The organism is Paenibacillus maysiensis, assembly GCF_000520815.1.
Taxonomy (GTDB): Bacteria; Bacillota; Bacilli; order Paenibacillales; family Paenibacillaceae; genus Paenibacillus; species Paenibacillus maysiensis.
In genome coordinates, this window is sequence record NZ_ASRY01000283.1 from 1 (window position 1) to 53,724 (window position 53,724).

The 53,724-nt window shown below is 48.8% G+C and carries 45 protein-coding genes, 2 pseudogenes and 1 riboswitch; of the genes and pseudogenes, 15 read left to right on the top strand and 32 right to left on the bottom strand.

Going from position 1 to position 53,724, the window contains the following annotated elements; genetic code table 11:
- A pseudogene (locus L696_RS28880) lies at window positions 1–353 on the bottom strand (glycosyltransferase family 4 protein); the annotation flags it as partial.
- Window positions 354–576: 223 nt separating this feature from the next.
- On the opposite strand from L696_RS28880, the gene L696_RS0121115 reads away from it, so the two are divergent.
- Together L696_RS0121115 and asd are read left to right on the top strand one after the other, a co-directional pair.
- A complete protein-coding gene (locus L696_RS0121115) occupies window positions 577–1,692 on the top strand; it encodes a YheC/YheD family endospore coat-associated protein (protein WP_025685408.1) in 1,116 nt (371 codons plus the stop codon).
- Window positions 1,693–1,780: 88 nt separating this feature from the next.
- Window positions 1,781–2,578 (top strand): archaetidylserine decarboxylase, encoded by a 798-nt coding sequence (asd, locus tag L696_RS0121120; protein ID WP_025685409.1) that lies wholly within the window; start codon window positions 1,781–1,783, stop codon window positions 2,576–2,578.
- Window positions 2,579–2,728: 150 nt separating this feature from the next.
- Here the strand turns inward: asd and L696_RS0121125 are convergent, their stop codons facing one another.
- Window positions 2,729–3,514 carry a helix-turn-helix domain-containing protein gene (locus L696_RS0121125; protein WP_025685410.1) on the bottom strand — a complete coding sequence of 262 codons (786 nt, stop codon included), beginning with the start codon at window positions 3,512–3,514 and terminating at the stop codon, window positions 2,729–2,731.
- A gap of 214 nt (window positions 3,515–3,728) precedes the next feature.
- Here L696_RS0121125 and L696_RS0121130 point away from each other — a divergent pair, with 214 nt between their 5' ends.
- Window positions 3,729–5,027 (top strand): aminotransferase class I/II-fold pyridoxal phosphate-dependent enzyme, encoded by a 1,299-nt coding sequence (locus L696_RS0121130; protein ID WP_025685411.1) that lies wholly within the window; start codon window positions 3,729–3,731, stop codon window positions 5,025–5,027.
- A gap of 118 nt (window positions 5,028–5,145) precedes the next feature.
- Here the strand turns inward: L696_RS0121130 and L696_RS0121135 are convergent, their stop codons facing one another.
- Window positions 5,146–6,480 carry an ATP-binding protein gene (locus L696_RS0121135; RefSeq protein WP_245233416.1) on the bottom strand — a complete coding sequence of 445 codons (1,335 nt, stop codon included), beginning with the start codon at window positions 6,478–6,480 and terminating at the stop codon, window positions 5,146–5,148.
- A gap of 149 nt (window positions 6,481–6,629) precedes the next feature.
- Between L696_RS0121135 and L696_RS31555 the strand changes: the two genes are divergently transcribed.
- A complete protein-coding gene (locus L696_RS31555; RefSeq protein ID WP_209440990.1) occupies window positions 6,630–6,746 on the top strand; it encodes a YjcZ family sporulation protein in 117 nt (38 codons plus the stop codon).
- 118 nt (window positions 6,747–6,864) lie between these two features.
- Here the strand turns inward: L696_RS31555 and L696_RS0121145 are convergent, their stop codons facing one another.
- From L696_RS0121145 to L696_RS0121165, 5 genes are all read right to left on the bottom strand, one after another.
- Window positions 6,865–8,088: an ABC transporter permease gene (locus L696_RS0121145; protein WP_025685413.1), complete on the bottom strand. Its 1,224-nt coding sequence runs from the start codon at window positions 8,086–8,088 to the stop codon at window positions 6,865–6,867.
- A 2-nt stretch (window positions 8,089–8,090) separates the two neighbouring features.
- Window positions 8,091–8,837 carry an ABC transporter ATP-binding protein gene (locus tag L696_RS0121150; RefSeq protein ID WP_025685414.1) on the bottom strand — a complete coding sequence of 249 codons (747 nt, stop codon included), beginning with the start codon at window positions 8,835–8,837 and terminating at the stop codon, window positions 8,091–8,093.
- Between the two features lie 18 nt (window positions 8,838–8,855).
- Window positions 8,856–10,247, bottom strand: coding sequence for a DEAD/DEAH box helicase (locus L696_RS0121155; protein WP_025685415.1), 1,392 nt, complete (start codon window positions 10,245–10,247; stop codon window positions 8,856–8,858).
- A gap of 158 nt (window positions 10,248–10,405) precedes the next feature.
- Window positions 10,406–11,185: an SDR family NAD(P)-dependent oxidoreductase gene (locus tag L696_RS0121160; RefSeq protein WP_025685416.1), complete on the bottom strand. Its 780-nt coding sequence runs from the start codon at window positions 11,183–11,185 to the stop codon at window positions 10,406–10,408.
- A 39-nt stretch (window positions 11,186–11,224) separates the two neighbouring features.
- On the bottom strand, window positions 11,225–11,683 hold the full coding sequence (locus L696_RS0121165; protein WP_025685417.1) for a chemotaxis protein CheX: 459 nt from the start codon (window positions 11,681–11,683) through the stop codon (window positions 11,225–11,227).
- Window positions 11,684–12,110: 427 nt separating this feature from the next.
- On the opposite strand from L696_RS0121165, the gene L696_RS0121170 reads away from it, so the two are divergent.
- The 3 genes from L696_RS0121170 (at window position 12,111) to L696_RS0121180 (ending at window position 14,725) form a co-directional block, all read left to right on the top strand.
- Window positions 12,111–13,013 (top strand): LysR family transcriptional regulator, encoded by a 903-nt coding sequence (locus L696_RS0121170; protein WP_025685418.1) that lies wholly within the window; start codon window positions 12,111–12,113, stop codon window positions 13,011–13,013.
- Between the two features lie 59 nt (window positions 13,014–13,072).
- Window positions 13,073–13,882, top strand: a complete 810-nt coding sequence (locus L696_RS0121175) for a histidinol-phosphatase (RefSeq protein WP_025685419.1) — start codon at window positions 13,073–13,075, stop codon at window positions 13,880–13,882.
- Window positions 13,883–13,984: 102 nt separating this feature from the next.
- Window positions 13,985–14,725: a GTP pyrophosphokinase gene (locus L696_RS0121180; RefSeq protein WP_025685420.1), complete on the top strand. Its 741-nt coding sequence runs from the start codon at window positions 13,985–13,987 to the stop codon at window positions 14,723–14,725.
- A 128-nt stretch (window positions 14,726–14,853) separates the two neighbouring features.
- Here L696_RS0121180 and L696_RS0121185 read toward each other — a convergent pair whose 3' ends face one another.
- The gene (locus L696_RS0121185; protein ID WP_025685421.1) at window positions 14,854–15,663 is read right to left on the bottom strand and encodes a Cof-type HAD-IIB family hydrolase; all 810 of its coding nucleotides are present in this window, start codon (window positions 15,661–15,663) and stop codon (window positions 14,854–14,856) included.
- Between the two features lies 1 nt (window position 15,664).
- A complete protein-coding gene (locus L696_RS0121190) occupies window positions 15,665–16,435 on the bottom strand; it encodes a DeoR/GlpR family DNA-binding transcription regulator (RefSeq protein ID WP_049827476.1) in 771 nt (256 codons plus the stop codon).
- A 193-nt stretch (window positions 16,436–16,628) separates the two neighbouring features.
- Between L696_RS0121190 and L696_RS0121195 the strand changes: the two genes are divergently transcribed.
- Window positions 16,629–17,516: an NAD(P)H-binding protein gene (locus L696_RS0121195; RefSeq protein ID WP_025685423.1), complete on the top strand. Its 888-nt coding sequence runs from the start codon at window positions 16,629–16,631 to the stop codon at window positions 17,514–17,516.
- Window positions 17,517–17,698: 182 nt separating this feature from the next.
- On the opposite strand, the gene L696_RS0121200 is transcribed toward L696_RS0121195, so the two are convergent.
- The 7 genes from L696_RS0121200 to L696_RS0121230 form a co-directional block, all read right to left on the bottom strand.
- Window positions 17,699–18,334 (bottom strand): GNAT family N-acetyltransferase, encoded by a 636-nt coding sequence (locus L696_RS0121200; protein ID WP_025685424.1) that lies wholly within the window; start codon window positions 18,332–18,334, stop codon window positions 17,699–17,701.
- Window positions 18,335–18,385: 51 nt separating this feature from the next.
- Window positions 18,386–19,126 (bottom strand): metallophosphoesterase family protein, encoded by a 741-nt coding sequence (locus L696_RS0121205; RefSeq protein ID WP_025685425.1) that lies wholly within the window; start codon window positions 19,124–19,126, stop codon window positions 18,386–18,388.
- Window positions 19,127–19,223: 97 nt separating this feature from the next.
- Window positions 19,224–20,168, bottom strand: coding sequence for a metallophosphoesterase (locus L696_RS0121210; protein WP_025685426.1), 945 nt, complete (start codon window positions 20,166–20,168; stop codon window positions 19,224–19,226).
- A gap of 80 nt (window positions 20,169–20,248) precedes the next feature.
- The gene (locus L696_RS0121215; protein WP_025685427.1) at window positions 20,249–21,058 is read right to left on the bottom strand and encodes an AAC(3) family N-acetyltransferase; all 810 of its coding nucleotides are present in this window, start codon (window positions 21,056–21,058) and stop codon (window positions 20,249–20,251) included.
- Window positions 21,059–21,232: 174 nt separating this feature from the next.
- Window positions 21,233–22,000 (bottom strand): succinate dehydrogenase iron-sulfur subunit, encoded by a 768-nt coding sequence (gene sdhB / locus L696_RS0121220; RefSeq protein ID WP_014277823.1) that lies wholly within the window; start codon window positions 21,998–22,000, stop codon window positions 21,233–21,235.
- Window positions 22,001–22,027: 27 nt separating this feature from the next.
- The gene (gene sdhA, locus L696_RS0121225; RefSeq protein WP_025685428.1) at window positions 22,028–23,773 is read right to left on the bottom strand and encodes a succinate dehydrogenase flavoprotein subunit; all 1,746 of its coding nucleotides are present in this window, start codon (window positions 23,771–23,773) and stop codon (window positions 22,028–22,030) included.
- Window positions 23,774–23,825: 52 nt separating this feature from the next.
- Window positions 23,826–24,500: a succinate dehydrogenase cytochrome b558 subunit gene (locus tag L696_RS0121230; protein ID WP_025685429.1), complete on the bottom strand. Its 675-nt coding sequence runs from the start codon at window positions 24,498–24,500 to the stop codon at window positions 23,826–23,828.
- A 226-nt stretch (window positions 24,501–24,726) separates the two neighbouring features.
- Between L696_RS0121230 and L696_RS0121235 the strand changes: the two genes are divergently transcribed.
- A complete protein-coding gene (locus L696_RS0121235) occupies window positions 24,727–25,632 on the top strand; it encodes a LysR family transcriptional regulator (RefSeq protein WP_025685430.1) in 906 nt (301 codons plus the stop codon).
- A 6-nt stretch (window positions 25,633–25,638) separates the two neighbouring features.
- On the opposite strand, the gene L696_RS0121240 is transcribed toward L696_RS0121235, so the two are convergent.
- Together L696_RS0121240 and L696_RS0121245 are read right to left on the bottom strand one after the other, a co-directional pair.
- On the bottom strand, window positions 25,639–26,316 hold the full coding sequence (locus L696_RS0121240) for a potassium channel family protein (RefSeq protein WP_025685431.1): 678 nt from the start codon (window positions 26,314–26,316) through the stop codon (window positions 25,639–25,641).
- Between the two features lie 18 nt (window positions 26,317–26,334).
- Window positions 26,335–27,675 carry a TrkH family potassium uptake protein gene (locus L696_RS0121245; RefSeq protein WP_025685432.1) on the bottom strand — a complete coding sequence of 447 codons (1,341 nt, stop codon included), beginning with the start codon at window positions 27,673–27,675 and terminating at the stop codon, window positions 26,335–26,337.
- A gap of 313 nt (window positions 27,676–27,988) precedes the next feature.
- Window positions 27,989–28,138: riboswitch (cyclic di-AMP (ydaO/yuaA leader) on the bottom strand.
- A 262-nt stretch (window positions 28,139–28,400) separates the two neighbouring features.
- Between L696_RS0121245 and L696_RS0121250 the strand changes: the two genes are divergently transcribed.
- Complete coding sequence (locus L696_RS0121250) at window positions 28,401–30,131, top strand: CPBP family intramembrane glutamic endopeptidase (protein ID WP_025685433.1); 1,731 nt, start codon at window positions 28,401–28,403, stop codon at window positions 30,129–30,131.
- Here the strand turns inward: L696_RS0121250 and uvrC are convergent.
- From uvrC to L696_RS0121270, 4 genes are all read right to left on the bottom strand, one after another.
- Window positions 30,100–32,190 carry an excinuclease ABC subunit UvrC gene (uvrC, locus tag L696_RS0121255; RefSeq protein ID WP_025685434.1) on the bottom strand — a complete coding sequence of 697 codons (2,091 nt, stop codon included), beginning with the start codon at window positions 32,188–32,190 and terminating at the stop codon, window positions 30,100–30,102. The two genes, L696_RS0121250 and uvrC, sit on opposite strands and share 32 nt — an antisense overlap.
- Window positions 32,191–32,345: 155 nt before the next feature.
- Window positions 32,346–32,663: a thioredoxin gene (gene trxA / locus L696_RS0121260; protein ID WP_025685435.1), complete on the bottom strand. Its 318-nt coding sequence runs from the start codon at window positions 32,661–32,663 to the stop codon at window positions 32,346–32,348.
- Between the two features lie 125 nt (window positions 32,664–32,788).
- Window positions 32,789–33,736, bottom strand: coding sequence for a primosomal protein DnaI (gene dnaI / locus L696_RS0121265; RefSeq protein ID WP_025685436.1), 948 nt, complete (start codon window positions 33,734–33,736; stop codon window positions 32,789–32,791).
- A 301-nt stretch (window positions 33,737–34,037) separates the two neighbouring features.
- Window positions 34,038–35,555 carry a replication initiation and membrane attachment family protein gene (locus L696_RS0121270; RefSeq protein ID WP_025685437.1) on the bottom strand — a complete coding sequence of 506 codons (1,518 nt, stop codon included), beginning with the start codon at window positions 35,553–35,555 and terminating at the stop codon, window positions 34,038–34,040.
- A gap of 347 nt (window positions 35,556–35,902) precedes the next feature.
- Here L696_RS0121270 and hemQ point away from each other — a divergent pair, with 347 nt between their 5' ends.
- Window positions 35,903–36,682 carry a hydrogen peroxide-dependent heme synthase gene (gene hemQ / locus L696_RS0121275; RefSeq protein WP_025685438.1) on the top strand — a complete coding sequence of 260 codons (780 nt, stop codon included), beginning with the start codon at window positions 35,903–35,905 and terminating at the stop codon, window positions 36,680–36,682.
- A 262-nt stretch (window positions 36,683–36,944) separates the two neighbouring features.
- Here the strand turns inward: hemQ and L696_RS0121280 are convergent, their stop codons facing one another.
- The 6 genes from L696_RS0121280 to L696_RS0121310 form a co-directional block, all read right to left on the bottom strand.
- A complete protein-coding gene (locus tag L696_RS0121280) occupies window positions 36,945–38,165 on the bottom strand; it encodes a VWA domain-containing protein (protein ID WP_025685439.1) in 1,221 nt (406 codons plus the stop codon).
- 41 nt (window positions 38,166–38,206) lie between these two features.
- Window positions 38,207–40,528, bottom strand: coding sequence for a DUF5682 family protein (locus tag L696_RS0121285; RefSeq protein ID WP_025685440.1), 2,322 nt, complete (start codon window positions 40,526–40,528; stop codon window positions 38,207–38,209).
- Between the two features lie 2 nt (window positions 40,529–40,530).
- Window positions 40,531–41,637, bottom strand: a complete 1,107-nt coding sequence (locus L696_RS0121290; RefSeq protein WP_025685441.1) for an AAA family ATPase — start codon at window positions 41,635–41,637, stop codon at window positions 40,531–40,533.
- On the bottom strand, window positions 41,634–43,493 hold the full coding sequence (locus L696_RS0121295; protein WP_025685442.1) for a HEAT repeat domain-containing protein: 1,860 nt from the start codon (window positions 43,491–43,493) through the stop codon (window positions 41,634–41,636). The genes L696_RS0121290 and L696_RS0121295 overlap by 4 nt, the downstream gene beginning before the upstream one ends.
- A 39-nt stretch (window positions 43,494–43,532) precedes the next feature.
- Window positions 43,533–44,993 (bottom strand): SWIM zinc finger family protein, encoded by a 1,461-nt coding sequence (locus L696_RS0121300; RefSeq protein WP_025685443.1) that lies wholly within the window; start codon window positions 44,991–44,993, stop codon window positions 43,533–43,535.
- A gap of 378 nt (window positions 44,994–45,371) precedes the next feature.
- Window positions 45,372–46,562, bottom strand: a complete 1,191-nt coding sequence (locus tag L696_RS0121310; RefSeq protein ID WP_025685445.1) for an NAD(P)/FAD-dependent oxidoreductase — start codon at window positions 46,560–46,562, stop codon at window positions 45,372–45,374.
- A gap of 239 nt (window positions 46,563–46,801) precedes the next feature.
- On the opposite strand from L696_RS0121310, the gene L696_RS0121315 reads away from it, so the two are divergent.
- A complete protein-coding gene (locus L696_RS0121315) occupies window positions 46,802–47,806 on the top strand; it encodes an NAD(P)/FAD-dependent oxidoreductase (protein WP_025685446.1) in 1,005 nt (334 codons plus the stop codon).
- A gap of 160 nt (window positions 47,807–47,966) precedes the next feature.
- On the opposite strand, the gene sda is transcribed toward L696_RS0121315, so the two are convergent.
- Together sda and L696_RS32530 are read right to left on the bottom strand one after the other, a co-directional pair.
- Window positions 47,967–48,110, bottom strand: coding sequence for a sporulation histidine kinase inhibitor Sda (gene sda / locus L696_RS0121320; RefSeq protein WP_025685447.1), 144 nt, complete (start codon window positions 48,108–48,110; stop codon window positions 47,967–47,969).
- Between the two features lie 265 nt (window positions 48,111–48,375).
- Window positions 48,376–48,624: pseudogene (locus tag L696_RS32530) on the bottom strand (YheC/YheD family protein); the annotation flags it as partial.
- 186 nt (window positions 48,625–48,810) lie between these two features.
- Between L696_RS32530 and L696_RS0121330 the strand changes: the two are divergent.
- Window positions 48,811–50,358: a Ppx/GppA phosphatase family protein gene (locus L696_RS0121330; RefSeq protein ID WP_025685448.1), complete on the top strand. Its 1,548-nt coding sequence runs from the start codon at window positions 48,811–48,813 to the stop codon at window positions 50,356–50,358.
- Here the strand turns inward: L696_RS0121330 and ppk1 are convergent.
- Complete coding sequence (ppk1, locus tag L696_RS0121335; protein ID WP_025685449.1) at window positions 50,318–52,450, bottom strand: polyphosphate kinase 1; 2,133 nt, start codon at window positions 52,448–52,450, stop codon at window positions 50,318–50,320. The genes L696_RS0121330 and ppk1 overlap by 41 nt on opposite strands.
- Window positions 52,451–52,761: 311 nt before the next feature.
- Here ppk1 and L696_RS0121340 point away from each other — a divergent pair, with 311 nt between their 5' ends.
- Together L696_RS0121340 and L696_RS0121345 are read left to right on the top strand one after the other, a co-directional pair.
- Entirely contained in the window at window positions 52,762–53,007 is a 246-nt protein-coding gene (locus L696_RS0121340) for a hypothetical protein (protein ID WP_025685450.1), read from the top strand.
- Window positions 53,008–53,268: 261 nt separating this feature from the next.
- Window positions 53,269–53,724 (top strand): phosphorylase family protein (locus tag L696_RS0121345; RefSeq protein ID WP_025685451.1); only part of this gene is annotated, 456 nt, incomplete at its 3' end.

Consider the following 53,724-nt stretch of genomic DNA (forward strand, 5'->3'; position numbering starts at 1 on the left):
ATAAAAGTGGTCGAATGCAAAGTCAGCACGATCCGGCTATCGGGCAAAGCGTCGTGGATCGCATATGCCGCAGCCGGGCGGTTGTGTACATCCACCACCGCAGGTGACCATCTTTTCAGGTCGGCAATCACCTCGGAAATATAACTTGGCCCCCGCTTATAACGTATGCAGGGCACCCCATCCACATCGGCGTTATCCGGCACCTCTTTTCCCCGTATGCCATATATCTGTACCTGAAGCTTATCGCTGACCAGCGGTACCATATGGGCAATAACCCGCTCCACCGAGCTGCTGCGGGGCGAAGGTATAACAAAAGAGCCCGGTGTAACGACTGCTACCTTCGGCCTCTGCATCAGCCCTGCACCTTCTTTCCTCTCTAATTCAAGCGCTCTCCTGCAAATTCTCTTCAACACTCATGGTGTATCATATCGCCTCCCTGCCTGAAAGGTGCCTGGCTTCTCACTTTGGGCAAGCTGCAAGGCTACCGTCCATGCCTGGCCGATCTTTGATACATATGATGGACTAGAACCACTGAATTGTCAGTTGGAGTCACAACAAGAAAGGGCGGACATACCCATGCTGCATGTCGGCGTCATGCTTAACCCGGCAACGTACCGGGGCATCCCCGCCATGAGGACGGGATATGAATCACTCGCCAATTACGAGGACGCTGGGTTGAGCTATGAGCTCATCCCCTGCTTCCTTCGTTTGGAGGATATTCATATATCGACCGGAACATGCCGGGCTTTTGTTAAACACGGTAACGACTATCAGCAGATGACTCTCCCGTTGCCACGGGTCATCCACAATCGAACCCTCTATCGGCAAAACGAAAACGCCAGTGAGATCAACAGACTGGTGCAGAATGGATTTTATATCTTTAATGAACAAAACCGTTTCCGTAAGGACCACATACATTCGATATTGCAGGAAGACCCTCTGTTGCACCCCCATCTTCCGCGAACGCTGCAAGGCAACCTGGCTTCAATTCGTACTTTGATGAAGCAGACCGGAGATGTCGTCATCAAGCCAAGCAGCGGGAGCATCGGCAGAGGAATTATGCGCCTGAGACATTCCCGTGGTGACTGGACTCTACAATGCGCACATCCCGCTGCACCCGATCGCTGGACCACACTGCGCCTGCACGCCGGAGAACTGCCTTCATTTCTGCACAAGCGGCTGTTGCATAGTCCTCATATCGTGCAGGAAACTTTGCCGCTCGCTTTGTATAACAACCGTCCTTTTGATATTCGCGTGACGGTTCAACGCGGATATGGCGGCATTTGGAGCGTAACGGGCATGTTTGCCAAAATTGCTCCCTCCCACACCTTCGTTTCCAACGTGGCGCAGGGTGGCTCAGCCCGTTCCTTGCTGGAGGTACTGTCACAGGTACAAACGGCTCAGCCATGGAACGCAGCCCGTGTGATGAATGACTTGGAAAGACTCGCGCTGCAAATCGTCCATCGGCTGGCACAAAACCTTCCCCGGCTGGCTGACGTCGGTCTGGACCTGGGCATTACGCAGGAAGGCAAAATTGTTTTTATCGAATGCAACGGCCGCGATCAGCGCTACGGCTTCAGCCAGGCAGGCATGAACAATGTCTGGAAAGAAACGTACACTCAGCCGATGGCTTATGCGCGTTGGCTTCTCGAACGGATGCCCCCGGCAGACACCGACCGTCCACTGTATTGATTTACGTCATATTCTGTGTCAATATAGTTCAGAGCGGTCTGACAGGTTCCGGCCAAGACGGCTCGGAAATGAACAAGGGGGATCTGAAATGGCAAAACAGTGGCTGCGGCTCATGACCGAGCTATCATCGCGCAAGTGGGTGTGCCGGGTTGTGGGTTCCTTCGCGCAAAGCGGTGCAAGCCGACTTTTTATCCCCACCTTTATACGTACGTACCAGATCCAGACGCATGAGGCTGAGCAGGAATGGAAGGAATATCCTTCCCTGAACGCCTATTTTACACGCAAATTAAAAGCGGGCATGCGCCCGATTGATACGAACACCGAGGTGATGACCAGTCCGGTGGATGCGCGGATTACATTCACTGGCCCAATTACGTCCGGCACGATTTTGAATGTCAAAGGTCAGGACTATACACTGGATGAGCTGCTTAACCGCTCTCCGCGTCTTGAGAAATACACGCATGGCTACGCCTTTGTACTGTATCTCAGTCCGACTGATTATCATCGTATTCATGCGCCGGTATCCGGTACACTGGTGGAGAAGGAGTATTTGCGCGGCAAGGTATATCCGGTGAATGACTTCGGCTTACAGCATATGAGAGCAGTTCTAAGCCGCAATGAACGGCAGATTACGTACATTGCCCATGAATACGGCGAGGTGGCAGTCGTCAAGGTTGGCGCGATGAATGTAAGCAGCATCAAATATACCGATGATGAAGCCGTCTCATGGGAAAAAGGCGACGATCTCGCATATTTCGAGTTTGGCTCAACCGTCGTTTTGCTGACCGAAAACGGCACTTTTGATCCTGACTCTGCGTTGAAGCTAGGGGATGTAGTAAGAATGGGGCAGCGTCTCGGTTGCTTCCGGCAGGCTCCCAAAGCGTAAGCGAGTTTGCCGTTACAGCATGACTACGACAACACATATGAAAGAGGATCCAGCAAAATTGCTCGGGTCCTCTTTCACTCGGGTCCTCTTTCATATGGCTTATCTTTTTTATTCGTTATATGACGATCCTCAGAACCACCCGCTCATTCCTTACCTGATCTCGGATGGACTTTTCCCCGTGTACTGCTTGAATTGGCGGCTGAAGAAAAAAATATCGCGGTATCCCAAAGCCTCTGCCACCTCAGTCACATTCATTCCGGCATGCAGCAACAGATGCTGTGCGCGCTCAATTCGCATGCTGATGATATGAGATTGCGCAGAAACGCCCAGCAGCTCCTTGAACTTGATCGAAAAATAACGTGATGACAACCCTGCCCGTGCCGCCAAATCCTCGACACGATGAGGAAGCCCCGGATGCTGACGCACATAGTTGGCCGTTTCCCGAATGACCTCGGTTAGCTGGTGGCTGGCCGGCTGCTCCTGCGGCTCCTTGCGGTCGGCACGCAGCAGATGAATCATCAATTGCTTCAGGATCAGCCTGCCTTCCTCCTCAGCTCCGTAGGCACGCTCCAAGCGCAGGCGAACATACCTGGCGAGCATATGCTCCACCTCGACCGTTTCCTCCAGCATACGATAGCTGGCAGGGATGATCTCCGGCTGCTCAGTAAGATCAAAATGAATATAGGTAAGTATTAGCGGCTTTTGCGGGTTATGTGTGGCACTCGTATCATCCCCCGGCTTGAACAGGAAGCAGCTTCCTTTGCTTACCGGATAGGACTCCCCGTTCAATACAACCGTTCCTTCACCGCTCCATACATAAAATAAATCATAGTTTGGCATCGGCCTTTCGCGCACCTGCCATTTCCAGCCCGGCTCGCACACAATTTTGGCAAAGGCGGGCAACAGGATGAACGATGACGCAGACGTATCCAGCAAAATCTGCACCTCCTTATGCTATTCTTTCGTTGTCCCAGATCCCGTTAAATATAATATAAGCGCAGAACAGCCATTACGCAAAAAATAAAGCCGTCCCTCCCCATGGATTCATGCTCCAGCAGGTCAGGAAGGCTTCATTGACGCTTTTGCGTGACGCTTACCGTGTGTAATGCTATAATATGTAATCAAAATGACTTGGAAGGATGAAACCGGAATGAATCCACTGGCAGCGCAGTTAAACCGCAACATTCAGGCAGGCAACGAGCATGTATATGAAATGCTTTCTCTTTTAGGTAAAGAGATTTATTTCCCAAAAGAAGGAATTTTAAGTCAATCGGCTGAGGCGGGGAAACTTGCTAAAAAGTACAACGCTACAATTGGTATTGCTACCGAGGGTAGCGGTCCTATGCATTTGCAGGTCATTCAGGAGAAGCTGTCTGCATACAGCCCCAAGGACCTGTACCCTTATGCGCCTCCTGCGGGCAAGCCCGAACTGCGTAGTGTATGGCGGGAAAAAATGCTGAAGGAAAACCCGTCGCTCGCTGGAAAAAGCTACGGCCTACCTGTGGTTACGAACGCGCTGACTCATGGTTTGAGCATCGTTGCCGACCTGTTTACGGATGAAGGGGATGCTGTCATTTATCCGGATAAAAACTGGGAAAATTATGAGCTGACCTTTGGTATTCGCCGTCATGGACGATTGGTGAATTTCCCGTTGTTTACAGAGGATCAACGTTTTAATAGTGAGGGGTTACGCGAAGCGCTGCTGGCGCAGAAGGAATACGGCAAAGCGATTGTTGTGCTGAACTTCCCGAACAACCCGACTGGCTATACACCGGGAATCGAAGAAGGCAAAGCCATTGTTGCTGCCATTCAGGAAGCAGCAGAAGCAGGCATCAATGTTGTAGTTGTGACGGATGACGCTTATTTTGGCCTGTTCTTCGAGGATTCGCTGCATGAATCGCTATTCGGCCAATTGGCTGGACTTCATCCAAGAATTTTACCAGTCAAAATTGACGGAGCTACCAAAGAAGAATTTGTGTGGGGCTTCCGTGTCGGATTTATTACCTTTGCTTCGGAACATCAGGATGTACTGAGCGCACTGGAGCAAAAAACATTGGGAATCATTCGGGCAACGATTTCCAGCGGCCCTCACCCGTCGCAAACCTTCGTGCTGGATGCTCTCAAATCACCGGATTTTGAGCAACAGAAGGAAGAAAAGTTCCAAATCATGAAAGGCCGGGCCAACAAGGTCAAGGCGTTACTTGATAGCGGCAAATACGGAGATGTATGGAGCTACTATCCTTTCAATTCGGGTTATTTCATGTGTCTCAAGCTGAACGGCTTGTCCGCCGAACAACTGCGCACATATCTGCTGGAGCAATATGGTGTGGGAACGATTGCGCTGGGTGAGCATGATCTCCGTATCGCGTTTTCCTGTATTGAGGAAGAATATCTGGAAGACTTGTACGACATTGTTTATCGTGGTGTGCAAGACTTATTGAACCCCTAATCTAATCGGTCGGTATTAACTGGTTAGACGTATAGCTGGATTAAGCGGTGTGCCGGATGTTGCGGCATACCGTTTTTTTATATCCCCTGCTGAACGATTCATTCACAACTCAAGGCACTTATCCCTCAGCAGCCCGCAAAGATTCTTGTGCCAGCGGCAGCAAAATGATAACCTCCGTACCGGCTCCCGGCTCGCTCTCATATCGTATACTGCCGTTCATCGCTTCGATCATGCGAAAGGAGACTGCCGTTCCCAGCCCTGTCCCTACTTCTTTGGTCGAAAAAAACAAAGTGCCTACCCGTTCCAGATGTTCCGGGCTCATGCCTTTTCCAGTATCCTTGATATTCAGACAAGCCTTCTCTTCCTGAACTACCAGCTTTATGTATACCTTGCCTCCATCTTCCGCAGCCTCAATCGCATTTTTCGTGATATGAATTAGCGCCTGCAACAGTTGATTACGATCCGTATGTAGATATATTTCATTCCTCAACTCCGTCTGCATTCTTACGCCTTGCTTGGTCGCCATCGGTTTCAGGAGCAGAACAATCTGTTGAACCATGCCGGACAGATCCATCAGCTCCGTCTTCCCAATCTGCGGCTTGGATAAATTCAAATAGTCGCTAATAATTCTTTCGGCCCGATCCACCTCCGCCAGCGCCAACGCCATATATCTGCGGTTTTTTCCTTCCAGCCCCGACTGGGTCATTTGCAGGAACCCTTTAACGACCGTCAACGGATTACGAACTTCGTGAGCCATGGAGGCGGCCAGTTCCCCTAACGTATTGAGACGTTCAGCATATTTGATCTTTTTTCGCATCTCTTCCCGTTCGAGACTAAACTCCATCCAGCAAGAGGCGGCCCCGATACTTAGAAATTGAATTATAGCAAACCAGATAACCCCCTTGATCAGCTCGGCTTCATCCTCAGCCAGTCTGCCGCTGGCCCAGGAATGCATCATAAGAATAACCAGCATGATCACATTCATCCACACACTCATGAGCAAGTTTATCAATACCCGGGGCAGCATACCTTTGAGCTGCATAAATCTTTTTCTCACCAAGAGAGGTCCGAGATAACATAACAGCATGCTAATCAGCGCCACCCCGATGGAATCAGGTCCAATATAAATGCGGGCCATCACCATGAGTGTTATATTCACCAGTCCTGCTACGGGGCCAAAATATAAAACGGAGAGGATCAGCGGAACATATCGGAGATCCCAAAACAAGCCGTACCAGCTATACGAGAAAATAAGACAAAGCACAGAAGAGATACCCAGCACCCCTCCCATGAGCAATGGGGCCTGTTTCATATGTCGATGATCCGATAAAGCGCTGTACACCAGCAAGGGTACAAAAACCAGAAATATATTCACGAGCAGCTTGTCTGCCAGCATCTCGTCGTTCCCACTTTCCAAGTGATAATGTTTACATACTTCTTCTATTCTCGACAAAACGTGGTTTTCCCTCTCTATCCCCCCATATCCGCTGAAAAAAACAAGGCGATCCGGCAATCCACCTCCACATTGGCCCACGCAATCCGAAAACCCACTTCATAATATACGGTGTATCCTACATCACAATGACCGAGAGGAGAATGAGCATGGGAGCAGAAGAAACAAGAGGCGGTTACGGTGGTTTCGGCGCATTTACAAGCACAGGAACGATTCTGGTACTGTTCATTTTGTTAGTAATCATCAGCAAAACGATTTTTATTTAAGCAGAATGACATCTGCGCCCACGGCTGACCCATAGCAGTACCCACGCAAAAAGGCTATTCTGCAAACAGCGCTCGCTGCTTACGGAATAGCCTTTGTTTTTACTTTATACACACAGGATCAAACTTCTTCCTCATCTTGACCGTCCAGACGCCATTTTTTCGCCTGAGCGCCTCGTACCAGGTATACCACCAGCACTCCACCGGCCAGCGTAAGCAGCGTGGAAATCAGCCCTTCAGTTCCTCTCAACATAAAAGGAAGCCACAGGACGACCGCAATCGGCAACAGCAGCTGGACAACAAAGTCCAGAAAAGACGCACGGCGGGTATGGGCAGGAAGCGGATAGAGCTGAAGCCATAGCGAATCCTTGTGGTACTGCCTTAGCGAAGTAATCTGCACGCCGATCAGGAATATAAAAAATAAATACACAGCGATACCAATCCAGCTCGTATGCGTGATCCATATAATCAACAGGCCAAGGATTCCCAGCCGTATGACCATCCCCACAGGCTCTGTGCGCACAAAGGTCTTGAACAGCAGGTAACGATAAGCTCCCTTTTTGTCCCACGGTATGTTACCACCCAACCAGGACAACCAGCGACGCGGAGTCACTCTCTGCGTAAGGGCCGGCACATCAACAAACCAGCCCAAAGTACGCATCACACGGGCAGCCTGAATGCCTTCTGTACGGATCAGGTTTTCCCATGCCACCAGCAGCTTGACCGGAAAACGCAGGACAAGCACGTACACCACACCCACCAGCACGATAAACGGCAAGCTGCGCAGCGGAGGCTGCCACAGCCATGCGGCTACCAGCAGCACTGCCAGCGCCCAGCGAAGCAGACGATACCCCATACTCGCGCCGCGCGATACCATGCGCAGCTCCTGCCAGCCGCCATAGCTGAACAGCAGCTTCAGCAGCACGAACAGCAGTATGGTCAGCAGCAGTGGCTTAGGCGCAGTATCGCTGCGGATATACAGTGGCCACGCGATCACTAGCAGCAACAGCAGGCCGAATATTTTATACACCACGCCACGGATACGGCTAGACTTAAAATATTGGTGCATCGCATGCTCCTGCGGGCGCAGGAAGACGATATCGGCTTCATTCAAATACGTACGGAAGCTTACATGAGCGACCGGAACGGCTACAATGAGCATAATCCAGCGGATGGGCAAATCCGGCGGGATATGCATAATCAGCGACGTGTACCACGCGGCAAAGGCAATCAGCGCAAAGCCGAAGACGACCGCCAGGCCGCTCTGAATGACATAGCCGAGATAAGGCAGCACCTGTCCCCAAAACGCAACACGTCTTTCTTTATGCAAGCGTTGCAAATCCATGCTCATTCCCTGCCCTGCACCAGCTCATAAAATGCATCTTCCAGCGGCATGCCCGGCTTACCCGCCTGTGCTGTCACTTCGTCCAGCGTACCCTGTGCAATGATAGCACCCTGATGAAGCACAATGAAACGATCACAATAATTTTCAATCGTGGACAAAATATGAGAGCTGAGCAAAATGGACGAGCCCGAGCGCTTCATTTCCAGCATAAAATCAAGCAGGGAACGAATACCGAGCGGGTCGAGACCCAAAAATGGCTCATCAATGACATATAGCGGCGGTCCCGCCAAAAATGCGCACATAATCATCACTTTCTGGCGCATCCCTTTGGAGAGATGCATCGACATGCTTCCGCTCTTATCCCGCATACGGAACAAGTCCAGCATTTGGTCACTGCGGGTGCGGAAATCAGCTTCACTGACTCCATACGCTCTGGCGGTGAATTCCATATGCTCCATCACGGTCATTTCGGGATACAGCTCTGGAGACTCGGGTACAAAAGCAATGGCTCCCTGATACTGCTCGGGATTTTCCGCCTGCTTATGTCCCTGCACTCGGATTTCTCCCGCCTGCGGTGTCATCAGTCCCAAAATATGCTTCATCGTCGTACTTTTCCCGGCTCCATTCAGACCGATCAGCCCCACCATTTCGCCCGGCTTCACATCCAGAGAAATCTGGTGCAGCACCGGGCGCTTGGCGCTGTATCCGCCTGTCAGTCCATTAATTTGCAATACAGGCTGTTGTTCCATGGCTCCCCCTCTTCTCACTTATCCGTTCGGTTTTGATCCTTTTTCCTTCAGCCATCTTGGTGCTCCCTTGTTTTTACGATCACGCTCTCGCTGCGCTTTCCCTGCTTTGGACAAAACTGCTCCTTTGCCCTTACCTGGAGCCGAGCCATTTGCCGCAGTTCTGCCAGGACGACCGTTCTCGCCACGGGCAGGTGCCTTGCGGCTTTCCGTGGCTGCTCCGTCGGAAGTGGCTCTCGCTTCGGATGGTCTTACAGGCGCACGCTTGGCATCCACCGGACGCGGCACGACAATCCGCCCTCCGTGCAACGCACGCTCTGCAATGTCGATGCCCAGTTCACGGGAAAACTTACGCATGATGAATGTTTCGCGGTCGGTAACAACCGATGCAACCAATCCTTTGCGCCCCATCCGTCCGGTCCGTCCTGCACGGTGAACATAAGCCTGACTGTCCGTAGCCGGATCAAAATGGATCACCATTTCCAGTCCCTCAATATCCAGACCACGGGCTGCCACATCGGAAGCAATCAGCACCTTGAGCTTGTCCGCACGAAACTGGGCCAGCACGTTAGTACGTGTAACTTTGTCCGCATCACCGTACAGGGATGCTGTAGTCAGTCCCATATGCTTGAGCTTGGCCTCAATCTCCCCGATAGCATTGGTGGTATTGACGAACACCAACGCCTTTCTCGGATTAAAATGACGCACCAGTCGACGCAGCATGTCCACCTTATCCCGTTCTTCGGATACAAAGTAATAGTGCTCCAGACCGCTGGCCGTCTTCTGGTCGGGATCAATCCCGATTTCCACGTAATCCTTCATTTCCCGCTTGGCCAGCGCTTGAATTTCGTCGTTCAGCGTTGCGGACAGAAATACTAACTGACGGTCACGCTGGGCGGTGCCCAGGATGTTCGTGACATCGCCTGCTCCGCCGAGCTGGAACATCTGATCCACCTCGTCGATGACGATGGTTGTAATGTTGTGCATTTTCAGCTTCTTGGAAGCGATAAGTTCTCGAACACGTCCCGGTGTGCCGACCACAAGCTGCGGATGGTCCTTCAGCTTCTCGATCTGGCGCTTGACTGCTGCTCCACCGATCAGGCCGAGCACACGGATGCCGCGATGCTCCCCATAACGCTGACCTTCGCGTACAATTTGCATCGCCAGCTCCTGACTGGGAGCCAGGATCAGCTTTTGCGTAGCCTTTTTCTGTGGATCAATCGCTTGTAGTAATGGCAGCAAATAAGCCAGCGTCTTCCCTGTGCCGGTCTGCGAACGAGCCAATACATGCCTGCCCTTCATCATTTCTGGTATAGCCTGCGCCTGAACTGGCGAAGGCTGCGTAATCTCATGCTCAGTCAGCTTGGTCAACAGATCTTGTTCAATGCCGAGCGATTCAAAATTTAATGTCATGAAAAGGTCCAACCCCTATACGTAAATTCGTTACTCTCCATTATATGCGAAAACAGCCCTGCAACCAAATGCAGATATTTAGCCCTGCCCTCCTTTGCTACGAAATAACAAAAAATAAAGGATGTCCCTCCACCATCACATGGTTTGCGGGACATCCTTTATTTTTTGTTCATCACACCATGACCCAGTCTGTCGGTCAGTCTGGGCGCAAGCTGATACAGCTTGAGAAAAGGAGATATCCACCGTGGCAGATTAACCTCCTCCTTGCGAAGCTCCATCGCTCTCACGATATGATGCGCGACCTTGTCCGGCTTTAGCATAAACCAGCCTACGTTACGGACATATCCGCCCGAAGGATCAGCAAGGTCAAAAAATGGTGTATCGATCGGTCCGGGATTAATCGTCGTTACCGTAATTCCACTCCCGCGCAGCTCCTGCCGAAGCGCATTGCTGAATCCTAGCAGCGCATGCTTCGTTGCTGTGTAGGAGATCGATTTGGCTGTCCCGATTTTGCCGGCCATGGATGCCACATTGACGATCTGTCCCGTACCTCTTGCTGTCATTTGCGGCAGAAACGCCTTGATACAGCGGACAGCGCCCATATAGTTCACATCCATCATTTGTTCAAACTCCGCCAGGTCTGTCTCATGAAAATACTCAAACTTCCCGTAACCTGCGTTGTTGAGCAAAATATCAACCCGTCCATACTGCTCCAGCACCCGGGCAGCCACGGCCTCTACCTGCTCCTGACGAGTGACATCCAGAGGGATCAGCTCATGCCTGCCGCTAATTCCCGCCGACACTTGCTCCAACCGTTCCTGCGAACGCGCTGTCAAAATAGGTATCGCGCCCTTTTCGCTCAGCAACCGTGCGCAAAGGGCGCCAATTCCACTGGATGCCCCTGTAATGACAACCACCTTGTTTTGCAATGTACTCATGGTTATCCCTCCATCTTAAAGAAACCTGCTTCTTTAATATTAAGAGATCATCACCTGAATATCCAGCTCACCGATTCCTTCCATCGTAAGCGGAATATAAAGGACACGCTGAGGTACGAAGGAGGTCAAGTTTTCCGACTTCATGACCTGCGGAGGCGTAATGTCGACTACAATCCCCTGATTGGACAAAATCGTGCTGGCATTACCGCTGATCATATTTCCCAATTCCGAAATGGCGCTTTTGCCCATCTCATCAATTTCAGTCAAAACGAATCCGCCCATCATCGCCGAAACCATGCGCAACGCTACCTGTTCATTCAGACCGAACACAATATTTCCGCTAAGCTGTCCAGTCATCCCGATCATAATCCAAATATGGTCTTCCACCAGCTCGACATTTTTCACACCAAGATCGCCGGCTGAGGGAGAGATTTGGATCAATTGTTCAATGACCCGCCGCGCCGACTCCAAAAAAGGATTTATCACTTCTGCCTTCACGATCATTGCGCCCCTTTACGATGGGCTTTTAGACACACAACAAAAGTCCCATTTTAATTAGAATTTTATTTTTTAAAATGATGCATAACGAATCAGCCTTCAATAAAATACTCTCTCTATCACTTATCGACAGCTATCTAGCAATTTTTTATAGCCGAATCACAAAAAATGTGAATAATGTCCTATTCCATCGCTCTCCATCGAATTTAAATGGGTTACTTTTGATGTATAGCAGGACTTTAGTCTTTATTTTCCAATATACCATACTTCACAGTGTTCTGCTTCGATTCATTGCCCTTCCCGCTCGAATAACCTATAATTTAATGAAATAAGCATAACGATGGTTTTACATATGCACAGGTGGATTTGTGAAAAATCCTCAGGCTGTACTGCTGCGACAGAATTAAGAAAAGAGAGGAGGAACTTCATGAACATCAGTCAACTTGAAACACTTATCATGATTTCCAAAACGATGAGCTTCCGCAAAGCTGGAGAACTTCTCAATTTGACGCAGCCGGCGGTATCCGCCCAAATCAAAAGTCTGGAGGACGAGTTCAAGACCATTCTGATCGACCGCAACCAACCCGTCACCCTGACCGACCGAGGGGCTGTTTTTTTGGAACATGCAGAGCGGATCTTGAGTGTTGTCGAGGAACTGCGGCAAAAATTGTACGATCTGAACGAAACGCCGCAGGGTCATATTGCACTGGGCACTACGACGTCCATCGCCATTCAAATTTTACCGCGTGTACTTTCCTACTTTCAGGATCAATTCCCGCTCATCAAAACCTCCATTCAATCCATGGCTTCCTCCATGATTTATCAGCAGGTGGAAAACGGGCTTATTGATGTTGGCATCGGTTACTTAATCGAACGTAATCCAAATTTGAGCACTTCAATTTTGTATTACGATTCCTTTGAGCTTGTCGTATCGCCTACTCATCCGCTGGCCTCCCAACCGCATGCTACTATTGAAGCCCTTCGGGAAATTCCACTTATTCTGCTCTCACCCGATACGGTAGGACGAAAATTCGTGGACGATGTATTCAAAAAACACCAAATTGTGCCTCATGTTGTGATCGAATTGTCCAGCAGCGAGGAAGTCAAACGGATGGTTGAGATTAATCTGGGCGCTGCCATTATTTCCAGGCTATCGGTCACTTCTGAGCTGCGTGCAGGCACATTAAAAATGATCCATATTCCCGAGCTGGAAGTTAGTCATCCAGTAGGAGTGATTTATAAATCCGGCCGATATCTAAACTCAGCCATGCAGCAATTTTTAAGTGATCTGAAGGGGATGCCGGAGACGAATTTTACCAGTTCTGAATAACGTAATTCGCTATGAACACCATACAAATATAAACCTTGATTACGAAAGGAAGACAGGCGATGAAATTTGATCTGCACACCCATCATTTCCGCTGCGGTCATGCAGACGGCAATATTCGGGACTATATCGAAGCAGGCATTCAGTCCGGTTTACAAGCGATTGGTATTTCGGACCATTCCCCTTTCCTGGGCAGCGAACAGGATCAGGCTTTTCCGAAAATTTATATGGCAAAATCCCAGCTTGCCGAGTACGTAGAAGAGGTACAACAGCTTAAAAAGGAATACGAAGGCCGCATTGACGTGTTGCTCGGATTAGAGACGGATTATTTTCCTGATTATGCGGAACTGTATCGTTCCACCCTGGCCCCTTATCCGTTCGACTACCTCATTGGGTCGATTCACAATGTCGAAGGGGACAGCATTTTTAACCGTAACCGTTGGAATGACGTAAGTGATGCACGCAAAATCGAGGTCAAGCAAGCTTACTATGCGCTCATTCAGGAATCTGCGCGGAGCGGTATGTTTCAGATTTTGGGTCATATCGACGCGATGAAGGGGAATTTCCCGGCTTTCTCAGATATTCCTGCCGATGAAGCCATTGACGAAACCTTGAAAGTGATTGCAAAATCCGGTGTTGCCATTGAAATTAACACATCAGGTAAAACCAAACTGAGTGGTGGATGGTATCCATCGGCCTCCATTTTGGAAAGAGCGCATCATTTTGGCGTAGAGGTCACTTTTGGTTCAGATGCCCATAAGCCTTCGCGGGTAGGCGATGATTGGGACGAAGTGAAGGCGATGCTGAAGGATATTGGCTTCCGGGAATGGGTTTATTTTAAACAAAAACGTAAAATTCCGGTGTCGCTCTAAAATTTGTTTAGGGTGGGATTTGCCGCTCAGCTGCCACCCACCTTAAACCGTACAGCTCCATTATTTTAAATTAATGACATCTATGTGTGAGGAGAATTACAAATGTATCCGGAAGACCCGATGGACAAGTTCAAAAAGCTAAAGCATGACATCACGCGATTTATGCTAATCTATAAATTTGCGCTCGACGAAATGGAAACCAAGATTGAAATACTAAAGCAGGAATTTCAAGCGTTGCACGATTACAGCCCTATTGAGCACACCAAATCACGCCTCAAATCCCCTGAGAGCATCATGAACAAAATGGTTCGTAAAAATAGCGAGTTATCCCTGGATGCTGTCAAGGATCATATTAAGGATATCGCGGGCTTGCGTATTACTTGCTCTTTTATTTCGGATATTTATGATGTCAGTAACATGCTTCAGAGACAGAGTGACTTGAAGGTGCTGGAAATCAAGGATTACATCAAAAATCCCAAGTCGAACGGTTACCAAAGTCTGCATCTGTTGATCCAGGTTCCTGTATTCATGTCCGACCGCCAGGAGCTGGTCTGCGTAGAGGTACAAATTCGGACCATTGCAATGGATTTCTGGGCCAGTCTGGAGCATAAAATCTTTTATAAATACAACCAGTCTGTTCCCGAAAGCCTGACACGTGAATTAAAGAACGCAGCGGATTCCGCTAATGCGCTCGATCTCCAAATGGAACGGCTGCATCGTGAAATCAAGGAGATTAAAGACGCCCGAGGTAAAGAAGACTCCATGGAAGAGCTTCGGAAGATTATGATTAATAATCAGCAATTTTCGGTGCCAGCCAACTTTTTGAAGCTGCTCGGGGAGTGATTGGACAGACTTCGTTGGTGATCCACCGCTACGCGAATGATTTGATCTTACGATCGCTGTTACAACGGGATTCTCTGGATTGTATATGCCCTTTAAAGGGTAGAATCCCATTGCAAAGGCGAACGCCTTTAGCTGATGACGTTCTCTTCTAAACTCAAACTTAATCCTTCTTCATCATTGCTGGAGGTCACTTGGTCCGCATACTTTTTAACTTCGTCAGGCGCATTCCCCATTGCGATGCCCAGCCCAGCGAATTTCAGCATATCAATATCATTGAAATTGTCACCAATTGCCATGATTTCTTCCTTTTTAAAACCATAACGGCTGATTATCTGCTGAATTGCTTTAGACTTAGATGCATCTCCAGACATAATTTCCAGATAAGTTTCTTTTGATTTGTAGATGGTTAGAACGGCGTTGTCTTTCTTTAATACTTCTTCAAGCTCTTCGATTTCTTCAGACGGACCCATACAGAGAATTTTATGCATTTCAGGGTTTGTGTTTATGAAGGTTTTAAGGTTCGCCTGAGTAGGCTGAGCCCCTGTGATATTTTGCTCTTGAACAATCCATTCGTTTTGTGGATTTTCAACAATCCATTGATCATGGCTGTAGATGTTAATATGAATGTTTGAGAATTTGCTTTTTACAGCCTCATAAATGCCAATAACATTCTCTTGAGGCAAGCCTTTGCTGAAAATAGTGGTATTACTCCTACAGTCTATTACCAGAGAACCACTGTAGCAAATAATGGGTGAATCGATTTCCAATTCTTGTTGGAGTGGCAGGATTCCACTTGGCATTCTAGCAGAAACAAGGACAAATGGTACACCCAGGTTTGTTGCTTTTTGGACTGCAAGCTTTGTTTTCTCGGTTATCACATGATTAGAATTAATTAAAGTCCCGTCTATGTCACTGAAAACTGCTTTTATCTTTGTCATATTAGCCCCCCTCGAGGTCATCTTTAACTGCCTGCCCTTCATTAATAAGTCTGATCTCAATGTTATTTTCCTCAAAATTCCTTCTAAAGCTATCTGGTGGCTTTTCATTGGTAATGATCATGTCAATATCACTAAAATTAACACCCTTATAGGAGCTGATTTGATTAAATTTCCGTGAATCCGCCAACAGAATAACCTCTTTTGATCGTTTTGCTACTAAATCTTTGATGACCGCATCTTCAAAGTTTGAAAAATAGATGCCATCCTTTAAAATACCAGCTGCACCAAGAAAAACTTTATCAAAGTAAATATCATTTAACTGAGATGCCACATTAACATCGAAAAAAAAGCGATTTTCAGGATTAAACTTTCCACCTAGCAGGCATATATCGACTTCATTGTTGTTAGATAGTGCTTCTGCATTATCAAGGGAATGAGTATAAACTGTAGAGCTTGTATTGAGATGATCACAAAGAAATTTTACTGTCGTTGAGACGTCCAGAAAACAAAGGTCACCTTTGTTGATATAAGAGGCAGCTATTTTTCCAATTTTATATTTATCTTCAGAGGAAGCATGGACTCTTTCCTTATATGCTTTTATTTTGTCCTTAAACTGAGGTAACGCAATACCTCCATGGGTTCGTATCGCAGCACCTTCATCCACTAATTTAATGAAATCCCGCCGGGCCGTGTCTCTGGAAATACCGAGCATATCGCATATCTCCTGATTCGAAATCATCTTTTCTTCCTGAAGCCTCTCAAGAATTTTCACTAACCTTTCTTCTTGATAAATAAGTATCACCTCCATAAATCAATTATAAGCATTATTGCACGATTTGTTAAGTGATATTAAGCATTTTTTGTAAGTAGTATGTACTCATCTATTTATCGCAGCGTATCCTTTGTATCCTTATTTTCGTCTACCTTAATATAATGAAAACAAGTCCATAAGGAGTGATTCATGAATGAGAAAGATACTTGTATTAGGTGGAACGCGATTTTTTGGCAAAAGGCTGGTGGAACGTCTGCTGGAGGACTCTGAGAACAACGTTACGATCCTTACACGAGGTCAAACAAGCGATTCGTTCGGTGAGCGCGTTCAGCGGATTATTGCAGATCGTAACGATGCGGAAGCGCTAGCTGAGGCGGTAGGTGAGCAGGTTTGGGATGTTGTCTACGATAATATTTGCTTTTCTCCAGATGAAGCCAGAGAAGCCTGTCGCATTTTTGATGCTAAAGCCAAACGGTATATTCTGACCTCCAGCTTATCCGTCTACGATCCAAGTCCGGAAGTGCTGACCGAGAGTGTCTTCGACCCTCAGGCTTACCTGGTTTGCAAAGGCGGCAAGGACGATTTTACATATCAGGAGGCTAAACGGCAGGCAGAAGCGGTTTTCATGCAACAAGCTACGTTCCCGGTTGCCGCTGTTCGTTTTCCGATTGTATTAGGAACAGATGATTATACGAGAAGACTTCATTTTCATATTGAGCATGTTCGTGATGGAATAGAAATCGGCATACCGAATCCGGCAGCGCGCATCTCGTTTATCCGTTCTGACCAAGCCGCAGATTTTCTACTTTGGCTTGGTCACTCTCATTTGACAGGACCCGTAAATGCTTGCTCGGACGGTACCGTGAGGATCGGAGATGTCATTTCCACCATTGAGCAGGTAACCGGGAAGCAAGCCGTGATTCAAGAAAAAACAGTCGACGAGCATATGTCTCCATTCGGTATTACACAATCGTGGTACATGGATACAACTAAAGCCCGATCAGAGGGGTACTCCTTTCTTTCCCTGACCGAATGGCTTCCTGAGCTGATAAGCGACCTGAACCGTACCTATGAATCTTAATAGTAACTTGTAAATCGCACGTAGCTACAATAAAAACAAGACAAAAAAAGAGGACCCGAAGCTTCGGGTCCCAGCAACATATATTATTCAAAAGGGGGTCATGTCTGTATTGTACCCGTCCTGTGTTAGAGTTGTTTTGCAGTTATATTTCATCTCTGTAACAAAATATTCCACTGCCGTTTCTACGCATAATCCCCTTGGGTCATCGAGAACACCAATACACTCGGCACTTCTCCTGAATGATCATAGGCACTGATTGTGCGCAGTAGGCGCAGCTTATTTTTGATCAGCACACGCACGGAAGCCTGATTATCCTCATGGCAACGACCTTCGATCCGCTTGAGCTTTAAAGAACCAAAACCAAATCTCAGCATTTCCTCCACAACCTCTGTAGCCAGCCCCTGTCCCCAGAAAGGACGATCCAAAATATAGCCTAGCTGCGCCTCACCCGCTTTTTCATTCCATTGCTGAAAAGAAGCGATACCCAGCAGCGGCGAGTGGCTGCGTTCATTATGTTCATGGAGTTCGTTGCGTTCATTGAGTTGGCCGGATTCGTTGTATGCTGCTGTATTTCGCCCATGCCATTCCACCGCAAAATGCAGGGAATCCAGGGAATCCGCAGCTACTCTGATTTGCGCTACCAGACGCCGCATCCGCGCATCGACTGGCTTGCGAATCCGGTTCACATACCGGATAACCAATGGATCGGACAACATCCGTTCCAGCGCGGAGTAATCCCCCGCTTGTAGCTGGCGCAACCGGACACGGTCGGTATAAAGCTCCGGTAGCCCTGAACGAAGCATTTCTCTGGTCAGCACAATGATCCCTCCTGCGGATGGATTGGCTTTTTGCAGCGAATAGTTGCACAATCAATCCAGGTCCTGAATTCCCCGGTAAATGCCTGTGCGCAGCTCACGGATATAATACGGCAAAGAAGGTACACCGGCTTCCTCTGCCTGTTTTACCGCCAATTCTATATCGTAAGGCACACGTACAAATTGAATGGAAAAGGGCGCAGGCGTATCTTCTCCCAGGTTTCCCTCCAAAATGCAGTAAGAAGCCTGAGTTACATCCAGCGGATTCCCCACACTGCCGACATTAAAAAGCGTCTTGCCCTGAAAATGCTGAATAAAGGCATTATGCACATCTCCATACCCAACAATATCCGGGGCAAAAGCGGCTTTTCCATTTTCCTCGGCCAACGGGTCGAACATGGCGAGTCTTTTCTCCGGCTCATCCCATGGCTGCACGCGATGATATACACTTTGCGGCGAAGCATGTACCAGACGGATACGACGTCCGCTCATCCTGAAATCATGATGAAACGGTAACTGTGCCAAATATTGTAGCCGTTCTGTGTCCAAGCGCTCGGCTTGCCAGCTAAAATTGAGATCATCCGTAATGCTAACCAGCTCATCCCAATTGCCTCGCACGACCACCTCGCAACGTTGACGGACAGCCTCCAGAACCTCGCAAGGGCTAGGCCCTTTGCCGATCAGATCCCCCAAACAAAACACACGACTAATTCCTCGGGAAGCAATATCCTCCAGCACCGCCTCGCAGGCAGGCCAATTGCCATGTATATCTGAAATGACAGCAATACGATCCATCTGAATATCACTCCTTTGTCCGAAACAGCTACACACTACACTAAACCCTTTTTATGTAGTTACAAGCCCATAATGATGAAAGTAAATATATAATAGCCTATTGATCGGATTTCAGTGTAATGACACTCAGCTCCGGCCTGCACAGCACACGAATCGGCAGATGGGTCATGCCAATGCCCCTGCTGACATACAGCGGCATCCTGTCGCTCCCCACATGAAATAATCCCTGAATGTACTTGCGTCCACCCGGAGGCGGCATCGGCGCTCCAATGACAGGCAAGCGCACCTGTCCTCCATGCGTATGTCCTGACAGTTGAAGATCAAAGGACATTCGCGCCGCCACATCCGCATAATCCGGCTCATGCATAAGCAGCAGCTTGCACATTTCATCAGACAGTCCGTGTATGGCACGCCGCGGATTGGGCTTGCCCATAATGTCATCCTCTAACCCAACAATCGCCACACGCTGCCCGGCTCGCTCTACAATCGCGTGTTCATTTCTCAGCAACGTAAACCCGGTTTTTGGATATAGCTCCTGTACCCCGGCTGGTAAACCCCGATAATCGTGATTGCCGAGAATGGCGAATTTACCGAGTGTGGCGTGCATCGAAGCCATGACCGGAACAGCGGCTTTCATAGATACGGCATAATCATCTACAATATCACCTGTAAAACAAAGCAAATCCGGTTTCAGTCCTGCAATCCGGTCCGCAAGCTCCCGCAGGTCCTGCTCATCCATGTGAAAGCCCAAGTGTACATCACTAAAATGCACGACTCTGATACCGTCAAAAGCCGACGGCAGACGGGGCAAAGATAGCGTAAAACGTGTAATCTCCAAATGATTAGGCTCCCATAAGGAAGCGTATCCTCCGGTTAAAAGCGCGGTTCCGGCTGTCGCTAAAGCGGCTTTTTTCAAAAAACGGCGACGCGAAGGATTGGCTGGCTCATTTGAAATGGAACGCCGCGAAGAACCGGGAGGGATAACGGCCTTATCGTGTGGGCCATCCTGACTCTCGCGGCGGGTTTGCGGCGTCTTCTCCATATGCGTGCCCCCTTGCTATCTATTCAACTATTGTACAGTTTAGATATCTCATGGTTCAAATATCTCACGCTTTTAGCCCTCTAGCGGTTGATGGCTAACCATCGTTCTGCATAGTCTACCAAATCTCGCTGCCTCGCTAAAAAACACGATGCATCCCCGATGTTCACCCGCGTAAAGGCTGCGGGACGATCCCGTTCAAAATCAAGCCCCAGCTTGTCAAAATCATCCGAGGATATATTAAAATTCTGAAAAGATACCCATGCCCTCTCCCCGTTCACCATCATCGGGGCCTGATGGGTCGTTTCTTCACGTCCATTGTACGCAATACGGTATTCCGCCAAATGAAAGGACGTGTTGCTGTCATGTCCGCAGCCCAGCAACAGCACATAGGCGTCTGTCTCATATAGCTTCGCCAGTGGCGAATGTTCACCCAGCCCGAAATCAAGCTCATGCCCTTCCAGCAAGTGTGAAGCCGCAGGTCCACGGGCCGCAAACGAAACATGCGGGTGTCCGCTGCGCAGTGTTCCCGGCAGGCCACGAAACGTTTCCACAATGATACCCATGCCGCCGGTCAGCGTCCAGGCCGGATCATAGGCGGGCATTTCCTCGCGTACAAGTTCCCACCATGACTCATCCAGAGGCGGGTTCATCCATGTCGACGGATCGGTCAGATCATGGGACTGCGTCGGCGTGACCAGCGTTCCTTCCGGGCCAATCGCATCGGTTAATGCCAAAAGAATCGCAGAGGCCCCTCCCGGAACAAAACTGCCAAAGCTGCGCATCGACGAGTGCACAAGCAACGTCATGCCTTTTTGAACCCCCAGCTCCTTTAATCCTTTCAGTACATCCGACCCGGTAACGGGCCGACGCGTCATCGGTTGTACAGTCACCTGTCCTGCCCCCTTTTCTCCAAAAACGATACACAATACCATAATTATACCATAACTGCTGCCCCACTCTCCTCCCTCCATGGTAACTCCTATCTGTCCTGAGCACAAAAAAACAGACTTTCTCCGGTTCAGGGAAAAAAGCCTGTTTTGGTATAAAGTATTCACTGGCTATTGCTATACGGTCAACCAGCGCTTGAACATATGCTTGGTCGTTTGCTTGTTCATTTCAGCAATGGAGGTTGTCAACGGAATGCCTTTCGGGCAGGAACGTACGCAGTTTTGCGAGTTACCACAGCCCTCCAGCCCGTCGTCCGTCATCAACGCATCCAGCCGCTCCTCCTGATTCATTTCCCCAGTTGGATGGCTATTGAACAGACGAACCTGAGATATCGCCGCAGGTCCAATGAATGTCGTTTTCTCGTTAACATTCGGGCAAGCCTCCAGGCAGACACCGCAGGTCATGCACTTGGACAGCTCATACGCCCATTGGCGCTTCTTCTCTGCCATTCTGGGGCCGGGACCCAGATCGTAGGTACCGTCAATCGGAATCCACGCTTTGACCTTCTTGAGCGCGTTAAACATCCGGCTGCGGTCGATGACCAAATCCCGTACAACCGGAAACGTGCTCATCGGCGCGATGGTAATCGGCTGCTCCAGCTTATCGACGAGCGCCGCACAAGCCTGACGCGGCTTGCCATTAATCACCATGGAGCACGCTCCACACACTTCCTCCAGACAATTCGACTCCCAGCATACCGGAGCCGTCTCTTTACCATGACTGTCCACCGGGTTACGCTGAATCTCCATCAACGCACTGATTACATTCATCCCCGGTCGATAAGCCAACTCAAATTCTTCCGTATATGGATTCGCATTAGGTTCATCCTGACGGGTCACAACGAACTTCACGGTTTTATCCGATTTCACTGCTTGCTCCGACATCTCATACACTCCCTTCTGTATCTTCCTTTACTTGTTCTTGGAGTAATCCCGAATACGCGGCTTGATCAGCGAAACGTCCACCGCTTCGTACGAGATTTGCGGTCCTTCCGGTGTCCAGTCCGCAATCGTCGTTTTCAGGAAATCCTCATCGTTGCGATCCGGGAAGTCCGGTTTGTAATGGGCCCCGCGGCTTTCGTTGCGCAGCAGCGCCCCTTTGGTCATGGCCTCAGCCAATTCCATCATATTCCACAACTGACGAGTGAACGCCGCACCCGCATTGTTCCAGCGTGAAGCATCATTGATGTTAATGTTGGAATAACGCTCCTTCAGCTCCTTGATCTTGTGGATCGTAGCTTCCAGCTTGTCATTATAACGAACCACGGTCATGTTGTTCGTCATCCACTCGCCCAGCTCTTTGTGAAGGACGTAGGCATTTTCTTTCCCGTCCATATGCAAAATACGCTCATACTTCTCCGTCTGCTGGTTGACCGCCGCATCGAACACGGAGGAAGCTATATCCTGTGCGGATTTTTTCAAGCCTTTGATATATTCCACAGCCTTCGGTCCAGCCACCATACCGCCATAAATGGCTGACAGCAGCGAGTTGGCACCCAAGCGGTTCGCACCGTGATACTGGAATTCACATTCTCCGGCGGCGAACAGCCCCGGAATATTGGTCATCTGATTGTAATCGACCCACATGCCGCCCATCGAATAATGCACAGCCGGGAAAATTTTCATCGGGATTTTACGCGGATCGTCACCGACGAATTTTTCATAAATTTCAATAATACCGCCCAGCTTCACGTCCAGCTCTTTCGGGTCCTTATGGGACAGATCGAGGTACACCATGTTCTCGCCATTAATGCCGAGCCCATCATCGACGCATACACTGAATATTTCACGTGTCGCAATATCACGAGGGACCAGATTTCCATAAGCCGGATACTTTTCTTCGAGGAAATACCAAGGCTTGCCGTCCTTGTACGTCCAAATACGGCCGCCCTCTCCCCGTGCAGACTCGGACATCAGACGCAGCTTGTCATCCCCCGGAATAGCCGTCGGATGAATCTGGATAAACTCGCCGTTGGCATAGCGTACGCCCTGCTGATATACCGCCCCGGCAGCCGTACCGGTATTAATCACGGAATTCGTGGTTTTGCCGAAAATAATGCCGGGTCCGCCCGATGCCAAAATAACTGCATCCGCTGCAAAAGTCTTCACTTCCATCGTGCGCAAATCCTGCGCACAGATGCCGCGACAGATACTCTCATCATCGAGTACAGCCTGTAAAAACTCCCAGTTTTCATACTTGGTCACCAAACCTTCGGATTCCCAGCGTCGTACCTGCTCATCAAGTGCGTACAGAAGCTGCTGCCCTGTCGTCGCTCCGGCAAAGGCTGTCCGATGATGCTGCGTACCGCCGAAGCGGCGGAAATCCAGCAGTCCTTCCGGTGTCCGGTTAAACATGACACCCATGCGGTCCATGAGATGGATAATACCCGGAGCCGCTTCACACATCGCTTTTACCGGGGGCTGGTTGGCCAGAAAGTCGCCGCCATAGACCGAATCGTCAAAGTGAATCCAGGGCGAGTCGCCTTCACCCTTCGTATTCACCGCGCCGTTGATGCCGCCTTGAGCACAAACGGAGTGGGACCTTTTGACCGGAACCAAAGAAAATAAATGAACGTGAACTCCTGCCTCTGCCGCCTTGATCGTAGCCATTAGACCCGCAAGACCGCCGCCCACGACAATAATGTTGGATGCTGCCATTTCTGCTCACTCCTTTTTTTCAGGATTTTATTTTATCGTTTGAATACCTCGTTTACAGCAGCTGTTGAATAGCGTTGTATTGTACCCATGCGGTTGCTGTTTCCTGAAATTCCGCGCTGCGGAATGCCAACAGGGAAGCGATGAAGCCGATGGATACAACCACGAACAAGGTCATGCAGATATAGGAAGATACTTTTTGCGCACGTGGTCCCACCGTAATTCCCCAACTGACCATAAATGCCCATAGTCCGTTAGCAAAGTGAAAGGATGCCGAAACGACACTGATTAAATAAAGGATAAAATAGACCGGATTCGTCACAATGCCATGCATCACGCCGCCTAGCTCCTCATGTGTTACATTACCAAGAGCCACCTGAAAACGTGTATCGTATACGTGCCAGATAATGAACACGAACGTAATCACACCGGAAATGCGCTGAAACAGAAAGCGCCAGTTACGCGAATAGCCAAAACGTTTGACATTTGGATCAGCCTGGTAAGCGATATACAAGCCATAGATTCCATGGAACAGCAATGGCAAGTAAATAAATAACGTTTCAAGCACAATAACAAGCGGCAGACCATTCAGGAAGGCCACGCTGCGATTGAATCCTTCCTTGCCGCCCTCCACCGCTGTGAAGTTGGTCACCAAATGCTCTACAAAAAACAGAGCCAGCGGAATGACGCCAAGAAGCGAGTGCAGCTTTCTGGAATAAAATCCTCTCATCTAGGTAATGCTCCCTTCTCCCAATAATAGCGTTTTCAATAGTAATATAACATATAAAATGACAGTTCCCGACAGGAAATGTCTAACAAGGTGTTCCTTAAAAGAGAAAACAAAGGTGTGAACATCTTGTGTCGCTTTCATGTTACTCCTTTTCGGCTTATAATGGAATTGCAATATACGTATTAATTGTTATGTCTTTTTTGCATATAGAGAGGAAGTGGATGATTTGTTTGAGGATTTGAACGCTTTTGCCGTCATTGTCGAGCAATCCAGCCTGAATAAAGCCTCCAAGCTGCTTAATCTGTCCCAGCCCGCCCTGTCCCGCAAAATCGCCAAGCTGGAGGAGGATCTGGGCGTAAACCTCTTTGATCGACGGGGCAAACGACTCGAAATTACGTCGACAGGCCGATTTGTATATACCTTCGCACTGGAGCAGCGCCAGCGCCAGCTTCGTTTTTTACAAAAGCTGTCCCAGCACAAAAATGAAGCCCAGAGTATGCTCACCCTTGGTGCAAGTCTGACGACACTCCAAACGACACTGCCTACTCTTGTTGAAGCTTTCATGAGCAAGCATCCCCAAACCGAGCTGAAACTGCTCACAGGCAAAACCCATGAAATCGTCGCTTTTGTACGCGACAAAAAAGCAGACGCCGGTATTGTCGGGTCTGCCATTCATGAGGCCGGCTTGCGTTGTATTCCACTGTTTGACGATCATTTGGAGCTAGTCGTTCCGATCGGACATGAATTAACGATGAAGACGGGAACGGCTTCGATGAAAGACCTGCAAGGATTGCCAATGATTATTTTTTCCAAAGGAACCTGGTACCGCAGTCTGACCGATGACCTGTTCCAGCGCAGCGGCATCATGCCGGATATTCGTATGGAAATTGACTCGTTCGAGGCGATTGTGCGTCTGCTGCCGACCTGCAAGGCTTCCGCATTGCTGCCCAAATCCTACTTGCGCAGCGAGCTGCTGCGGGATAATGGGCTAACGGCGCTGTACTTGCCTGATTTGAAGGAGACACGGCGCACCACCTCCCTTATCTACTCGGAGACGACCGATCTGGGGCCGACAGCACGGCGCTGGATCAGCGAGACACGTGCATCGTTTGCGGGCTATCGTATGGTGTAGAGGAGATCAGCCTTCCTCGTTCACGTTAACGACCTCGTCCTCAAAGCGGCCGATATTGTCATTGGAGCCGATGATAACCATAATATCGTCCGCTTTTAGCCGATCCATCGCTGTGGGTGCAATCAGGATACCGTTCGCCGTATGAAGCGCTACGATGCTACAACCAAAGCGAGTGCGGGCATTCAGCTCAGATAGCGTTTTGCCATGCAGACATGCAGGAACGTTGAGTTCCACAATTCTGTATTCCTTGGACAGCTCCAAATAATCAAGCAAGTTAGGCGTAACCAGTTGGTGCGCAACCCGTATCCCCATATCCCGCTCGGGATAAATGACCCGGTCCACACCGAGCTTTTCCAACGCCCGTCCGTGCAGCACAGAAATCGCTTTGGCAACGACTTTGCTCACACCCAGCTCTTTTAGCAAAATGGCAGCCAGGATGCTAACCTGAATATCATTACCAATCGCAACAATGCCGCAATCGAAATTGCGAATGCCTAGCGATCGTAACGAATCCTCGTCTGTAGCGTCCGCTACGACGGTATGCGTCAACAGCTCACTCATGCTATCCACAATATCCTCATTCTGGTCAATGCCAAGCACCTCGCATCCCATATCTACCAATTGCAAAGCCAGGCTTGAGCCAAAGCGTCCCAAACCAATAACCACAAACTGCTGCGTTTTCATATCTACTCGAAAACTCCCTTATCCTATAATCATTTTGCCTTCCGGATGACGATATAATTCCTTACCCTTTTTCGGAGTCAGTGCATAAGCAAGTGTGAGCGGACCCAATCTGCCGGCAAACATCGTCAGGGTAATGACCAGCTTGCCTATAACCGTCAAATCAGGTGTAAGCCCCATAGACAATCCCACCGTACCAAATGCAGACACCGTCTCGAACAATATCATCAGAAAATGGTGATCCTCGGTTGCTGACAAAATCATCGTCACCCCAATGACAAACAGCAGCCCCAGCAGTGTAATGGTCAAAGCCTTGTAAATTCGTCCCTGCGCAAGTCTGTACTTGAACAGCACAATATCTTCCCGCCCCCGCAGCATCGAAATCACCGCTCCAATGAGCAGGGCGAATGTTGTGGTCTTAATCCCGCCTCCAGTGGAGCCAGGGGAAGCCCCAATAAACATGAGTATGATGATAAAAAACTGCGTAGCCTGTCGCAAGCCTGCAATATCCAGCGTATTGGCACCTGCGGTGCGGGGCGTTACGGATTGGAATAAAGATCCCAGCAGCTTTCCACCCCAATCCAGCGAGCCCAGTGTCTTCGGATTGGTAAACTCAAATACAAAGATGACAAGCGTGCCGACTACAATCAGAGCAGCCGTCATGCTGAGTACCACCTTGGTATGCAAGGACAGTCTCTTTCGCTTGCGGTATTCCACCAGATCGGACATGACCACAAAGCCGATGCCACCCGAAATAATCAGAAACATAGCCGTAAAATTAACAATCGGATCATATACATAACCTGTCAGGCTGCGAAATTCACCGAATAAATCAAAACCAGCATTGTTAAACATGGAGATGGCATGCCAGATTCCAAAATAAATCGCCCTGCCTACGGGCATATCAAAGGACCAGCGAACCGAGAATATCGTAGCGCATACGCCTTCAATAACCAGTGAGTACAGTAATACCTTACGGATTAACCCGACAATTCCCTCTACAGAAGTCTGATTCATCGCTTCCTGCAAAATGAGACGCTCCCGCAAGGAAATACGACGCTTGAACACCAGTGCAATCAAGGTAGCCATCGTCATAAAGCCGAGACCACCAATCTGGATCAGCGCTACGATAACCACCTGTCCAAAAGTGGTAAAAAAGATGCCGGTATCCTTTACGACAAGCCCGGTTACACAGGTCGCAGAGGCGGCTGTAAACAAAGCGTCTATAAATGCAAGCGGCTTTCCCGTTGTATTGGAAATCGGCAGCATTAACAACAAGCTGCCTATAAGAATGATAATGGCAAAGCCCACAACGAATATCTGCGGTGGAGAAAGCCGAAGCCATCTTGCATTGGGATTCATCTATTTATCACTGCTCCTACTTGGTGAATTATGAGCATGGAGACGCTCCGGGTGCAGATTGTTCTTCCGATTGCTGTTACCCCCGGATTTTTTTCTGATTTTATAAGCCCTTTTAATGGTTAAAATGGAAGAGGTAGCGCTCGCCTTTGTCTCTGAATTTTAACCTTAACAGGGCTTATCTAATCCAATAAAATTCAGAGACAACAGCGATCGGAAGATCAAATGGAGCACGAAGCGGACTTAACTCAGCAACGTTTTAATTATCCAACTTTTATTCGCACAAAAAAAGACACCGGAAATCCGAGTGCCTGACTTGGTTCCTGCTCACAGCCTACGAGGTTAGCTGACGGATTCGGGCTTCACAGTATGCCCTATTCACACTCCTGGTCCGGGACCGGCTGCAAAATTCACCCCAGTAACATGGTTCCCCCGTTTTCCTATGGAAATTCGGCTCAAATGTATATCGTTACCTATATATTTCATATGCATTATCTCAACAGATTATAATCTTTCTGTATACAGAGCACAAAACCGATTTCGTCGAAATAACGTTAAATTAGCGGTAATTTGAGAATAGGCCACCTTTAATCGCAGCTTATCTTATTTTATTGAAACTTTAAAGGCTTTCACTCCATTTTCATGAATATCCTAGGTCTGTTGGCGGGAACCTGTGCAGTATGATATCTTTAATGGATGTTCTTATTTACAGATTAAGGAGGAAACTCATGAATCCTATCGGGAAACCGGTCGTGCTCACGGCCAACTTCAAAAGATTAGGCTTGCTGAGCGGGATTGGCCTGATTTGCTTTTTTGTCTTTCAATTGCTTATTCCCTCGTTTAGTAATCCGAATCCGGAGGCACTGACGAATGCCAAGATCATCAGCAAGCAGGAAGCAGTCATACACGCGCTGGACTTCGCCCGCTCCGAGCTGGGCTATACCGAATCGCAGCCGGAAAAGCCTGTCGTGACCTATCAGGCCGAAACGGACCTGTACGGTTATTTATCCAGAGAAAAGCTGCTTCAACAGTATGACCGTACATGGAAAAAAAGTTTTCCTTATGAAACCTTCCGGGTCGATTTACCGGAACCTTCTTCCAAAAGCAAACTGCAAATTCATGTGGATTTGTCCACAGGCAAAGTCGTCAGCTTTAAACGAATGACCTCCAGCACCAGTTACACACAAGCTGATATTTCTACGGATGAGCAGGCACGTAGCAGGCTTGTACGTGCAGCCGAGGGAGACATGACGCTGGAAGCAAAGGAGCAGACAGCGGCAGCCTGGGTAAAACGCTTTGGCTTTAAGCCGTCGGACTTGAAGCTTGCGACAACCGAAGGCGAGGGCGGATTGAAGTACACCGTAAACGACAAAAAAATCGGCTCCTCTGTGCTTACGCTGGCGTTTACGTTTGAAGACGGAAATGTTCGCTCGTTTACACAGAGCTTTTCCGCCCCATCGTCCTATACGGATTATGTCAAAAAGCAAACGTACTGGGCTAACTGGATGACCTACGCGGGCTATGCTTTATTTAGCTTGGTGTTAGGCATACTTGCCATCGTATACGCCTCACTCACACGACGCCACACTTCCTTTGTACGAGGCATTGTGCTGTCCATTGTATATTTTGCTGCCAGTATGGCAGGGACATTTAACATGCTTCCTATACTGCAAGCAGAAGCAGGCGGTCGGGGAGCGCTTATATTTCTTATGATTTTGCAAATTTTTATTACTTTCGTAATGGCCGTATCGCTCTACTTCTCCTTGGTTGGCGGTGACGGGCTGATGCGCAAGGTTGGACTGAATGCCTGGCCACGCGCCAAAGAGCCGGGCTACGGGCTGTATGTGCTTCGCAGTATGTATGTGGGCTACTTGTGGGCCTTTATTTTACTCGGTGTACAATCCATTTTGTTCTTTGTGCTGGAGCGTACGTTTAATACGTTCTCCACAACAGATGCCACACAATCTCCTTACAACATGGCCTATCCATGGTTACTGCCGATTATGGCATGGATGGCAGGCATTGGAGAGGAAGCCGTATACCGTCTGTTTGGTATCCCTATGGTGAAAAAGATGGTGAGAAATACTTTTGTTGCCTGTCTGATTACCACGCTGATTTGGGCATTGGGGCACACACTGTATCCAATCTATCCGGTCATTTCCAGACCTATCGAGCTGACCTTCCTTGGATTGCTGTTCAGTTTTGTATTTCTGCGTTACGGCTTTATTGCCGCCATGTTCAGCCACGTTATTTTTGACAGCATTCTGATGGGTCTTAGCGTGATGAGTCTGGGAGACACGGTAAACCTGACCGCAGGTTTGTTCTGGATCGTATTGCCGGCCATTGTGGGCTACATCATTTACTGGTTTAGTCCAAAGAAGCCAAATCGAGTCATGTTTGAGCCCATAAAAAAAGAAGAGCCGTATTCTACGACTCCTCCTCCCGAAGGGCAGCTATAATCTGACGCGCAAGCTTATCACCAATAGAGAGAGGCCGGAAGTCTTCGACGCTGGCCTCTCTTATTTTTTTAAGCGAACCAAAATGCTTAAGCAGCAGCTTACGCCGCTTCTCGCCAATTCCCGGAATCGAGTCCAAACGAGAGGTTACCATGGATTTGCCCCGTTGCTCACGATGGAATGTAATGGCGAATCGGTGAACCTCATCCTGAATCCGTTGCAGCAGGTAAAATTCTTCACTGTTGCGGGCCAGTGTCACGGCCTCGGGAGAATCCCCCACCAGTAGTTGAGAGGTTCTGTGCTTGGCATCCTTCACCAGACCACACACAGGAATGAACAAACCCAGTTCATTCTCCAGCACATCCACAGCGGCCTTAATCTGTCCGCGTCCACCATCGACGACGATCAAATTCGGACGCTCCAGATTTTCCTTGAGCACACGTTCATATCGACGCCGAATGACCTCACGCATCGTTTCATAATCATCCGGCCCCTGCACCGAACGGATTTTATATTTACGGTATTCCTTCTTGGCAGGCTTGCCATCAATGAACACAATCATTGCCGAGACTGGATCGGAGCCCTGTATGTTGGAGTTATCAAACGCCTCCACGCGATGCAGGCTATCCAGCCCAATCGCACGCCCCAGATTGCTTGCAGCCTTGGATGTCCGTTCCTCGTCCCGTTCAATCAGCTTAAACTTCTCATCCAGAGCAACCCGTGCATTTTCCGTAGCCATACCCGTCATTTGCTTTTTCAGTCCACGCCGAGGCACCAGTACCTTTACATCCAGCCATTCAGCCAGAGCAAGTGCCGCCGTAGCTGGTTCCTCCAGCCCGCCGGACAGTTGGGCTTCTGTCTGGTCCTGATCCGTTGCTTCTCCATAATAAGCACGCTCTTCGGCCACCAGCAGCGCATCCGCGGAACGCTCGAACGGCTGCTCTTCATTGGGCACATCCGATAATGTCCCTGCTTCTTGCACAGCATTGTTACTGGTCTGTGCGGTTTCCTCGGTTGTTGCAGTGTGAGAAACAGCTTCCGCCACAGCCGATTGACCGACATCACCCTGTTCCGCCTGCTTCATCAGCTTCGGTGTATCCGGCAACAATATTTCCTGCGGCACCGCCGGGTTATCACTATAATATTGCGTCACATAGGACATAAAGTCACTGTAGGCCTCGCCGTAAAAAGGAAACGTAGACATATGCCGCTCGATCATTTTACCTTTACGAACATATAGGATCTGCACACACATCCAGCCCTTGTCTACCGAAAATCCAAATACATCGCGGTCCTTCGCATCGGCTGTCGTGATCTTCTGCTTTTCCATCATCGCGTCAATGCTGATAATCTGGTCGCGTAGCTCCTTGGCACGCTCAAAGTACAGCTCCTCTGCGGCCTCCTGCATTTTGCGTTGAAGATCCTTTTTGATTTCCTCATGCCCGCCACTCAAAAAAGAACCGATCTCCTGACCAATCTGGTCATACGTTTCCTTCGCAACCTCTTTCACACAAGGGCCCAGGCATTGATGCATATGATAATAAAGGCACACTTCCTTCGGCATCGCACCGCACTTGCGTAACGGATACATGCGATCCAGCAGCTTCTTCGTCTGATGTGCCGCGTAGGAATTAGGATAAGGGCCAAAATATTTTGCTTTATCTTTCAGAACGCGCCGGGTCACCTCCAGCTTGGGGTGCTCCTCGTTCGTAATTTTCAAATACGGAAAAGTTTTGTCATCCTTCAACAGCACGTTATAGCGCGGCTGATGCTTTTTAATCAGGTTGCACTCCAGAATGAGCGCCTCCATATTACTGCCCGTAACGATATATTCAAAATCACGGATATCGGAAACCAGTCTTTGCGTCTTGCCGTTATGGCTACCTGTAAAATAGGATCGGACCCGGTTTTTCAGCACTTTGGCCTTGCCGACATAAATGATGATGCCCTCGCTGTTCTTCATCAAGTAACAGCCCGATGCATCCGGCAGCAATGCTAATTTGTGCCGTATGTTCTCCAGCGCCTTCTCCTGATTCCACAAGTCCTCCGCATAAGATTCCATTCGTCCGGTTCCTCCTTCCATTCTTAAATGACTTCGACTACTATATAATACACCGGAATAATACACAAAAACGCCCCCGGTTTTTACAACCGGAGGCATTGACCGTTCATGCCCGCTCCCCAAGCCCCCGCAGGAGCATGGGTCACATGCGATGATTACTGGTGTTTGGCAAGCATGCTTTTCAGCGCTTCCTTGGAGTTCAGACCCACCACTTTATCAACGGGCTGTCCGTCTTTGAAGACGATCAGGGTAGGAATGCTCATAACGCCGAAACGGGAAGCAGACTCTGGATTTTCATCCACGTTCACTTTCGCGATTTTGACGCTGTCGCCAACTTCTGAGGCAAGATCCTCCAGAATAGGAGCGATCATTTTGCAAGGACCGCACCATGGCGCCCAAAAATCAACTAAAACGATTCCTGTACCTTCGACTTCTGCGTTGAAGGATTGGTCGGACACGCTAACAATTGCCATTGTATGTTCCTCCTTTATAGAAAAGTCAAGGTTATTATAACCTGCAATTTCTTTTTTTACACCTTTTAATTATATCACAATAGTTTTTTAATTGTAAGATATCAAAATAGCAAATTGATTCACAATTATCCCCGCTGATTTTTCCCTTTAACGGTAATAACATCTACAAAAGGGCGAATCCGGTCCATCAAACGCTGTCCCTTGTACAATTCCTCACCGTCCTTGCTCGTAAAGCTCAGATGCTTCTCCAGCCCTTGTAACGAATAATTCGAAGTATAAAAGGTAGGTTTGCGGTTCATTCGATAATTTAAAATCGAGCCCATCACATGATCCCGTACCCATGGACTCAAATTTTCAGCTCCAATGTCGTCAAATACGAGCAGATCACAATTTTTAAGCATTTCAGTCGTTTCCTTCAGCTTCTGCCCTTCCTGAATCATGGATTTTAAGTCCTCTACAAAATCAGGCATATACACAATCACACCGTTCAGTCCGGACAAGGCCAGCTCGTGCAGCAGATATCCCATTAAAAAGGTCTTACCCGTACCAAACGTACCTTCCAGGTAGAGTCCTTTTTTGGATAGGCCCTGGCTTTTCGTTTCTTCGATGTAACGGAATAGCTGTGTAACTGCGGGCATACGTTGTGCATCCTTACGTGCAATCTCAAGGGCATTATAGCCTTCCAAGAGCGCACGCTCATCCACATAAAAGCTTTTAATCCGCTGACGCACCCGCTGCTCGTGCTGTGAAGCTACCAGCTTGGCGCAAGGGGTACGGATATCCACCATTTCGGCTGTACCATTTGGGTATTCTACGCCCAGCTTGCAAAAATGTCCCTGAAAATCGTTAGGACACTGTTCGAGTCCCGGACAATTGTCGCAATTTCGACGATCCCTGGCATACTGAAAAAGCATACTCATGTTTAATCGCAGTTGTGTTTCGTCAATATCGGGATGCGCAGCACAAAATTCCTGCACCAGCGGATCATTGAGAACCTGATCGGCCACATTGCGCGTGCGCTGGCGAAACGAAGGGTTCTGCATCTGCTGTAGCAAATCGCCCAGTGATTCCAAGAACGCTCCTCCTTTCTAAAATGTGCAGAGTTATGGAGGGGAAACGCTTCGCGTGCAGATTGTTCTTCCGATTGCTGTTATCCCCGGATTTTTCTATTTCAAAAGGAATTTAAAGGTTAAAATCTGGGGATAAAGGCAAACGCTTCGCTTCTTCAGAACAATTCTGCCCGCTCCGCTGCCGACCGCCATAAAGTCGACACATATTTGAATTGGCTTCGCTGAACATTTTTATAATACCTAAATACCTAATTGGTTTTGGATCGAAACCAATTGATAGTTTGATTTAGCGTAGAGCTGTGCACTACACCTTTTTCTGTTTACCGGATTGCATGCGTTCGGCTAGACGCAGCAGTTCATCCAGTTCTTCCTCGGATACCGGTTCCTCGGCAGGATGATCCTGTACGATGGGAATGGATGGCTTGGATGGACCGTTGTTTTTGGCATACGAACGGGAACGGCCGCCGGAAGGAGAGGCAGCGGACTGCTTGCCTTTTACCTTGGCTTGATCACGTATATATTGAACGGCCTTTTCGTAGGTACTTACCTGCTTTAACAGCATATTGGAAGCGACAGCCTCGACAAAGTTGCGGTTGATCCGCTGATCGCTTCCTGATACCAGCAGGGACATTAAATAATGGATAAGTACATTGATGACTTCACCGGGCAGCTTGTAGCTGATATCAATCTTTTCGAATATATCCAGCAGGTTACCGGGAACCGTGCCGGGGAAAAAGGTTTGCAGCAAACGACGATAAGGCTCGTTGCGCAGCATCATATTATATTGGTGAATGTCGCATTTGGCTGTAAACTGTGGTGGAACCTCCACATAGAACTCCATTTCCACGGCCTGCTCCGCAGGCGGCTCTTCCGGAGTGGTAGCTTCTCTCTGACGCAGGGCAACCACTTTGGCGGCCTGCACCTGCTGTTCCTCCTGACGCTTCCGATCCTGCCTGGAGTGCTGGCTGGCCCGGAGTTGAAGCTCGTCCAGCAACAAATCGCCCGCTTCTGTAAAGATACCGTCCTCATCCAGCAAGCGGCTGATGTCCTGTACAGATAAGTCAAATTTGCGAACAACGTAATTGACCATGCCTAGCTGCTCGTGCTCAAAACGCAGACGCTCCACATGCTTGCGGTTGACGGATTCACGCGGAAAACGGAGAATGATGTCCGCATAATTCAGCCCTTCCTCCGACTCTGCGTTCAAAGCCCCATTGTGACGGCCCGAAGACACCTCGGACAGCGCCTGCTCCAACTCGTAATCAATGACATGGGTGTTCAGCTCAAATAACTCGTAAAACGGAATAGATATATTCTCTTTATTATAGGAAGATTGCGACCATTCCGCAGATTCGCTGCTCCACAGCGATTCTCGCAGAGAAAGCACCGCAAACTTGCCAATTTTGTCTCTCAACAAAAGAGTAAGATGCTGCGTCCTGAAAAAATCGACAGGCGCAAGCGGTGGCTGCATCTCATATTCATACATATAGTCGTCCGTTTCCGGTGCATACAGCCTGGACGTCTGCAACAGACCGACAGCCTCCAGCTTGGAGGTCTGTTCAATTAGATACTTGCGTCCCTTCTCGCTTGGCTCCAGCCCTAGTGTCAGAAAAAGACGACGCTGCTGCTCCAGCGGCGAATAACCGATCTGTCCGACTGGCACATGCTGGAACAATAGCCGATACAGGCTGACCGCAAATGCGCCTACCATCGGCTGATAGACGCTTCCCAGCATCAATTCATCCAGTGCGCTCAAGCCGAATTCCCGATAAACGCAGTAGCGGTGGTTCTCAGTATAGTGCAGCAGGTTTTTCATCCGCATTCCAACATTCTTCCTTTCCTGACATAACGGTCTCCAAGATGTTTTTCTATTCTATCATACTTGACCCCAACTGAGACCAGCAAAATAAGTCCAATTGTCCTCCTTTTTGGCAGCCTCATTCGTCCGTGTTCCCCTTTTTTCGAGAATACTAACTATTTTACGACTTGTGACCTGCATCACGGAAAAAATAAAATTCTTCACATTTCTTTCATTGGTGAAAATCCTTTATTTGGGCTACAATATAATAGTTAAGCATTACACATTCTTCATTCGCAGGACATACTTAAAACGCACATGTTTCGGCCATGCCGATGATTATTTACAGATTTGAAAAAGGAGTGACCATTGTGAACCAACATCAACCTCAACAACCCCCATCAACGCCAAATGAAGTAGCATCCACGCTGGAAGGCTGGTATGCACTTCACGATTTCCGATCCATCAACTGGACGGCATGGAAAACAGCAGACGATGAAGAACGCGCCGGGGCGCTGGACGAGCTTCAAGAGTTTATGAAGGAATGGAGCGTTACCGAGGAAGCGGGTCAGGGCAGCTCTGCCGTATATACTGTAATCGGACAAAAGGCTGATTTTGTTATGTTACATCTACGCGAAACGCTGGAAGACCTCAACAAACTCGAAAATGAGTTTAACAAAACCACCTTTGCCAAATATACGACTAAAACCTACTCTTACGTGAGTGTGGTGGAGCTGAGCAACTATTTGAGCAAAGAAGAAGATCCGATGCAAAATCCGCAAATTGTTGCACGTCTGAAGCCTATTTTGAACAAGGCTCGTTATATTTGCTTCTATCCGATGAACAAAAAACGCGATCTGGACGACAACTGGTACATGCTTTCGATGGATGAGCGCCGCACTCTGATGCGCAGTCACGGTTTGATCGGACGCAGCTATGCTGGCAGAGTGAAGCAAATCATTTCCGGTTCTATCGGCTTCGACGATTGGGAATGGGGTGTCACGCTATTCGCCGACGACGCACTTCAATTTAAAAAGCTGATCTACGAAATGCGTTTTGACGAAGTCAGCGCCCGTTACGGCGAATTCGGCTCCTTCTATGTCGGCAGTGTCCTGAACGAAGAAACATTTGAAGACATGTTGAAGCTGTAAAACGTAAATCACCAGAAGAATTTCAAAATAAACAGACCAAGGATTTCGTGAACTCCCGCTATAGGGGCAACGGAATCCTTTTTTATGTGCTTCAAAGCCGCACAAGATGAGAAAAGGCCCCCTCACGGGCGCCTGAAAAATCATATTCTTTGATATTAGTGTAAACACAGGTTCAACCACTACAGCAGCATCCTCGCTTTTTGCCAGCGAGACATGAAAACCTTTTTTCTAACCTTATTATTAACCAGCTATACCCGTTGAATTACCCAACGGATATTCCCAATCGTTTAACCAAATCAGCCAGATCCTGACCTTTGAGCGCCCCTTCCACCAAAGCAGGCAACAAGGCTGGCGTGCAGGCAAAGCTTGGTGTACCATCTCTGGACAATTGCTTGGCCAGTCGCTTGTCATAGAAGGGCTGACCTTCATCCGACAAGGCGAGCAAACACATCGTTTTGACACCGGATTCTCTCATTTCACGCATACGCCGTACGAGTCTGGCTTGACTGCCGCCTTCGTATAAATCGGAAATTAAGATGAATAGCGTCTTTTTCGGTTCCTCGATAAACTGCTCACAGTACGCAACCGATTTATCAATATTCGTCCCGCCACCAAGCTGAATACCAAACAACATATCGACTGGATCATTGGCACATTGCTCCGTCAGGTCGACGACAGATGTATCAAAAGCGACAACTCTTGTATCGAGTGCAGGCATACTGGCGAAAATGGAAGCCGTAACCGATGCCCAGATAATGGATTCCGCCATGGAGCCGCTCTGGTCAATGTCCACAATGACCTTCCACTCCTTGCTGCGACGGGCGCGATCAAAGTAATAAAATTTTTCAGGCACAATCTGGCGACGCTCGACGTCATAATGCTTTAGATTACGCTGGATGGTCCGTTTCCAGTCCAACCCGCTTAATGAGGGCAACGGGGAATGCTGTCTGCGGTTAATGGCCCCAGTGACCGCTCGGCGTAAATCATGCTCCAATCTTCTGACCAGCTCATCTACCACAGACTGAATCAGCAGGCGGGCCGTTTCCTTCGTTTTCTCAGGAATTTTCCCTTTTAACGCCATTAATGTACCAACCATGCTAATGTCCGGCTTTACTTGTGACAGCACTTCCGGCTCAAATAATAGCTGCTTCCATCCTTTGCGCTCCATGGCATCATTTTGAATAATGGATACAACATCCTCCGGGAAAAAGGTACGTACATCACCCAGCCATTTGGACAAGCGTGGAGCCGATGCCCCTGTACCACTGCCCGGAGCTCCCCTCCTACTTCCGGTGCCACTCTGTTCTCCCGAATAAGTGGAGGTATCATCATAAATGGCCGCTAACGCCTGATCCATAATCTGCTCGTCTTCCGTCAGTTCAATAGCTTCCCCACCGCCGCTGTTCCGCAACGACGGCTCGGCCGTCTGTCCCAAAATGAGCCGCCAACGGGATACTGCACGACGTTCATCTACTGCATCCATTTCTTTCGGTTGGGATTGATCTTCTCCGCTTATCGTCATCCCTAAAAATCCTCAAAATCAAAATCATTCAAGTCATCAAGCATTTTCGCCTCGTCCTCCCTCAGCTCTTGCGTCAATACTTCCGCTGCCTGCTCTGTATTCACACCCCATAGCTCGCCTAACAGCTCAGCAATCATCGTTTTTTCACCGGAATTAAATACACTAAAAGCTCGGCGCAAAAATACAAGAGCTCGTACAAATTCATCCTCGTCCAAAGCGCCGATATACTCATTTAGCTGCTCCCACAAACTCATGCGGGACAGCAGTACATATCGGTTACGCATGGATAAGCCTTCAAACCAGCCTGCCCCCAGATCAGCAGGTACACCCGGCGACAACCGACGCGATACCTCAGCGGCGCATTCTTCACGGGTCAGCTCATTCCGTTCCAGGAGCAACGCACAGGCAAAGCCTGAGCATTTGGGGTTAAGGTCATCCCGTGCAGCGAGATGATGCAGTTCCTGTATCCATAACTCCTGGTCGACCTGCTCACTATGATCCAGAGCGATACGGTTGAGTTGCTGAATCGCTTCTACCATGTCCACAGCCACCGTATCACTGCAATGACTGGAATCAGTGAGGAACAGGCAGGACCTCATAAATAACTGCTCCAAAAGCGGTACAAGCAGCGAAGTATCCATTCGCCGGATGTCGCCATAACGAATAAGGGTCGATAACCCTTTAGCCGCAGCTGCCATTTGTATGACATCCTGCTGATCGGCTGCCAAGCGCTGTAGATTTTTTCTACCGTTTTCTAATTGAGCCACCATACCGCATTCGCAAGCAATCAGAATCAGTTGTGAAGCCTCGGCAATCGTTTGGCAGGCGTCCAGCTTCTGCTGCATGACATAAGCGGCCGCGACCTCCACCGTTTCGCCCAGCAGCGTAGATTCAACAACCTGTATTTCGGTCTCCGGGGACCATTGAACTACCCAATGCTCCGCCCATGTCGCCTGCTCCTGACCCACTGATCTGAACTGGGCAAAAGGAATGTCCAGCAACTTTAAACGATGTAGCAAAAAAGAACGGTTCAAGTCCAAATACGCGGATGCCTCAGAGCTGGCGCGTCGGTTCTCCCGTAGATCCAGCATCAAGTCTGTTGCTACAGTCGTTTTGTACTTGGTCAGCTTCAAGCTTTTGAATAAACGGTTCAAGTCATCCTGAAGCGGCGTCTGACTGACACCTTCCGCCAGCTGTCCAATCGCCGTCCCTACATTTAACTCTGACAAAGCTTCCGCCACGACAGACAGATCGCCATGACCAAGCAAGGTCTGAGCCGCATCACGCAAGTCCCTCAGCACCGGGGCACTTCCGCCACGGAGCGCGGATAGGGATTGCGCCATTCTCACCGCTTCAATGACCTCGGCGGTGGAGCGATGCGTCCCTTTTTGCCGTAATTGGCGAGCAACAGATGATAAGTACTCATGAGGAAGCTCGTCTAATGTTCCCTGTTGCATCCGGCTCCACATCATTTCAAAATAATGGGGCGCATGATTTCCTGCCCCGTAGCCGGACATGGAGGATAATTTATAATACGAATAAGGCATGAGCGTTAGACGTGTGGCACGCGTGGGCAAACATTTCAATTCCTCATCCATCATGCTGTGAGACAAATCAGCAAGAGCCGCCGCGTGGTAGGCACCACAGATGACGACAATACGCTCTGGTTCATGCCCTGCTGTGATGGCCTCTTTAATTTTACGACGCATATACGACTCGCGAATCGCGTTATAAGCAAATTCGTGTACGGCTGAGACACGCTCAACTTCCTCTGTTAAAGCACGTACATGAGATGAAAAGGCAAGAATCGCTTCCCGATATGCCCCTTGATTTAAATTGTGTTCATAATTCCGTTCCCAGTACATATCATAGTCGTCCTCACCAGAAAGGGCAGCGATTCGATCATAGATCGACGAAGACGTTATATGTTCTGCTTGAACTGGAGTATCCGCATCTTTGAGCGTCTGTCTTCGCAGATCTTCCAGTCCGATCATGACGGATGAAGGTAAATCGATAAATGCACACATCGCATGATGTGCGTTGGCCCATTTCATTGCTTGATATTCCGGTGAGTAGGAAGCAAATGGCCATAAAGCCGTTCGTACAGGCAAATCACTTGTAAAAGCAAGCAAGGCTACAGGCGGGCGGGTTGCCTGCTCAGCCAGATGCCTGATTTCTTCTGTCGCATCGGACGGTCCCTCAATGAGAACAGCAGTCGGGCGAATATGATTTAATTCATCCAGTAGATGCTTGGCACCGCCGGGGGAAAGATGCCGCACGCCAAATATATGCACGCCTACTTGCTCTACGGCTCCGCCATTCATGCTCACCCGTTAATCTCCTTGCATGCTTTATACAGTCCGCGCCACTCCGCACCCCGTTTTTTCATCACCTGATCCAGATATTCTTTCCACACGAGCTGATCCTTCTCGTCATCCTTGACGATTGCCCCCTGAAGCCCTGCTGCCAGATCTTCATCCGTCAATTCTCCACTGCCAAAGCTGGCTGCCAGTGCCATGCTATTTGTCAGCAATGAGATCGCTTCTGCCGTCGAAATGACACCTGTGGGCGATTTCACCTTATCCTTTTTATCAATCGTCATACCGCTGCGTAATTCACGGAAGATGGTCACAACTTTATGTAAAGCTTCGTCTGCTGGAGCAGCCGCCTGTAAGTCATAAGCCGATGCGATTTCACCGACCCTTTTTTTGACAATCTCCATCTCGGTTTCGAGAGTAGAAGGCGCAGGTAACACGATAATATTAAAGCGGCGCTTTAACGCTGCCGACATTTCATTAACCCCGCGATCACGCGTATTGGCTGTCGCAATAATGGAGAAGCCTTTACGTGCATTCATCTCCTTGCCCAGCTCGGGTACCGAAATTGTTTTTTCAGATAAAATGGAAATGAGCGCATCCTGCACCTCGGAGGCACATCTGGAAATTTCTTCAAAACGCGCAATCCCCCCCTTCTCCATTGCACGCATAATCGGACTTTGCACCAACGCTTCCGGCGTCGGTCCATTCGCCAGCAGCATGGCATAGTTCCACGAATAGCGTACATGCTCCTCGCTTGTACCTGCCGTGCCCTGCACCACCAGACCGGAATGACCGTAGATCGCAGCAGACAGATTCTCGGACAGCCATGATTTGGCGGTGCCCGGTTCCCCGATCAGCATCAATGCCCGATCCGTCACCAAAGTAGCAATCGCCATTTCTATCAGACGTCGGTTGCCGATATATTTGGGTGTGATTTCAGTTTTGCCCGCTTTTCCGCCTGTAATAAAGGTCAGCACCGCTTGAGGCGACATTTGCCACCCTGCCGGAATTCTCCCCTTATCATGCTGACGCAACGCCTCCAATTCATGCTCATACAAACGCTCGGCTGGTTGCCTCATCATATCCTGCAATGGTTCCTGTACATTTTCCGTCATGCTCTCATCCCTTTCAGTGTTTCCGTTATATAGGCAAGCTGCTTTTTGGCTTCATGATAATGTCGGGACTGAGCCTCTTCCACCTGTTCTGCTGCCTCAGGAGGCAACTGTAGCAGCTGGTTAAACCAATACGGCTGCAATATATAGCAATCCTTGTTACGCTTATCTCCCAAAATCGTAAGCAGCAAGTCGTTTTTCTCCTTGGCCAAAATACCCGTCCGCTCCAGTGCCTTCAACAAGAGATAGCTCCAGCTATTGCGGAATTCGGGATTTTTCTTTAATTTATCACGTAAAAATGCCTGACTCTCCGGATGATCCGCACGTGCAAATCCGGCTGCCAATTCCAGCTCGTCCTGTTCGATCACCCAATCTAGCCAACGGGGGTCCCAACGCAGTTGAACTTCCTCCTGCGGAAGAAGCTCCCATACATTCAACAGATGCGGATAATCGTAATCCTCAAAAGGCAAGGAATAATACTCGCTGGTTTGTTGAATGATGTAGGAAGATAAGGTCTGTACCAGCTTTTGACGTCTTACCTTGGCTTCTCGGATTACTTTCGATTTCCACTTTAATTCGGTATTCCCGGCATAGCGTTCATACAATTGCGCCGGGGATAATTGTCGGTAAGCAGAACGGAAGGCATAAGGCAGATACTGCATGTTGCGCTCCTCCATCTGAAACAGCAAGTCCAATACATCCTCTGAATCTATGTTTTCCGTATGATCCAGCGCATGATTAATGAGTACATGCCAGCCAATCGCATTAAAATGCTCTGAATCTTTTAATACAGATATATATATTTCATCCAGTAGCGGACTGGTTTGATCTATAAATACAGCACACAAGTACTCTATCTTTTTCGAAAGCTTGTCCAGCTTCTTCGCATCGGTTTTCAGCTCAAAGGACGCGTGCAAATCCTCCTTGAAATCCAAGGCTAGCTTTTCCTTAAGTGCTTCGGACAAATGGGCACGTAGCGCCAGCGTCACCAACTCGATATCTTTACTGGAAAAGGCTTCGTATAATCGTTCCTGGGCTGCAATAGAATCGCTCTGTGCCAGAGCAGCATAAGCGGCTTCACGGATAGGCTTCTTCTTATCTCCGCTCCATTCCAATAACGACTCCACATACGATTCCTGACCTGCCAAAAATCCGATAGCCGTCGTTCTTACATCATTGGAGCCGGATGCTGCCGCCTCATAAATTACTTCCTGTGAGCCTTCCTTATCGATACTGCCAATGACCGACAACTTGCGTGACTCCAGTTTGCCACCGTGCGCATCGAGGGTTTGCAGCAAATGGGGAACAATCGGTTTGCCATACGAAGGCAGAATCTTATTCATGGCGAACTCGGCAATTTCTATATACGGGTCTTCAAGTGCTCTGATCGCCAACGGAATCAGGCGTAAATCCTGAAAAAGACCTTCCTTATACGCATTCGTCACAATCTCATACCGTCCGCCCCCGGTCGTCGTCAAAGCTTCCTGTACGGCGGCTATTTGCCGATAAGAATAAGCGCTGGAAGTATCCAGCGAACGGGTTTCCACCCTTACCAGCTTCCCTTCCGTTGCTGTGCTCCCCTGTGTCCGTAATACTGAAGTAAGCAGCAAAGCAAGCTCCTGCAAGCGTCTTGCCGACAACGTAGAAGCTTCGGCTTCTGCTGACGGATAAGATACATCCGGCGTAATAAGCGCGGCTATTCCTTCGCCAATACGCTTGAACACAGGCGCTCTCTCGCCTAATTGCTGCACACGCGGCAGTAATTTCTTCAACCTGAAATCATCGGAAGCCAGTTCACTGCCTGCAATATATAATCGGCGTACTTCACTGTACACCTCCTGTAATAATACGGTACTCATAAGATCCCTCCTGATATGCATAGTTGAGATAAAGCCGGATCAATATAATAGTCGCGTGATCTGCTGGTCCTTAATGATCGTCAAAGGCTGGAATACCAATCGGCCGGTATCCATTTGGTGCTCGAATACACCGAACAAAGTCATGTCTGTTAGTTGTGCTTCCGGTACATAAGGTAATAAATCAACAGTCCCCGGAAGGTTTACAGAAATATCAGCCAGTATCAGTTGCTGCCCCTGTTCATCCGCTACCACCCACGTACCATCCTCAGCCTGCTGAATTTCATTTGCATAAATCAATACAGCTGGATGAGGGTCTGCCAATGGGTTTTTGAGCTGATTTTTCACAATTTTCAGTACCTCACTGTAGCTATGCGCACCTTGCTTGGCAACGGCTTGTACATCCTCAGCCGTAGATTGTCTGCTCGTCATGCCGTCCCAGCGTACTCTGGGATTAAGGTCACCCGGATAGATGTACAGTGTGTCTACACAGGCCACATCAAAAAAGCTGTCTTCCTCCCGCATAAGCTTGGCCGCCTTATAGGGACGATATTGTAACGTCCGGCGTACAAGGCCTGTGGACAGCTCGAACCAGTACCCCAGATCCACATATTCCTGCCTCGCCGCATCGTCGTAGCTGACAAAGGATAGCTGAATCAGTTCAGCCTGTTCCGTTACGCGGTTCACTTCCTTCAACTCGCTAAGCTGCCACGCATGACCCAGCCACTCCTCAATGGTGGATTCATGATCGAGGGCCAGTTCCGGATCATCCAGTTTGGCTTGCAAGTGTTGACGCCCTTTCTTAATCAGGGCATGTATTCGGGTGAATTGCCCGATGATATATGTATAATGGTGCTCCCGTTGAGCAGCGTCAGATAAGAGCAATGAAAGGCGGCGCAGCTCATTTTGCGCGCCCGATAAATAATAATTGCCCATCTGCTTCACATGATCCTGAATACTTTTGACCATTTTGCTATCGACAGTTGCCAGACCGTCACGAATGAGAGACAACGTAAGCTTTTCCAGGGTATCCAGACCATCCAGCTGGGATTGCACCTTTTTCTTGAGCGCATTTTTGCTGGCGGTGGGTTTCCGTTTCTTTTTGGCCTCAGATTCCTCTGGAGCCGCAGCGATGGCCTGAGCCTGCTTTTCTTCGCGCTTTTCTATTTTTTCACGTTTAGCCACGATGTCTTCCGGTATTTCGGCTATATCAAACGTATTCCCTGCCACGTAGGCATACAGCATCCCAAGAGCATGCTTGCACGGAAACTGGCGGCTGGGGCAATTACAGCGAAATACAGGCTTTTCTTGCTGTATAAAATCGGCGGAGCATATATAATTCGTGCTGCCACTGCCGGAGCATTCAGCGAATAATAGCGTGCCATCCGAGGATTGATGGAGATGGACGAACTTTTTCTTCTTGATAAGTCCTTGAGCATTCTTTATCGCTGCCGCGTTGGGAGCCAAAGCATCTACATATGATTCCGTCATTTCAAGCGTCATAGGATTACTCCTTCTACATAAGATGTGTCCTTATATTATAGAACATTTGTTCGTTTAACATAAGAAGACTTCTGTACTATATTGGAAGGACCCGAATCTGCTACGATCAGCTTATAATAGCCCTCACGTTGGTCTTATGAAATGCACATTGACGAAAACATTTCCCTAATGGGTTCATTTTTCTTCGATCCATCCAACTGTGTTTTAATCTCACCCAGACCCAACATCAGATCGGCTGTTTTTTTGCTGGCTTTTGATCGCTGCCTCGGATACCGGCTTGTTTGTCGCCAGAACGCTCGGCTAACGTCAAAAAATCCTGGCATCTGTCAAGCTCCCAAGATCGCACAGGATTTTTTTATGTTTATTACATGTTCAAGTTTAGAAAAACCGTCCCTTTTTCAGCACCAGCGGAATCCCGCCAATGATGAACAGATAGCGGATATCCACAATTTTTTTCAGCTGTGCGGCAATCCAGCCCTTTATTTTGCGATTGCCCACGACCGCGACAGCCTCCCCTTTTCCAAGAGAAGCAACCGTTCCTTTATTGGAAAATACGAACTTGTGCAGCTCCTTTTTCCGTAGCGTAGCTGCTAAATTCTTCGCACAGAGTACCCCTTGCTGCATCGCAATTTGGGCGGTCGGCGGATACGGGCGTCCTTCGGGATTAAACATTAAAGAACTGTCCCCGATAATGAAAATGTCCTCATGACCCGGTGCACGCAGAAAATCGTCGATCTTCACACGTCCGCGCATCACTTCAAATCCAGCTTTCTCGATCAGACGGTTACCACGAATACCTCCAGTCCACACGACCGTGCAAGCTTCGATTTTCTCACCCTCACCGACAATGACGCCATCCTCAAGACATTCCTTAATGGGAACACCGATGCGGAAGGTGACGCCCTTGCGCTTGAGAACATCCATCGCGTATTCTACCAGCTCCGGATCGAAGCCCGGCAATGCCGTAGGAGCAGCCTCGACGTTAATAATTTGAATCCGGTTAAAATCAATATCATAGGCTCTCGCCAATTGCGGCAGACGATCCGCCAGCTCCGCCACGAATTCAATCCCGCTAAAGCCCGCACCTCCAACTACAAAATTCAGCCGTCCGGGGTTCCCGTCATTTTTATACAGGGCAAGCTGGTATTCGACATGCTCACGGATCAAGCGGACCGAGTTAATGCTTCGAATTGTAAGCGCGAACTTATCCATCCCCTGAATACCGAAGGTTTCCGGTTCCCCGCCCAATCCGATTACCAGATAATCGTAGGATAGCGATCCATCCTCCAACACGATTTTTTTCTCCTTCGGTAAGATTTCCTTAACCGTCCCTTTGATTAGATCCACCTTGAACTCATCGATTAGCTGCGCAATCGGAATCCTCGAATGCTCAATCGTATCCGTACCTGCCGCAGGCATATGAAGATGTGTCGTAATATAGTGGTAATCATGACGGTTGATCAGCGTGACGTCCGCCTCATTGTGCTTAAGCTCCTTTTGCAATTGCTGAGCCGTCAATATACCGCCATACCCGGCGCCCACAATGACAATTTTGGGAATACTGCTCATGCTTCTACCCCTTCCGATACATAATTATTAATTATTCACAGCTTTTCTCTGAAAACGGTTAATTTATACACACAGAAAGTCTTCATCAAATATTAATAGCTTTAACTTTGCAAGCGGAACCCGGGAGTTTATAATGATAAACAGTGAATCATACGTTCGGCGGCTTTCTTAACCTCTATGCGGCTGATTCTATATTCAATACCATTATCCATACTATTCCTTTCGGAGGTGTTTTTAGAGTGACAGCTCAATCCACAGATGCGGAGCTTCGCGATCTGATTATCATCGGGGGCGGTCCAGCCGGTATTTTCGCTGCTTTCTACGGGGGAATGCGTCAGGCATCCGTCACCTTAATTGAAAGTATGCCCCAACTCGGGGGCCAGCTTGCAGCCCTTTATCCTGAAAAATATATTTATGATGTCGCTGGCTTTCCTAAAGTGACTGCACAGGAACTGGTCAACAATCTGGTTCAGCAGATGAACCACTTTAACCCAGAAGTACAGTTAGAAGAAAAGGTCGTATCATTAGAGAAAAAGGAAGAACGCCACTTCATCGTCAAAACAGATAAAGGCGGCGAGTATCACGGAAAAGCGGTCATTATTACCGCTGGCGTGGGTGCTTTCGAGCCGCGCAGACTGGAACTGCCGGGCGCAGATCGTTTTGAAAAAACGAACCTGCATTACTTTGTCAGCGACCTGAGCAAATTTGCAGGCCGGAAAGTGCTGATCAGCGGCGGCGGCGACTCTGCGGTAGACTGGGCGCTTATGCTGGAACCGATTGCAGAACAGGTTACATTGATTCACCGCCGCGACAAGTTCCGTGCGCATGAACACAGTGTAGAAAACCTACTCGCTTCCAAAGTAAACGTCGTTACACCGACTGAAATTACAGAGCTGCACGGGGAAGACTCAATTACGAAGGTTACCCTTGCTCATGTAAAAACCAAAGAAACTCAGGAAATCGAAGTGGACGATGTGATCGTTAACTTTGGATTTGTATCCACTCTCGGCCCGATTGCCGAATGGGGAATCGAAATCGAAAGTAACTCCATCGTGGTTGATTCCCGTCAGGAAACGAATATTCCCGGCATTTTCGCCGCAGGGGACATTACGACCTATCCGGGCAAGCTCAAGCTGATTGCTGTCGGCTTCGGTGAAGCGCCTACGGCCGTCAACAACGCCAAGGTTTATGTAGATCCGGACGCCAAGCTGTCCCCGGGTCACAGTAGTAACATGAAACTGTAGTCTATTCTAGACTATGACAAAAAAGGGTATTTTACTCCAAATTTGAATCGTTGGAGTGAAATACCCTTTTCTACGGTGTGCCTATTCGTTGCAGTGATTGTCCGTAAAGCCATTCGAACCCTGAATGACCTCACAGTCGCAGTACGAGAGCTTGTCCGGTCTAATGAAGGACTACGGCTGTATTCATCTCTAAGTTTCTTTTGTGAATCTCAGCCAGCAACAGTGCAATGAAGTCACATTCAAGTTTAAGCTCGATTGCCATCTGATAGGAATCCAAAAGCATTTCATCCGTCAGTATAGCCATCCTCGACACAACCTTTCCTTTTATTTCAAAATCTATTCTATCAAAATACCAAAAACGGAACAAGCGTTCTGTTATCCACAGCATGTTGTGGAAATCCTGTGTATAAATTGTTGGTAAGTGTCGTTAAGCCATATATGTGACAGGGGATAATGTGGACAATACTTATACACAGGATTTTGACGCTGGTAAATAAAAAAATATTTTTATAGTATACACATATATATTATATTTACAATCTACTAAATTGAATTTTATGGGAGTTAATTTAATCAAATCCCAATTGTCCAATCCCCGGAAATCTTTTCTCCAGTACAGGAATACACCGCTGTGTAAGATTAACCATTTCACGTCGCTTTCGGGCAGCCACCCGGCGGGGATAAATCATCCGAAGCGCATTCATTCCCTTCATCAGAGTTCCCCCTTTGCAGAGGTTCGTAATAACCAGTCCAGGTCGAGCATGACGTGCGACCACCGACCGGAAAACCCATTTCTGGCCCACCTTCCCCACTTTTACCCGATAGTCAACAGCAACCGGCTATTCTTGGATAATAGTCAAGGCCCAAGTCCATTTCGACAAGAATCCCTGCCAACGGTAGCATGCACCTGATATCACTGGTACAATGACAATAATCTGACTACCATTTGCACGGAGCAGCGAAATTTACGGGCAAATCGTTTTTTTCGATAAGGAGGTCATACCATGAACAATAAAATCGGCATCATGGACATTGGATCAAACTCCATTCGTCTAGTAATCTATGAAATGACAGAGACTGGCGCCTACCGGATTGTGCAGGAATGCAAGGAAGCCGCACGACTGAGCGAGAAGGTTGGGGCGAATGGTCGTATGGAACGGGAGGCCGTTCGGAGCATCGCTCCATTGCTGAATCAATTTATGGCAGTATGCCGTATGCACGGGGTCATTCGTATGCGGGCAGCAGCTACAGCCGCCATCCGCAATGCGGCGAATTCAGATGAGATCGTTCAATGGATCGCGGAGGAAACGGGCTTAACGCTGGAAATACTGAGCGGAGAGCAGGAGGGCTATGCGGGCTTTCTAGGCGTGGTAAATACAATGAATGTGAGCGATGGGATTATTATAGATATTGGGGGCGGCAGCACCGAAATTACGCTGTTCCGCAAGCGGCAGCGGCTTCATACCGTATCGTTTCCTTTTGGCGCGGTCAACATGAATTGGCGCTTTGGTCGGGAAGTCAGGAACGGTGAATGGTCCCCTCAGCAAATTGAGGAGATGGAGAGCTTCGTCCGTTCTTCGCTGCAAAACCATGATTGGATCTTTTCCAATCCGGGCCTGCCGTTCATCGGTCTAGGCGGTACCTTGCGTACCTTGGCTAAAATCAATCAGAAGCGACAGGATTACTCGTTGCCCGTGACACACCATTACGAAATGACGACAGAAGATGTAAATTATTTCTATGTAAGTCTGCCCCATCTCTCCTATGAAAAACGCAAAAAAACAGCCGGCCTGTCCAAAGACAGAGCCGACATTATTGTACCGGGACTCATTATATTGAAAGCGATATTCGAGGCCGCTCAAGGCTCCACCTATTTGGTCAGCGGAGCGGGCTTGCGTGACGGACTGTTTCATGAGCTGGTCAATACCGAACAGCCTGTGGTCGACAATCCACTCATCGCTTCTATCCGCAATATACTTTCATTCGCTGTCCCGGTTAGCGAAACGCACGTCAAGCGAGTTAACGAGTACGCTGTCCGACTTTATGACGAACTCGTTGACGTATGGGGTGACGTGTCGTCCTCAGCGATGGACAAACGTTTGCTGCTGACCGCCGCAACGCTGTACAAAACCGGAGCAGCCTTAAATTACTACCATTTTCGCCAGCATTCCGTGTTCTGGATTCTACATGCAGGCATCGGCGGTCTGTCCCACCGCGAAACGGTATTGGCCGCGTTGATCGCGGACTACCATCCCAAGAACCGGACACCCCGTCTGTTGCGCACCCATGCCGATATTCTGGAGCCTTCCGACGAAGCGCGTGTACATCGACTCGGCTCGCTGCTCCAGCTTGCGATTGGCATGGATCGAAGCGAATCCGGTATTATCACCAGCATCAATCCCACCACAGGAGACGATGCACTGCATCTTCGTCTGGAAAGCACGGGTGAGCCGATTCTGGAACAGCGGGAGCTGGAGGCTGTCGCCAAAGATTTTCAAAAAGCATGGAACCTCACGTTGTCGTGGTCCATTCTTCCTTCTTCCAATTTCTAACCTTCATGGCTTCGGATTGGCTCCGCACAGGGGCCTCTTCGTCGTTTCTGGACACAAACTGATAGCTACCGTTAGGCAGAAGCTGCCGCGCCTTCACATTATCCCTCAGGGACAAATGCAAAATATCCGACAGCATCTCCTTGATCCGGTCATCATAAATCGGGCACATCAGTTCAATCCGACGTGTCAGGTTGCGAGTCATCCAGTCCGCGCTGGACAGGAACAACTCCGAAGCCCCTGCATTTTCAAAATAGAACAGCCTGGAATGCTCCAGAAAGCGATCCACAATACTGATGACGCTGATATTCTCGCTGAAGCCTTCCACACCGGGACGCAAGCAGCAGACCCCTCTAATGATCAGATCAATCTTCACACCCGCCTGAGAAGCTGCATATAGTTCATCAATCATCTCCTGACTGGATAAGGAGTTGATTTTGGCGATAATCCGGGCGGGCTTGCCTGCCAAAGCTTGCTCTGCTTCCCTGCGGATCAGCTCGAACAGCTTGTTCTTCATCCCTGTTGGAGCCACCGTGAAAGCCTGCAAGGTCTTGAGCGCGGAAAAGCCTGTAATTTCATTAAACAGCTCGGAAGCATCCTCGCCAAGCACCGGGTCCGACGTGAACAAACCGATATCCGTATACACCCGTGCTGTGCTTTCATTATAATTGCCTGTGCCCACATGCACGTAGCGCTTGAGCGCGTTGCGCTCGTGGCGTACCACGAGAATAATTTTGGCATGCGTCTTCAAGCCGACCAGCCCGTACACCACATGACAGCCTGCTTTTTCAAGCTTGCGTGCCCAGGCAATATTACGTTCCTCGTCAAAGCGGGCTTTCAGCTCCACGACCACCGTTACCTGCTTGCCCGATTCAGCCGCACGAGCTAATGCCGGGATCAACTTGGATTCTCCGTTGACACGGTACAAAGTCATTTTGATCGCCATCACATCCGGGTCCTCGGACGCTTCAATCACAAAATCAGTCACCGCATCAAACGATTCATACGGATGGTACACCAGCACGTCCCGTTTGCGGAGTACGTTGAAAATATCCTCCTGCGGAGGCAGCTCTTCCGGGTACAACGGCTTGATCGACGGAAACTTCAAATGCGAATACCCTTCCAATTGATCGGCAAAGGACGACAGAAACGTCAAATCCAGCGGCCCGTCCATCTCAAACACATGATCGAACAGTTTGAATTCGCGCTGAAGCTCCGTCAAAGCAAAGGGATGAATTCCTTTTTCCACTTCCAGCCTTACCGGCGCACCGCGTCTTCTTCGACGCAGTTCTTTTTCAATCTCTTCGAGCAAATCTTCGATTTCTTCTTCATTAATGGACAAATCGGAATTGCGCGTGACACGAAAGGCTTGAACCGATTCTGGCACATAACCCGTGAACAGCGTTTGAATATGATGCTTGATCAGCTCTTCAATTAAAATGAATGATTTCTTCTTGCTATTGGAACGTAGCGGCACAGACACGACACGCGGAATATTGGAAGGCACCTGCACAATGGCAAAAAACGGCTTATCCTCCTCCGTATCCCCTTGACGTCTCAATACAACTGCCAAATATACGTATTTATTATGAACCAGTGGAAAAGGACGGCTCTGATCGACCGCCATCGGCGTCAGCACCGGAAATATAATTTCATGAAAGTAGGTATCCAGAGACTTGCGCTGTGTCGCATTCAAGCCCTCATATTCAAGCAGCAAAATCCCCTTTTTCGTCAACAGGCGAGAAACTTCGCGATAGGTTCGATACTGCTCCGATACCATCGAGACCGTGCGCTTAATCAGCCGTTTGTATAAACCGGAGGGGGTATATCCGGTGAAGTCCTTTTGCATAAAACCGGCCTTGATCTTCTCCCGCGTCTCTGCCACCCGAACAGCCATAAATTCATCCAGATTGCTGGACACAATCGCCAAAAATTTGGCTCTCTCCAGCAACGGTGTATCTGTATCCTGCGCTTCCTGAAGCACACGGCGGTTAAATTCAATCCAGCTTAAATCCCGATTAAAGTAGCGTTCTGACCCGGCTTTATCTTTATCTTTATCTTTATCTTTATCCTTATTCTGACTCTCTATCAACATATGGCCTCCATCAATCATGCAGTATAGTTATGCTTCATTGTACTATTAGATGAAACGCACTAGCATCATAGCTGTGTAAACGCAATGTAAAATGTGTGTAAACGCAGCCTGATGTTGAAAAGGTCACTCGGATACTTTACAAAAATAGCATTAAAGGGTACAGTGATTACGTCTGTTTCATTGAGGTAGTAGATTGTCGAACCGCACTTTTTCACCGTTTTTGTTATTTTTATCATGTTGTTACTTGCCACATAGCAGCCACGTTCAATTGCTTTATTTTCAAATGGCATCATATAGGGAGGATTTACGTTATGGAACCCAAGAAAACGCCACGCGTACTGCAAAAAAACATCGAATTTTTCACCGCGGCGCTGTCTCAGCATCTCGTTTCAGTCTGGCAGGAGGACCCAACGGGCGTATACTGCGAGATTGGCAGCGGATATATCGAATTGTTCAGCAGCGAGATGATTCGGGTGCGCAATCAGAATGGGACCCAAAGCCATTATGACCGCAATATCACGATGTTTCAGTTGATCACCAAGGATCAGCCGATATAATTATTATATGCTATGCCTGTACTGTTCTTCCAGATTAGAATTGCTTTTTTACCTTGAAAATAACTGATGTCCAACTGTTACCACAGGGTAATCGTTATTATTTAAGGCAGCAATGCTGCTGGCTTTCGGTTTGTGAAAAATATTGCAGGTTTATACCAAAAGCGCCACAGAGCGCTTTTTTTGTCGTTATTTTTTGAACATCGTTTCAAAAAGCAGTATGATAAAGTAGCATATGATCTAAATTTAAAGGGGAATCAACCGATGGAGCCTACAACATCAGACGGACGCATCCTGATCATGACCGCGGTTGAGGGCGAACGGGAAGCCGTGCTGCGCGGGCTGAAAGGCGACAGCCGCTTTGCAGTTGAGCTGGCTGGTGTGGGCGCTCCGTCCGCAGCGGCTTCGACCGCGTTGGCACTGGCTGGCGGTGGCTACCGCTTGGTCATCAGCGCCGGAATCGGCGGCGGCTTCGTGGATGTAGCCGCACTGGAGAGCGTCGTCGTCGCTGACGCGATCATCGCCGCCGACCTCGGGGCCGAGACAGCGGAGGGCTTCAGCAGCGTGGACGAGCTGGGCTTCGGCTCCAGCCGAATCGCCGTAAACGGCGCAACCACGCAGCGGCTCGTTCAGGCGCTGCGCGCCGCCGGACAGACAGCCGTCGCCGGGCCGATTCTGACCGTCACGACGGCGACAGGTACGGCGGCAACCGCAGAACGG

Excerpts from the sequence above, each read along its gene's own strand:
- L696_RS0121115 (WP_025685408.1), top strand. The coding sequence starts at position 577 with ATGCTGCATGTCGGCGTCATGCTTAACCCGGCAACGTACCGGGGCATC.
- asd (WP_025685409.1), top strand. The coding sequence starts at position 1,781 with ATGGCAAAACAGTGGCTGCGGCTCATGACCGAGCTATCATCGCGCAAG.
- L696_RS0121130 (WP_025685411.1), top strand. The coding sequence starts at position 3,729 with ATGAATCCACTGGCAGCGCAGTTAAACCGCAACATTCAGGCAGGCAAC.
- L696_RS31555 (WP_209440990.1), top strand. The coding sequence starts at position 6,630 with ATGGGAGCAGAAGAAACAAGAGGCGGTTACGGTGGTTTCGGCGCATTT.
- L696_RS0121145 (WP_025685413.1), bottom strand. The coding sequence starts at position 8,088 with ATGGATTTGCAACGCTTGCATAAAGAAAGACGTGTTGCGTTTTGGGGA.
- L696_RS0121150 (WP_025685414.1), bottom strand. The coding sequence starts at position 8,837 with ATGGAACAACAGCCTGTATTGCAAATTAATGGACTGACAGGCGGATAC.
- L696_RS0121155 (WP_025685415.1), bottom strand. The coding sequence starts at position 10,247 with ATGACATTAAATTTTGAATCGCTCGGCATTGAACAAGATCTGTTGACC.
- L696_RS0121160 (WP_025685416.1), bottom strand. The coding sequence starts at position 11,185 with ATGAGTACATTGCAAAACAAGGTGGTTGTCATTACAGGGGCATCCAGT.
- L696_RS0121170 (WP_025685418.1), top strand. The coding sequence starts at position 12,111 with ATGAACATCAGTCAACTTGAAACACTTATCATGATTTCCAAAACGATG.
- L696_RS0121175 (WP_025685419.1), top strand. The coding sequence starts at position 13,073 with ATGAAATTTGATCTGCACACCCATCATTTCCGCTGCGGTCATGCAGAC.
- L696_RS0121180 (WP_025685420.1), top strand. The coding sequence starts at position 13,985 with ATGTATCCGGAAGACCCGATGGACAAGTTCAAAAAGCTAAAGCATGAC.
- L696_RS0121185 (WP_025685421.1), bottom strand. The coding sequence starts at position 15,663 with ATGACAAAGATAAAAGCAGTTTTCAGTGACATAGACGGGACTTTAATT.
- L696_RS0121195 (WP_025685423.1), top strand. The coding sequence starts at position 16,629 with ATGAGAAAGATACTTGTATTAGGTGGAACGCGATTTTTTGGCAAAAGG.
- L696_RS0121205 (WP_025685425.1), bottom strand. The coding sequence starts at position 19,126 with ATGGATCGTATTGCTGTCATTTCAGATATACATGGCAATTGGCCTGCC.
- L696_RS0121210 (WP_025685426.1), bottom strand. The coding sequence starts at position 20,168 with ATGGAGAAGACGCCGCAAACCCGCCGCGAGAGTCAGGATGGCCCACAC.
- sdhB (WP_014277823.1), bottom strand. The coding sequence starts at position 22,000 with ATGTCGGAGCAAGCAGTGAAATCGGATAAAACCGTGAAGTTCGTTGTG.
- sdhA (WP_025685428.1), bottom strand. The coding sequence starts at position 23,773 with ATGGCAGCATCCAACATTATTGTCGTGGGCGGCGGTCTTGCGGGTCTA.
- L696_RS0121230 (WP_025685429.1), bottom strand. The coding sequence starts at position 24,500 with ATGAGAGGATTTTATTCCAGAAAGCTGCACTCGCTTCTTGGCGTCATT.
- L696_RS0121240 (WP_025685431.1), bottom strand. The coding sequence starts at position 26,316 with ATGAAAACGCAGCAGTTTGTGGTTATTGGTTTGGGACGCTTTGGCTCA.
- L696_RS0121245 (WP_025685432.1), bottom strand. The coding sequence starts at position 27,675 with ATGAATCCCAATGCAAGATGGCTTCGGCTTTCTCCACCGCAGATATTC.
- L696_RS0121250 (WP_025685433.1), top strand. The coding sequence starts at position 28,401 with ATGAATCCTATCGGGAAACCGGTCGTGCTCACGGCCAACTTCAAAAGA.
- uvrC (WP_025685434.1), bottom strand. The coding sequence starts at position 32,190 with ATGGAATCTTATGCGGAGGACTTGTGGAATCAGGAGAAGGCGCTGGAG.
- trxA (WP_025685435.1), bottom strand. The coding sequence starts at position 32,663 with ATGGCAATTGTTAGCGTGTCCGACCAATCCTTCAACGCAGAAGTCGAA.
- L696_RS0121270 (WP_025685437.1), bottom strand. The coding sequence starts at position 35,555 with ATGCGGATGAAAAACCTGCTGCACTATACTGAGAACCACCGCTACTGC.
- L696_RS0121280 (WP_025685439.1), bottom strand. The coding sequence starts at position 38,165 with ATGGATGCAGTAGATGAACGTCGTGCAGTATCCCGTTGGCGGCTCATT.
- L696_RS0121285 (WP_025685440.1), bottom strand. The coding sequence starts at position 40,528 with ATGAATGGCGGAGCCGTAGAGCAAGTAGGCGTGCATATATTTGGCGTG.
- L696_RS0121290 (WP_025685441.1), bottom strand. The coding sequence starts at position 41,637 with ATGACGGAAAATGTACAGGAACCATTGCAGGATATGATGAGGCAACCA.
- L696_RS0121295 (WP_025685442.1), bottom strand. The coding sequence starts at position 43,493 with ATGAGTACCGTATTATTACAGGAGGTGTACAGTGAAGTACGCCGATTA.
- L696_RS0121300 (WP_025685443.1), bottom strand. The coding sequence starts at position 44,993 with ATGACGCTTGAAATGACGGAATCATATGTAGATGCTTTGGCTCCCAAC.
- L696_RS0121310 (WP_025685445.1), bottom strand. The coding sequence starts at position 46,562 with ATGAGCAGTATTCCCAAAATTGTCATTGTGGGCGCCGGGTATGGCGGT.
- sda (WP_025685447.1), bottom strand. The coding sequence starts at position 48,110 with ATGGCTATACTGACGGATGAAATGCTTTTGGATTCCTATCAGATGGCA.
- L696_RS0121330 (WP_025685448.1), top strand. The coding sequence starts at position 48,811 with ATGAACAATAAAATCGGCATCATGGACATTGGATCAAACTCCATTCGT.
- ppk1 (WP_025685449.1), bottom strand. The coding sequence starts at position 52,450 with ATGTTGATAGAGAGTCAGAATAAGGATAAAGATAAAGATAAAGATAAA.
- L696_RS0121340 (WP_025685450.1), top strand. The coding sequence starts at position 52,762 with ATGGAACCCAAGAAAACGCCACGCGTACTGCAAAAAAACATCGAATTT.